Here is a 57671-nt window from a genome sequence, read left to right as displayed (position 1 = left end):
ATTATACTATTTGTAAATTTAGGAGAATTTAAATGTTATGTTGTAATTGTGATGAGTATAATTTTATTCTTTCTATTGAAGAATATGTTGTAAGAGAGCATCCCAAAGAAAATATTATTAATTTTTTATTTGATGAGTATTCACAAAAATGTTTTCAGGATATTACTTGTGAAAGTTGTGGAACAAATTTAGTTAGTGGAGAAAGTTATTTTCCCAACAAAATGGATGTTATAAATGAGTTAAAGAACTATGTAATTTCTAAAATGAATCAAATGATAATTCGATGTGAAGAATGTTCAGAGATTAAAGATTTTTGTTATAGTTTTGAGCAGAACTTCGAAGATGATGAATCTATCGACACTGAAATCGATCCTGCAAAAACATTGGCAGAGTTATTAAATGAGCAATTCAATATTGATTATGAGTCAGAGTACTTTGATTCAATTGTTGAAAATATTCATTGCGGAAATTGTGGTAACGGAACTGGTGTAGATTATGAAAATAAAAAAGATAATGGTGTATTTAATTGGGATACTGAAGTTTACACAAATTATGAATTAGATGAGTTTGAAGAAAAGTTTTATGGAGAGAAAGAGGAGTTACGAACAGATATTAGTTTGATGGCACTTAACTTCTCTAAAGAGGAATTAAATGATTTAAAAAATGATTATATAAAAAATAAAATTTATATTTCGAGAAATCCTCATTTTCGTAAACTAGAAAATAGGATAAAGAAGTGGTTTAAAGATGGTGAATTTATCTATAAGATGAATAAAAATCGGATTCTATATAGAACAAGAGTAGTAGATATAGACAAAATAGTAGACAAAAAAGATTTATGGGCACCACCTGCGACATTTGCAAACCAAGGGAGATTTAATGACATCGGAACAAGTGTTCTATATTGTTCGAATGATAAGAGTATACTAGAAAAGGAGGTTCCGATAAAGGAAGATGATACAGATAAAAAGAAGCGAATATTAGTTAAAATCATTAGCAATAGAATACTGAATCTATTTCCAATAAACTATATATTTGGAAAAGACGAGGGATTTAATGGATTAATCAGTGAAAAAGACAACGATTTTTCTGAAACTGTGATAAAAAAACATTACATTATTTGTAATATAGTGTCAGCAATCTGTTCCAAAATTGGATATGATGGCATAGTTTATAAATCAGTTAAAAGTGGAGAGTATATAAATTATGCCATTTTTAATGTTAAGGAAGATGAAGATTTAGGGATAATAGATAAACTAGAAATTACATATAATGGTTTTTGATAAAAAATAAAATTGGATAATAATGGTAATTGTTACTATTCAATACTTAAATAATAATTTATTAAAAAACTACCTCGGAAAAAGTAATGTGTATAGAGAAAAAATTGACAGGTGTATTTTAATAGTGTATGTTTTATTGTAAATTATACTACAATCAATTTCTATGAATATCTAAATATGAGACGTTAAGTAATTTATATGATAATAGTAATTGTTTCTATAGTTGGAAAAAATATAACGAAAATCTGTTAGAAGAATTAGTGGAAGAGATTAAGAAACTGTCAGTGATATATTTGCAAGGAGAATATGATGAATGTCAAACAGAAAATATTAGGCAGATTGGGATTAGAAAATGATGAAGAATTACTTAATCTTCTAGATCTTAGCAATAGACTAGATAAGATTAAGCATTTTTATCCCGAATTTCAATTCAGTACAAATAATTTGATTGAAATGTCATGGGAAAATAATGGATATTTTAAGCTAATCGGCTCCGATAATAAAAAAACTAAGGAAACTACTTCTTTTAGAAGAGGATGGGAAACGATTTTAAAGTTTCCCGCCAGAAGTGATGATTTTGGGCCATTAAATGAAACTCCGGATGCTTTTCCGAAAGGAAATATTCCAAAAGGGAATAGTGAAGATTGGTACTTTCACAGAGGACATATTTTTGCGAGAAGATTCCATAAATATGTAGTTGGATATAAAATTTTAAATGCTCAACATCAGGATACCCAAGAAAAGTGGTCTAAAATTTCTATCGATTCTCGGGCTAAAAATCTTTTTACACAATTTTCTAGAGCAAATAAAGCGCAAGCAGAAATCGAAGAAAAAGTGCACCAGTTATTGCAAAGTGAAGAATCAGTCTATTATGAAGTAAAAGCTGTCTTTAAAGATCCAGCTGACAAATATCCTATTGGAACTGAAATATTTTATGTATCACTATCATCACACGATGAGTTCGCACACTATTTTATTCCAAACGTTGATTTTGGTTTTAATTTAGAAAACTCACAAACGGACTATGCTGATTTTTATAAGAATGGATATAGTGAAGAAAATCATAGAAAGTTTTTTGCTGATAGTGATAGAGAACATAGAAATTGGCAGATTAGCGAGAACGAATCTTGTACTGTGGAGTCGAATAGTGGTAATTTTTCTATTAGAGAATTATCTAAGATAGCGGTAGATAGTCTCATTGAAAATCTGAAAACTGATCGGGAAATTAAATTGTATAAGGATGTTCAAGATGGGAAGCAATTAAAATTTTCAGGTGTAACATTAACTCATTATACTTCTACAGGTACGCTGTTATTACAGGGAAATAAATTGCAAGAGTTTGAAAAGGTCAAACAATACCTTTTAGACTATCTGTCTAAGGAAGACTGACAGTACAATCTTGATATTAACTGATTCTAATAGACCAAATTAGAAAAGAAAGAAGAGTAATATGTAAAACAATTCGATAAAAAATCTGATTGATCATTTCTGTTATTTTATAGTCATATTCTTTTCAAAACTAATATAAATAAAAATTAGCAGGTATTTCCATGAGAACTGAAACCGAAATGATAGATTTAATTTTTCAAACCGCAAAAGCGCTAAAAGTAAACGCTGTCGCTATGTCTGGTTCACGGACTGATACAAAAGCACCAAAAGATGAGTTTCAAGACTATGATGTGGTCTATGTTGTGGAGGATTTGGATGGTCTGTTAGCTGACCTGACTTGGTTGGAAAGGTTTGGCAAGCGCATGATTGAGCAGCATAACGTACTTGACCATCGCCACCTCTATCTCATGCTCTTTGAAGATGGCAATCGGATAGATTTGACCCTTTGCCCTAAGGAGCACATTCAAGAGTGGGTGGATAGTGAAGCAGGATTCACCGTTTTAGAATATCCTAAGGGTTTGTTTGAACCTTATTCACCGAGTCCTCAACGTTACTGGACAAGTCCAGCTAGTCAGACAGATTTTGAAAAAGCTTGTAACGAATTTTGGTGGGTTTCCGCCTATGTGGTTAAGGGTATTCGTCGCAAGCAACTTCTCTATGCCACTGACCATCTCTACGGCATTTGTCAACAAGAATTGCTCAAGCTTTTAGCTTGGCAAGTGGCAGCAGATAAGGAAACGGTCGATGTTGGCAAGAACTACAAGTACCTCTTTCAGTATTTGCCTGCTGAGAAAGAGAAAGAATTTTCTGTTCTGCTTGATTTTTCAAGTAAAGAGAAAATCACTCAGTCTTTGTTTGCTACGATGGACCTTTTCCACAGAGAAGCGCAGGCCTTCTCTCTTAAAACCGACTTCCACTATGACAAAGTAACTGCAGAGAAGATGATCGAGTATGCTAAGGAGAGACTCGAAACAAATGAAACATTTACAAAATAATAAGATAACAAAATTTTTACTGATTAGTTTTCTCATTTCTTGGGGATTTGGTTGGGGATTGCTCGCTTTTCTGACGCAAATGAGACTCTTAAGTCTAACAAGTCCACTAGGAGTTTTTCTCCATTTACTAGGAGGTTTCGGTCCAACCATTGCAGCCATTTCTTGTTTGCCTCAAAAATCCATTAAAAGCATAGTCTCTTTTATCTTAGAGGACTCAAAGAAATATATTTTGTTATTTCTTTTACTAATTTTCGTGCAGACAGGTGTCATTGCTTTCTCATCTAAGGAGCTTAATCCGGCTTTTCCACTAGGAAATTTGTTTGTTGTTTTTTTGAGTGCAGTCTGTGTTTATGGTGGCGAAGAAGAATTGGGATGGCGAGGCATCTTGCAACCAACTTTGGAAACTAGATTCTCCTTTTGGATTTCCGGTTTGATAACAGGTTGTATTTGGGCAATATGGCATGTACCTTTATGGTTTGTGATTGGAAGTTCCCAAAGTAGGATGCCTTTTATATTATTCAGTCTATTTGCAATTTATCTCAGTATTGTTCTAGCAGCTGTTTTCAAAAAGACTAAGTCGATCCTTTATTGCGCCATTTTTCACGGCCTAATTAATACCCTACTTAGCTTATTTGTTATTAAAATTAATCTTTTATTCATTCTAGGATTAGTAGGATTGCTCTTCTTTTCTCACTACCTACAAAGAAACAGTTAAATTTATACAATATAGATTTACTTTACAATAAAACACTAAAAAGAGAATTATTATGTCTAACATTCAAAACATGTCCCTGGAGGACATCATGGGAGAGCGCTTTGGTCGCTACTCCAAGTACATTATTCAAGACCGGGCTTTGCCAGACATTCGTGATGGCTTGAAGCCGGTTCAGCGTCGTATTCTTTATTCGATGAATAAAGATGGCAATACCTTTGATAAGAGCTACCGTAAGTCAGCTAAGTCTGTCGGTAACATCATGGGGAATTTCCACCCCCACGGCGACAGTTCTATCTATGATGCCATGGTTCGTATGTCTCAGGACTGGAAAAATCGTGAGATTCTAGTTGAAATGCATGGTAATAACGGTTCCATGGATGGTGATCCGCCTGCGGCGATGCGTTATACTGAGGCGCGCTTGTCTGAGATTGCTGGTTATCTTCTTCAGGATATCGAGAAAAAGACAGTTCCTTTTGCTTGGAACTTTGACGATACCGAGAAAGAGCCGACGGTTTTGCCAGCAGCCTTTCCCAACCTCTTAGTCAATGGTTCGACTGGGATTTCGGCTGGATATGCTACGGATATTCCACCGCATAATTTGGCTGAGGTTATCGATGCGACAGTTTACATGATTGACCATCCGACTGCCAAGGTTGATAAACTCATGGAATTCTTGCCTGGACCAGACTTCCCTACAGGAGCTATCATCCAAGGGCGTGATGAAATCAAGAAGGCTTATGAAACTGGGAAAGGGCGCGTGGTTGTTCGTTCTAAGACGGAGATTGAAAAGCTAAAAGGCGGTAAGGAGCAAATCGTTATCACTGAGATTCCTTATGAAATCAATAAGGCCAATCTGGTCAAGAAAATCGATGATGTTCGTGTCAATAACAAGGTGGCTGGTATTGCTGAGGTTCGTGATGAGTCTGACCGTGAAGGTCTTCGTATCGCTATCGAACTCAAGAAAGATGCTAATACCGATCTCGTTCTTAACTATCTCTTCAAATATACTGACCTACAAATCAATTACAACTTTAACATGGTGGCGATTGACAATTTTACGCCTCGTCAGGTTGGGATCGTCCCAATCTTATCTAGCTATATAGCCCACCGTCGTGAAGTGATTTTGGCTCGTTCCCGCTTTGACAAGGAAAAGGCTGAAAAACGCCTCCATATCGTTGAAGGTTTGATTCGCGTGATTTCGATTTTGGACGAAGTCATTGCTCTTATTCGTGCTTCTGAGAACAAGGCTGACGCTAAAGAAAATCTCAAGGTCAGCTATGAGTTTACTGAGGAACAGGCTGAGGCCATCGTTACCTTGCAACTTTACCGTTTGACCAATACAGACGTGGTTGTCTTGCAGGAAGAAGAAGCAGAACTTCGTGAAAAGATTGCCATGCTTGCTGCTATCATTGGTGATGAACGGACTATGTACAATCTCATGAAGAAAGAGCTTCGTGAGGTTAAGAAGAAATTTGCGACTCCACGTTTGAGTGCTTTAGAAGATACAGCAAACGTAATTGAGATTGATACAGCGAGCCTCATCGCAGAGGAAGATACCTATGTCAGCGTGACCAAGGCAGGTTACATCAAGCGTACTAGCCCACGTTCCTTTGCGGCATCCACTCTGGAAGAAATTGGCAAGCGTGATGATGATCGTTTGATCTTTGTTCAATCTGCCAAGACAACACAGCACCTCTTGATGTTCACAACTCTTGGAAATGTCATCTATCGACCAATCCATGAATTGGCAGACATTCGCTGGAAGGACATCGGAGAGCATCTGAGCCAGACCATTACAAACTTTGAAACTAACGAAGAAATTCTCTATGCAGAAGTAGTGGAGCAGTTTGATGATGCGACAACCTACTTTGCAGCGACTCGCCTTGGTCAAATCAAGCGTGTAGAACGAAAAGAATTCTCTCCATGGAGAACCTATAAGTCGAAGTCTGTTAAGTACGCTAAGCTCAAAGACGAGACAGACCAGATTGTAGCAGTGGCTCCGATTAAACTAGATGATGTTCTTTTGATTAGTCAAAACGGTTATGCCCTTCGTTTCAATATCGAAGAGGTTCCGGTTGTTGGTGCCAAGGCTGCGGGTGTCAAGGCTATGAACCTGAAAGAAGATGATGCACTTCAGGCTGCCTTTACCTGTAACACTTCATCCTTCTACCTCTTGACCCAACGTGGAAGCTTGAAACGCGTTTCCATTGAGGAAATTCCAGCGACCAGCCGTGCCAAACGAGGACTACAAGTCTTGCGTGAGCTAAAAAATAAACCGCATCGTGTATTCTTGGCTGGAGCAGTTTCAGAGCAAGGATTCGTTGGTGATCTTTTTAGTACAGAAGTAGAAGAAAACGACCAAACGTTACTTGTCCAATCTAACAAGGGAACAATCTATGAAAGCCGATTGCAAGACCTCAACTTGTCAGAACGTACTAGCAATGGAAGCTTTATTTCAGATACTATTTCAGATGAAGAAGTTTTCGATGCTTACCTCAAAGAAGTCTTTAAAGAAGATAAAGCAAATTCTTAAAAAGAATCAGTCCAGAGGGCTGATTTCTTTATGTTGAAAAAATTTTCTGAAAATTACAAATAATACTTGAAATTTTACTAGAAAAGTGTAGAATAGAACACATAGTTTGAATAGTACAAAGGAGAAATACATGACAGTTGCAATTGATTGGGAAAACCTTGGATTTGCTTATATGAAATTACCTTACCGTTATATCGCTTACTACAAAAATGGTCAATGGAATCAAGGAGAATTGACAGAGGATGCAACCTTGCATATTTCAGAGTCTTCTCCAAGTCTCCACTATGGACAGCAAGCATTTGAGGGATTGAAAGCCTATCGTACTAAGGACGGCAGTGTTCAATTGTTCCGTCCTGACGAAAATGCTAAGCGTTTGCAACGTACTTGTGACCGTCTTTTGATGCCACAAGTTCCGACAGAAATGTTTGTAGAAGCTTGTAAAGCAGTTGTGCGTGCAAATGAAGAATACGTCCCACCATATGGAACAGGTGGAACCCTTTATCTTCGTCCTCTCTTGATTGGTGTCGGAGATATCATCGGGGTAAAACCAGCAGAAGAGTACATTTTCACTATCTTTGCTATGCCAGTTGGAAATTACTTTAAGGGTGGATTGGTTCCAACCAATTTCTTGATTCAGGATGAATACGACCGTGCAGCTCCAAATGGTACGGGTGCGGCCAAGGTAGGTGGGAACTATGCTGCTAGTCTCCTTCCAGGTAAAATAGCCAAGTCTCGCAACTTTTCTGACGTTATCTACCTAGACCCATCTACACATACAAAGATTGAAGAAGTCGGATCAGCCAACTTCTTTGGAATCACGGCAGACAATGAATTTGTTACGCCATTGAGTCCATCTATCTTGCCATCCATTACCAAGTACTCTTTGCTTTACTTGGCAGAACACCGCTTGGGCTTGACACCGGTTGAAGGTGATGTTCCGATTGACAATCTGGATCGTTTTGTAGAGGCAGGTGCCTGTGGAACAGCAGCGGTTATTTCGCCAATTGGGGGAATCCAGCACGGTGACGATTTCCATGTTTTCTATAGTGAAACAGAAGTAGGTCCTGTAACACGAAAACTCTATGATGAATTGACTGGTATCCAATTCGGTGATGTAGAAGCGCCAGAAGGTTGGATTGTCAAAGTGGACTAAACGACATGAAGGAAAGAGGAACTCCATAGCAGTTATAATGGCTGAAATGGAGTTTTTTCTTGCTAGTTTGAGCATTTTCTTGTACAATAGAAAAAGTGAAAAGAGGTACAGTATGAGTAAAAAAGATAAGAAAATTGAAATTCAATTAACAGATGCAAAAGTGACTGTTGGAAAAGACAGTTATGAAGGTTACGTTTTGACGATCGGTAAAAAGGTTATTGGTGAAATTGCCGAATTAGATAGCCAATTTGCCATCATAAAGAATGGAAATGTCGATAGTTTTTATAAAAAACTTGAAAAAGCTGTGGAAATTTTGATTGAAAACTATAATTTAACAAAATAATGCTTGTTTTTTTGAAAATTTCATGATATAATAGTTTTTGTTGAATATTGGAGAGATAGCGAAGAGGCTAAACGCGGCGGACTGTAAATCCGCTCCTTCGGGTTCGGGGGTTCGAATCCCTCTCTCTCCATCTCATCATTGGGGTATAGCCAAGCGGTAAGGCAAGGGACTTTGACTCCCTCATGCGTTGGTTCGAATCCAGCTACCCCAGTTCTTAGGTAATAAATTCAAGATAAAAAGAAAAATATCTTAGGGTATTTTATTTTTATATTGAAAGACATGAACAAAACGAACATGTTCTTGCGGGTGCTTAGGAAAAAAATTATAAGTATGTCAAGTTTTGGAAAAGACTTGATTGTTGGAGGATTTTTTAGATGAACGAATTTGAAGATTTGCTAAATAGCGTTAGCCAAGTTGAGCCTGGTGATGTTGTTAGTGCTGAAGTATTGACAGTTGATGCGACTCAAGCTAACGTTGCAATCTCTGGGACTGGTGTTGAAGGTGTCTTGACTCTTCGCGAATTGACAAACGATCGCGATGCAGATATCAATGACTTTGTTAAAGTAGGAGAAGTATTGGATGTTCTTGTACTTCGTCAAGTAGTTGGTAAAGATACTGATACAGTTACATACCTTGTATCTAAAAAACGCCTTGAAGCTCGCAAAGCATGGGACAAACTTGTAGGACGCGAAGAAGAAGTTGTTACTGTTAAAGGAACTCGTGCTGTTAAAGGTGGACTTTCAGTAGAATTTGAAGGTGTTCGTGGATTTATCCCAGCTTCAATGTTGGATACTCGTTTCGTACGTAATACTGAGCGTTTCGTAGGTCAAGAATTTGATGCTAAAATCAAAGAAGTTGATCCTAAAGAAAACCGTTTCATCCTTTCACGTCGTGAAGTTGTTGAAGCAGCTACTGCAGCAGCTCGTGCTGAAGTATTCGGTAAATTGGCTGTTGGTGATGTAGTAACTGGTAAAGTTGCTCGTATCACAAGCTTTGGTGCTTTCATCGACCTTGGTGGTGTTGACGGATTGGTTCACTTAACTGAATTGTCACACGAACGTAACGTATCACCTAAATCAGTTGTAACTGTTGGTGAAGAAATTGAAGTGAAGATCCTTGATCTTAACGAAGAAGAAGGACGCGTATCACTTTCACTTAAAGCAACAACACCTGGACCATGGGATGGCGTTGAGCAAAAATTGGCTAAAGGTGATGTAGTAGAAGGAACAGTTAAACGTTTGACTGACTTCGGTGCATTTGTTGAAGTATTGCCAGGTATCGATGGACTTGTTCACGTATCACAAATTTCACACAAACGTATCGAAAATCCAAAAGAAGCTCTTACTGTTGGTCAAGAAGTTACTGTTAAAGTCCTTGATGTTAACGCTGATGCAGAACGTGTATCACTTTCTATCAAAGCCCTTGAAGAACGTCCAGCTCAAGAAGAAGGACAAAAAGAAGAGAAACGTGCTGCTCGTCCACGTCGTCCAAAACGTCAAGAAAAACGTGATTTCGAACTTCCAGAAACACAAACAGGATTTTCAATGGCTGACTTGTTCGGAGATATCGAACTTTAATCAAATTGATAATCGCAAAATCCTTTGTTTAAAACAAGGGATTTTTCTTTTGTCTCTTTCTCATTTTTGATATAATAGTTCTATGTTAGATTCAGAAAAACAATCACAATATCAACTGTTAAATGAGGAACTCTCTTACTTACTAGAAGGTGAGACTAATGTTCTTGCCAATCTTTCAAATGCTAGTGCCCTCCTAAAATCTCGCTTCCCCAATACTGTATTTTCAGGTTTTTATCTGTTTGATGGAAGTGAGTTGGTTTTAGGTCCTTTTCAGGGTGGCGTTTCGTGCATTCGCATCCCGCTTGGAAAGGGTGTGTGTGGAGAAGCTGCTGAGTTTCAGGAGACTGTTTTAGTTGGCGATGTGAGTACCTATCCAAACTACATTTCTTGCGATAGTATGGCAAAGAGTGAAATCGTAGTTCCCATGCTCAAGAATGGTCGATTGCTAGGTGTTTTAGATCTGGATTCTTCACTTATTGATGATTACAATGCCATTGACCGTGATTACTTGGAACGATTTGTCGCTATTTTGCTTGAGAAGACAGAATGGGACTTTACAATGTTTGAGGAGAAAGCCTAATGTATCAAGCACTTTATCGAAAATATAGAAGCCAGACTTTTTCACAACTGGTAGGACAAGAGGTTGTGGCAAAAACTCTAAGACAAGCTGTTGAGCAGGAAAAAATTAGTCACGCTTATCTTTTCTCAGGTCCTCGTGGAACTGGAAAAACCAGTGTAGCCAAGATTTTTGCCAAGGCAATGAACTGTCCGAACCAAGTGGACGGGGAACCATGCAATAACTGTTATATCTGTCAAGCAGTGACTGAAGGTAGCCTAGAAGATGTTATCGAAATGGATGCAGCTTCGAACAATGGAGTTGATGAAATCCGAGAAATTCGTGATAAATCTACCTATGCTCCTAGCTTGGCTCGTTATAAGGTCTACATTATCGACGAGGTTCATATGCTGTCTACCGGAGCCTTTAATGCGCTTTTGAAGACTTTGGAAGAACCAACTCAAAATGTTGTCTTTATCTTGGCGACCACCGAATTGCACAAGATTCCAGCAACCATTTTATCACGTGTTCAACGTTTTGAGTTTAAATCGATTAGAACGCAAGATATCACGGCACATATTCATCATATTTTAGAAAAAGAAAATATCAGTTCTGAACCAGATGCCGTGGAAATCATTGCTAGACGAGCTGAAGGTGGGATGCGGGATGCCTTGTCCATTCTGGATCAAGCCTTGAGTTTGACACAAGGGAATGCTTTGACCACAGCCATCTCTGAGGAGATTACAGGTACCATTAGTCTATCAGCACTTGATGACTATGTAGCTGCCTTGTCTCAACAGGATGTTCCAAAAGCTCTTGATTCTTTGAATCTTTTGTTTGAAAATGGCAAGAGCATGACTCGTTTTGTGACGGATCTCTTGCAGTATTTGCGTGATCTACTAGTTGTTCAGACAGGTGGCGAAAATACTCATCATAGTCCAGTTTTTATGGACAATCTAGCTCTTTCTCAGGAAAGTCTCTTTGAAATGATTCGAATAGCGACAGTGAGTTTAGCAGATATGAAGGCCAGCTTGCAACCCAAGATTTACGCTGAGATGATGACCATTCGTTTAGCTGAGATTAAGCCTGAATCTGCGGTTTCAGGAGCTGTTGAAAGTGAAATTTCTGCGCTGAGACAGGAAGTCGCTCGTCTCAAACAAGAACTTGCCAATGTTGGAACAGCGCCTAAACAAGTGGCACCAGTTCCTAGTCGTCCAGCCACTTCCAAGACAGTCTATCGAGTAGATCGTAATAAAGTTCAGTCTATTCTGCAAGAAGCTGTCGAAAATCCTGATTTGGCGCGACAAAACTTGATTCGCCTACAGAACGCATGGGGAGAAGTGATCGAAAGCTTAGCTGGTCCAGATAAGGCTCTTCTCGTTGGTTCTCAGCCAGTTGCAGCCAACGAACACCATGCTATTTTAGCCTTTGAGTCTAATTTCAATGCTGGTCAAACCATGAAAAGGGACAACCTCAATACCATGTTTGGCAATATTCTCAGCCAAGCAGCTGGATTTTCCCCTGAGATTCTGGCTATTTCCCTAGAGGAATGGAAAGAGGTTCGAGCAGCATTTTCAGCTAAAAACAAGTCTTCTCAAGCCGAGCAAGAGGTTGAAGAAGAGAGCCTGATTCCAGAAGGATTCGAATTTCTGGCTGATAAAGTCATGGTCGAAGAAGACTAAAAGTGGATTTCATGGTACAATAATCCTATGAATAGACAACAATTTATCATAATAGCATTATTCACGGCTGCTGAGACTTATTTTTTCAATGAATCTTTGATGACTGGTCGCTATGTTATGGCAGCTTTTTGGGCCATTCTACTCTTTCGAAATTTTAGGTTAAGTTACGTGATGGGGAAAATTGTAGACGCTATTGATCAACACTTAAACCGCAAGGATTAGCCCCCAGCTTCTAGACAAAATCAAAGCCTTTTGGGCTTTTTTTTGTTATACTAGTAGAGTATATTTATTGACCTTTTGTCCTATTTTTTAGGGATTGTAAGCAATTTCCTAAAGTATTGAGCAAAATGTTTGAAAAAGAAAGGAACTATCATGTCAGTATTAGAGATCAAAGATCTTCACGTTGAGATTGAAGGAAAAGAAATTTTAAAAGGAGTCAATCTGACTCTGAAAACAGGAGAAATCGCAGCTATCATGGGACCAAATGGTACTGGTAAATCGACTCTTTCTGCAGCTATTATGGGGAACCCTAACTATGAGGTTACCAAAGGTGAGGTCTTGTTTGATGGCGTAAACATCCTTGAGTTGGAAGTGGATGAGCGCGCTCGTATGGGACTTTTCCTTGCTATGCAATACCCATCAGAAATTCCTGGAATTACCAACGCTGAGTTTCTTCGTGCAGCCATGAATGCTGGCAAAGAAGATGATGAAAAGATTTCAGTTCGTGAATTTATCACTAAACTAGACGAGAAAATGGAATTGCTCAACATGAAAGAAGAAATGGCAGAGCGTTACCTCAACGAAGGTTTCTCAGGTGGTGAGAAAAAACGCAATGAAATTCTTCAACTCTTGATGTTGGAACCAACTTTTGCCCTTTTGGATGAGATTGACTCAGGTCTTGATATTGACGCCCTTAAAGTTGTATCGAAGGGTGTCAATGCCATGCGTGGTGAAGGCTTTGGGGCTATGATCATCACTCACTACCAACGTCTCTTGAACTACATCACACCAGACGTGGTACACGTAATGATGGAAGGTCGTGTGGTCCTTTCTGGTGGTCCAGAATTGGCTGCCCGTTTGGAGCGTGAAGGATACGCAAAACTAGCTGAAGAACTTGGCTACGACTACAAGGAAGAATTGTAATTCCCTCGTATCTTTTAGGAGAAGTAAATGTCTAAAGAAACTATTAAACTTTTTTCAGAAATGCACGCTGAACCAAGCTGGTTGGCTGACCTCCGTCAAAAAGCTTTTGATAAGATTGAGAGTTTGGAATTACCAGTCATTGAGCGTGTCAAATTTCACCGTTGGAATCTGGGAGATGGAACCATCACAGAAAGTGAACCTTCAGCAAATGTTCCTGACTTCACGGCTCTAGATAATCACTTGAAGTTGGTGCAAGTAGGAACGCAGACTGTTTTTGAACAAACTCCAGTTGAATTGGCTGAACAAGGAGTAATCTTTACAGACTTCCACTCAGCTTTAGAAGAAATTCCCGAACTTATCGAGGAATTCTTCATGTCATCTGTTAAGTATGACGATGACAAGTTGGCAGCCTACCATACAGCTTACTTTAACAGTGGTGCTGTTCTTTATATTCCAGATAATGTTGAGATTACAGAGCCAATCGAAGGAATTTTCTACCAAGACAGTGATAGCGATGTGCCATTTAACAAGCATATTATGATTATCGCTGGTAAAAATTCTAAAATAAGCTATCTTGAACGTCTAGAGTCACGAGGTGGAGGTAGTGCAAAAGCAACTGCCAATATCACGGTCGAAGTGATTGCTCGTTCTGGTGCGCAAGTGAAGTTTGCTGCTATTGACCGTTTAGGTGAAAATGTCACTGCCTACATTAGCCGTCGTGGTAAACTAGGCAACGATGCCAGCATTGACTGGGCAATTGGTGTCATGAATGAAGGAAACGTTGTTGCGGATTTTGATAGCGACTTGATTGGAAATGGTAGCCATGCTGACCTTAAAGTCGTAGCTCTTTCAAGTGGACGTCAGGTGCAAGGGATTGATACGCGTGTTACCAACTACGGTTGCAACTCAATCGGAAATATCCTCCAGCATGGGGTTATCCTTGAAAAAGCAACTTTAACTTTCAACGGTATTGGTCACATTATCAAGGGTGCCAAGGGAGCAGATGCGCAACAAGAAAGTCGTGTTCTCATGCTTTCAGACCAAGCACGTTCAGATGCCAACCCAATTCTTTTGATTGATGAAAATGACGTAACTGCTGGTCACGCGGCCTCTATCGGTCAAGTGGATCCAGAAGATATGTACTACCTCATGAGCCGTGGTTTGGATAAGGCGACTGCTGAGCGTTTGGTTGTTCGTGGTTTTCTTGGTTCCGTTATTGTTGAGATTCCAGTCAAAGAAGTTCGTGATGAAATGATTGCAACGATCGAAGAAAAATTGTCAAAACGCTAAGGGGAAGCCTATGTTAGATGTAGAAGCGATTCGCAAGGATTTTCCAATTTTAGACCAGATTGTTAATGATGAACCTCTGGTCTACCTGGACAATGCTGCGACGACACAAAAACCATTAGCAGTTCTGGAAACAATCAACCGCTACTATGAGCAGGACAATGCCAATGTTCACCGTGGTGTTCATACCTTGGCTGAGCGTACGACAGCTTCTTATGAAGCTGCTCGTGAAACCATTGGTAAATTTATCAATGCAGGTTCAACAAAGGAAGTTCTCTTTACCAGAGGAACGACAACCAGTCTTAACTGGGTGGCACGCTTCGCTGAGGAAATCCTGACTGAGGGAGATCAAGTTTTGATTTCTGTCATGGAACACCATTCCAATATCATTCCTTGGCAGGAGGCTTGCCGTAAGACTGGAGCTGAGCTTGTCTATGTCTATCTCAAGGATGGAGCTCTGGATATGGATGACTTGCGAGCTAAATTGACGGACAAGGTTAAATTTGTTTCGCTTGCCCATGCCTCAAATGTTCTTGGTGTGGTCAATCCTATCAAGGAAATTACGCAATTAGCCCACCAAGTTGGAGCTATCATGGTGGTGGATGGTGCTCAGTCTACGCCCCATATGAAGATTGATGTCCAGGACTTGGATGTGGACTTCTTTGCCTTTTCAGGTCACAAGATGGCTGGTCCGACTGGTATCGGTGTCCTTTACGGCAAAGAGAAGTATTTAGAACAAATGTCACCAGTAGAATTTGGCGGAGAGATGATTGATTTCGTCTATGAGCAATCTGCTAGTTGGAAGGAATTGCCTTGGAAATTTGAGGCTGGAACGCCAAATATGGCTGGTGCTATTGGACTTGCTGCTGCAGTTGATTATCTTAAAAATCTTGGTATGGATGCGATTGAAGCCCATGAACAGGAATTAATCTCATATGTCTTTCCAAAATTGCAGGCCATTGAAGGATTGACTATTTATGGTTCGCAGGATTTGGCTCAACGTTCAGGTGTTATTGCCTTTAACCTAGGCGATCTTCATCCCCATGACCTAGCTACAGCACTTGATTATGAAGGAGTAGCAGTTCGTGCGGGTCACCACTGTGCGCAACCCTTGCTTCAGTATTTGGAAGTCCCTGCAACAGCTCGTGCAAGTTTTTATATCTACAATACCAAGGCAGATTGTGACAAGTTAGTCGATGCCCTACAAAAGACAAAGGAGTTTTTCAATGGCACTTTCTAAACTAGATAGCCTTTATATGGCAGTGGTAGCGGACCATTCGAAAAATCCGCATCACCAAGGGAAGCTGGAAGATGCTGAGCAAATCAGTCTCAACAATCCAACCTGTGGGGATGTTATCAACCTCTCTGTCAAGTTTGACGCAGAGGGCCGTTTGGAAGATATTGCTTTTCTAAATTCAGGATGCACGATTTCAACTGCTTCTGCTAGTATGATGACAGATGCAGTTTTGGGCAAGACCAAACAAGAAATTCTAGAACTTGCAACCATCTTTTCTGAAATGGTTCAAGGGCAAAAGGATGACCGCCAAGATCAACTAGGCGATGCAGCCTTCTTGTCAGGTGTTGCCAAATTCCCTCAACGAATCAAGTGTGCAACCCTAGCTTGGAACGCTCTTAAGAAGACAATTGAAAATCAAGAAAGTAAGTAAGGCAAGTTTCTTTTGTCTTATAAATCATTAAAAATGAAGAATGAAAGAAAGGATATTATGGCTGAAGAAAGAGTAGAACCAAAACCAATTGACCTTGGTGAATATAAATTTGGTTTCCATGATGATGTAGAGCCTGTCCTATCGACAGGAAAAGGACTCAACGAAGGTGTTATTCGTGAATTATCTGCTGCCAAGGGTGAGCCAGAGTGGATGTTAGAATTCCGTTTGAAGTCTTATGAAACCTTCAAAAAAATGCCCATGCAAACCTGGGGAGCAGACTTGTCAGAGATTGACTTTGATGACTTGATCTACTACCAAAAACCATCTGACAAACCAGCCCGCTCTTGGGACGAAGTTCCTGAAAAAATCAAAGAAACCTTTGAACGTATCGGAATTCCAGAGGCTGAGCGTGCCTATCTAGCGGGTGCCTCTGCCCAGTACGAGTCAGAAGTGGTATACCACAACATGAAGGAAGAGTTTGAAAAGTTAGGAATTATCTTTACAGATACGGATTCTGCCCTCAAGGAATACCCAGACTTGTTTAAACAATACTTCGCTAAGTTGGTACCGCCGACAGACAACAAGTTGGCAGCCCTCAACTCGGCAGTATGGTCTGGAGGGACTTTTATCTATGTACCAAAAGGAGTCAAGGTAGATATTCCGCTTCAAACCTACTTCCGTATCAACAACGAAAATACAGGTCAGTTTGAACGTACCTTGATTATCGTTGATGAGGGAGCAAGCGTCCACTACGTAGAAGGATGTACAGCGCCAACTTATTCAAGCAACAGCTTGCATGCTGCCATTGTAGAAATCTTTGCCTTGGACGGAGCTTACATGCGCTATACGACTATTCAAAACTGGTCTGATAACGTCTATAACTTGGTAACGAAACGTGCCAAAGCTTTGAAAGATGCGACTGTTGAGTGGATCGATGGAAACTTGGGTGCCAAAACGACTATGAAATACCCATCTGTTTATCTAGATGGAGAAGGAGCGCGTGGTACCATGCTCTCTATCGCCTTTGCCAATGCTGGGCAACACCAAGATACGGGTGCCAAGATGATCCACAACGCTCCACATACAAGCTCCTCTATCGTGTCTAAATCCATCGCTAAAGGCGGAGGAAAGGTTGACTACCGTGGACAAGTGACCTTTAACAAGAACTCTAAGAAATCTGTTTCTCACATCGAGTGTGATACCATTATCATGGATGACTTATCAGCGTCAGATACTATTCCATTTAATGAAATTCACAACTCGCAAGTTGCTTTGGAACACGAAGCCAAGGTATCTAAGATTTCAGAGGAACAACTCTACTACCTCATGAGTCGTGGTTTGTCAGAATCTGAAGCAACCGAGATGATTGTCATGGGATTTGTCGAACCCTTCACAAAAGAACTTCCAATGGAATACGCAGTTGAGCTGAACCGCTTGATTAGCTATGAAATGGAAGGGTCTGTTGGGTAAGAATATGCAAAATCTGAACAGGAATCCTTCCTGTTCAGATTTTTTTCAAAAAAGAACCTAATAAATATTCACAAAAATGCTTTTATATGGTAAAATAAAACAATTACATTTAGTGGAGATGAAGTATGAATATTTTTAGAACCAAGGATGTTAGTCTGAGACAGACAGAGATGCATCGCCATTTGAAATTGTGGGATTTGATTCTATTAGGAATCGGTGCTATGGTAGGGACGGGGATTTTCACCATTACAGGAACAGCGGCAGCTACACTAGCTGGTCCATCACTAGTGGTTTCCATCGTGATTTCTGCCCTATGTGTTTCTCTATCAGCCCTCTTTTTTGCAGAATTTGCTTCTCGTGTGCCTGCTACTGGTGGCGCTTATAGTTATCTCTATGCGATTTTAGGAGAATTGCCAGCCTGGATTGCTGGCTGGTTGACCATCATGGAATTTATGACAGCTGTTTCAGGTGTGGCGTCTGGCTGGGCAGCTTACTTTAAGGGCTTACTCAGTAATTATGGTATTTCCATGCCCCAAGCCTTAAATGGTACTTTTAACCCTGAACAAGGCACCTATATCGACCTTTTACCTATTTTGGTGCTTGCTTTGGTAACAGGATTGGTTTTATTAAATTCCAAGGCAGCCTTACGCTTTAATTCGCTTTTAGTGGTCTTGAAATTCTCAGCTCTCGCCTTATTTATCCTAGTTGGTATTTGGTATATCAAACCTGAAAATTGGTCGAATTTTGCTCCTTTTGGTTTTGGTCAGTTTTATGGAGGAAGTACTGGGATTATGGCAGGAGCCTCTTTGATGTTCTTCGGTTTTCTCGGTTTTGAGTCAATTTCCATGGCAGTTGATGAAATTCAAAGTCCGCAAAAAAATATTCCTCGCGGAATTGTGCTTTCTCTGACAATTGTCACTATTCTCTATGCCTTGGTAACAATAGTATTGACTGGGATTGTTCACTATAGCCAACTCAATGTGGATGATGCAGTGGCCTTTTCATTGCGTAGTATCGGAATTGGCTGGGCAGCCAACTACGTTTCATTGGTGGCCATTCTAACCCTGATAACCGTATGTATTTCCATGACCTACGCTCTGTCTCGAATGATTTACAGCTTAGCACGTGATGGTCTTTTACCTCGAAGTTTTAAACAGCTAAGTAAAACTAGCCGAGTTCCAAAGAATGCGACCATCTTAACAGGAGTTGCTTCAGCCATTGCAGCAGGAGTCTTTCCGCTAGCCAGTATCGCTGCCTTTTTAAATATCTGTACGCTAGCTTATCTCATTTTGCTTGCCTACGGTATTATCAAGCTCAGAAAGGATAAGGGCATGCCAAAAGAAGGAGAATTCAAAACTCCTTTAGTGCCGCTTTTGCCAGTCCTTTCCATTCTTATCTGTCTTTCCTTTATGCTTCAGTATACCAAGGAAACATGGATTGCCTTTGGACTTGCTTTGTTGGTTGGACTAGTGATTTACTTTACTTATGGCTATCGTCACTCTACACTTTCTGAAGAAGAATAAAAGCTGGGAATTCCCAGCTTTTTTAATCTTTTACATAAGTAAATCCTTCCCCCAGAATTTCATGAGCCTCTGTGATGGTGATAAAGGCTTGAGGATCGACTTGGTGAATCAAATCCTTCATTTTAACGATTTCATTTCGACCGACGATACAGTAGATAATTTTTAAATCCTTTTTGCTGTAGTAACCTTGACCAGATATAAAGGTTACGCCGCGTCCGAGTTCATCGTTAATTTTTTCGGCTAACCGATCTGGAAATTGAGTTATAATCATAAATCCTTTACCAGCATAACCTCCTTCACCGATCAGGTCGATAACACGAGCGATGATAAAGTCAAATAAGAGGGTATAAGTCACTAGGCGCAAATCTTGGAAGATAATCAAAATCAACATTAGAATAATGAAATCAAGCGAGAAAAGCAATTTTCCAATTGAAATATTGGTGTATTTGTTGAGGATGCGAGCAACAATATCTGATCCACCTGTTGTACCACCAGCATTAAAGATAATTCCTAAACCAACTCCCAGTAAAACACCAGAAACTAAAGAGACAATAATGAGATCACCTTGCAAGTCAAATTGTAAAGGAATTCGTTCAAAGACAGCAAGCCAGATCGAGAGGGAAATGGTTCCCAAAAGGCTGGAGTAGAGCGTTTTAGGACCAAAAATCTTCCAGGCCAAGATAAAGAGAGGGATGTTAATCAAGAGATTCATCACTGAGACCGGAATTTTAAAGAGATAGAAGGTAATCAATGTGATACCAGTTGCTCCGCCTTCAAACAAATGATGAGGAACTACAAAATAGGTAAGACCAAAGGCATAAATAGCTGCCCCAAGTATGATAGTGACAATAGGCTGAACTTTTCGGATCATGATTCTCCCTCGCTTTTCTATAGATAGATTATACCAAAATTCCAAGCTTTTTCATTGGATTCATCATGATTTTTTAACAATTTTTTGATATAATAAAAGTGATAAATCCCTATCTTATTGAGAAGAATAGAAAGATTGAAGATATGACACAAGTAAAAATTGTAACGGATTCCTCTGTTACTATTGAACCAGAAGTAGTTAAAGAATTAAATATCACCGTTGTTCCTTTGTCTGTGATGATTGATGGTATCCTTTATTCTGATGCAGATTTGAAAGAGGGAGAATTCCTTCATCTCATGCAGCAAAGTAAAAACCTACCCAAAACCAGTCAGCCTCCAGTGGGAGTATTTGCTGAAGTTTTTGAAGAACTAGGTAAAGATGGTAGCCAGATTCTCGCTATTCACATGTCCCATGCACTATCTGGTACTGTTGAAGCTGCTCGCCAAGGAGCAAGCCTCTCTAGCGCTGATGTGACCGTTATTGATAGTTCTTTTACAGACCAGGCGATGAAGTTTCAAGTTGTTGAAGCTGCAAAACTTGCCCAAGAAGGAAAAGATTTGGAAACTATCCTAGCTCATGTAGAAGACGTCAAGAATCATACGGAACTCTATATCGGTGTTTCGACATTAGAAAACCTAGTTAAGGGTGGACGTATCGGACGTGTGACAGGTTTGCTAAGCTCTCTTTTGAATATCCGAGTTGTTATGCAGATGAAGGATCATGAACTGCAACCTATTGTAAAGGGGCGCGGTGCTAAGACATTTAAAAAATGGCTTGACGAGTTGGCCGAGACCCTTTCTCATAAATCCGTTGCGGAAATTGGAATTTCCTACGCTGGTACCAATGAATGGGCCAATGAGATGAAGAATGTTTTACAAACTTATGTCGAAAAACCAATCTCAGTACTGGAAACAGGCTCCATCATTCAAACCCATACAGGTGAAAATGCGTGGGCTGTCTTGGTTCGATATCATTCCTAAAAAAATAGAGAAAAATCGTTAGAAATAGCGTTTTTGACTTGACCTGTGGGCAATTTTAGGATATGATTATATTTGTTAATTAGAAATTATTTGGAGGAATTATTAACATGGCAAACAAACAAGATTTGATCGCTAAAGTAGCAGAAGCTACAGAATTGACTAAGAAAGATTCAGCAGCAGCAGTTGACGCTGTATTTGCAGCAGTAACTGAATACCTTGCAGCTGGTGAAAAAGTTCAATTGATCGGTTTTGGTAACTTTGAAGTTCGTGAGCGTGCTGCACGTAAAGGTCGCAACCCACAAACTGGTAAAGAAATCAAAATCGCAGCTTCTAAGGTTCCAGCATTTAAAGCTGGTAAAGCTCTTAAAGACGCTGTTAAATAATGAATGTAGAAAAAGCCTATTGTATCAAGCTTTCTAGCTTGGTCAGTAGGCTTTTTGTTTTGGAAAATATGATTTTATCGTTCTGTGCAAAAAGAAAAAGGCTCCCATGAAATGAGAACCTTCTTTTAATTAGTTTTTAGAAGCTGCTTGGAATTCAGGATTTTTCCATGCTTCATCAATGATTGCTTGCAATTCTTTAGCAGATGCTTGCATTTTTTGAGTTTCAGCATCGTTCAATGGGATGTTTACTGGACGAACGATACCGTGTGCACCAACAACAGCTGGTTGACCGATAAAGACGTTTTCAACTCCGTATTGACCTTCTTGGAAGACTGAAAGTGGAAGTACTGCATTTTCGTCATCAAGGATTGCTTTTGTGATACGAGCAAGTGCTACGGCGATACCATAGTATGTAGCTCCTTTTTTGTTGATGATTGTGTAAGCAGCATCACGAACACCTTCGAACAATTCAATCAATTCAGCTTCTTGAACGTTTTGAGTGTCTTTAAGGAATTCTTCAAGGTTTACACCAGCGATGTTGGCGTGTGACCAAACGGCAAATTCAGAATCTCCGTGTTCACCCATGATGTAGGCGTGAACTGAACGAGCATCAACATCCAATTTTTCAGCAAGTGCTTGACGGAAACGAGCTGAGTCAAGTGAAGTACCTGAACCGATAACGCGTTCTTTAGGGAATCCAGAGAATTTCCAAGTTGAGTAAGTCAAAACGTCAACTGGGTTAGCAGCAACAAGGAAGATACCATCAAAACCTGATTCAACAACTTGTGTTACGATTGATTTGTTGATAGCCAAGTTTTTACCTACAAGGTCAAGGCGAGTTTCACCTGGTTTTTGAGGAGCACCTGCAGTGATAACAACAAGGTCAGCGTCTGCACAGTCAGAGTATTGAGCAGCGTAGATTTTTTTAGGTGAAGTGAAGGCAAGGGCGTGGCTAAGGTCAAGCGCATCACCAACAGCTTTTTCGTGTAATTGTGGAATTTCGATAATTCCAAGCTCTTGTGCAATTCCTTGGTTAACAAGTGCGAAAGCGTAAGATGAACCCACGGCACCGTCACCAACAAGGATCACTTTTTTGTGTTGTTTAGTTGAAGTCATTATCTAAACATCTCCTTCATTTTTTTTAGGGGAATCCCCAGACACTTTCATTCTATCACTTTTAAAAAGCTTTGTCACGAATATTCTATTCGGTTATCGATGTAAACGTTTTAGTAGTTTCAGAAGCCTGAAATAAAGGACATTTTATGGTATAATATATCTAATTACTAATAGTGAAATGAGGCATTTATTAATGCAGGATAAAAATTTAGTGAATGTCAATCTGACAAAGGAGATGAAGACCAGCTTTATCGATTACGCCATGAGTGTTATCGTAGCGCGTGCTCTTCCTGATGTTCGAGATGGCTTGAAGCCTGTTCACCGCCGTATTCTTTACGGAATGAATGAACTAGGTGTTACTCCAGACAAACCTCATAAAAAATCAGCCCGTATTACAGGGGATGTTATGGGTAAATACCACCCGCACGGAGATTCCTCTATTTATGAAGCCATGGTTCGTATGGCTCAGTGGTGGAGCTACCGTTACATGCTTGTGGATGGGCACGGAAACTTTGGTTCTATGGACGGGGACGGTGCTGCCGCGCAGCGGTACACTGAGGCACGTATGAGCAAGATTGCTCTGGAAATGCTTCGTGATATCAATAAAAACACAGTTGATTTTGTAGACAACTACGATGCTAACGAACGTGAACCCTTGGTTTTGCCTGCTCGTTTTCCAAACCTTTTGGTCAATGGGGCAACTGGTATCGCTGTTGGGATGGCAACCAATATTCCACCTCACAACTTGGGTGAAACCATTGATGCAGTGAAGTTGGTTATGGATAATCCTGAAGTGACGACTAAGGACTTGATGGAAGTCTTGCCTGGTCCAGATTTTCCAACTGGTGCTCTTGTTATGGGGAAATCAGGGATTCATAAGGCCTATGAGACTGGTAAAGGTTCCATTGTCCTTCGTTCTCGTACAGAGATTGAAACCACTAAGACGGGTCGCGAACGGATTGTTGTAACGGAATTTCCTTACATGGTCAATAAAACTAAGGTGCATGAACATATTGTTCGTTTGGTTCAGGAAAAACGTCTTGAGGGCATTACAGCCGTACGTGATGAGTCCAACCGTGAAGGGATTCGCTTTGTGATAGAGGTCAAACGCGACGCGTCTGCCAATGTTATCCTTAACAACCTCTTCAAGATGACCCAGATGCAAACCAACTTTGGTTTCAACATGCTAGCGATTCAAAATGGTGTGCCAAAAATCTTGTCCCTTCGTCAAATCTTGGATGCTTATATCGAGCACCAAAAAGAAGTGGTGGTTCGCCGTACCCGTTTTGACAAGGAAAAAGCAGAAGCGCGTGCGCACATTTTAGAAGGTCTTTTAATTGCACTAGACCATATCGACGAAGTGATTCGTATCATTCGTGCCAGTGAAACAGATGCGGAAGCGCAAGCTGAGTTGATGAGCAAGTTCAAGCTTTCTGAACGTCAAAGTCAAGCTATCCTTGATATGCGTCTTCGTCGTTTGACAGGATTGGAACGTGATAAGATTCAGTCAGAGTATGACGAATTAATTGCCTTGATTGCAGATTTGGCTGATATTCTTGCTAAACCTGAGCGTGTAGCTCAAATCATCAAAGAGGAATTGGACGAGGTCAAACGCAAGTTTGGTGACAAACGTCGTACCGAGTTGATGGTCGGAGAAGTCTTAACTCTTGAAGATGAAGATTTGATTGAAGAGTCGGATGTCTTGATTACTCTCTCTAACAAGGGTTACATCAAACGTTTGGACCAAGGTGAGTTCACTGCTCAAAAACGTGGTGGTCGTGGTGTCCAAGGTACGGGAGTTAAGGATGATGACTTTGTGCGTGAGTTGGTTTCAACCAGCACCCATGATCATTTGCTCTTCTTTACCAATAAAGGACGAGTATACCGACTAAAAGGTTATGAAATTCCTGAATATGGTCGTACAGCCAAAGGATTGCCAGTTGTCAATCTTTTGAAGTTGGACGAGGGTGAGAGCATTCAGACCATTATCAACGTTGAGTCTGAACGTAGTGATGATGCTTATCTCTTCTTCACAACTCGTCACGGTATCGTGAAGAGAACCAGTGTTAAAGAATTTGCTAATATTCGTCAAAATGGGCTGAAGGCCTTGAATCTCAAGGATGAAGACGAATTGATTAATGTTCTATTGACAGAAGAAGATACGGATATTATCATTGGTACCAAGTTTGGTTATGCTGTTCGTTTTAATCAGTCAGCCGTTCGTGGCATGAGCCGTATCGCGACAGGTGTCCGAGGAGTCAATCTTCGTGAGGGTGACACAGTAGTTGGTGCTAGCGTGATTACAAACCAGGACGAAGTCCTTATCATCACTGAAAAAGGTTATGGTAAGCGTACCCTTGCTACTGAATATCCAACTAAAGGACGTGGTGGTAAAGGGATGAAAACAGCCAATGTTGCTGAGAAAAATGGTCCTCTTGCAGGTCTCCTCACTGTTAAGGGGGATGAAGACCTGATGATTATCACAGATACAGGTGTCATGATCCGTACAAATGTTGCCAATATTTCACAAACAGGACGCTCAACTATGGGAGTGAAGGTGATGCGTCTAGACCAGGATGCTAAGATTGTGACCTTTACAACGGTTGCTGCGGCAGAAAAAGAAGAGGTAGCAACAGAAGAGAAAACAGAGGGTGAAGCATAATGTCTCACAGAAAAATAAAGAAGAATAACCGTAAAAATATACTAATCAATATTTTAGCTGGATTTTTAATTCTTCTATCCCTTGCCTTGATTTTTAATGCTCAAATTCGTGACCTCTTTATGGTTTGGAATACCAATAAATACCAAGTCAGTCAGGTGACTAAGGAAAAGATTGAGGAAAATAAAGAGACAGAAGGAAATTTCGATTTTGATTCTGTCAAATCCATTTCATCGGAAGCGGTATTAGCCGCCCAGTGGGATGCTCAGCAACTTCCAGTTATCGGAGGAATTGCCATTCCTGAAGTAGAGATTAACCTGCCTATTTTTAAAGGTTTGGATAATGTAAACTTGTTCTACGGAGCAGGAACCATGAAAGCAAATCAGAAAATGGGGGAGGGCAACTATTCTCTAGCTAGTCACCATATCTTTACTGCTGAAAATGCTAGCCAGATGCTCTTTTCACCTTTGGTCAATGCCAAGGAGGGAATGAAAATCTATCTGACTGATAAGGATAAGGTATACACCTATGAGATTCGTGAGGTGAAGCACGTAACGCCTGATCGCGTTGATGAAATTGAAGACCGTGATGGTATCAAAGAAATCACATTGGTGACCTGTGTCGACTATGATGCGACAGAGCGAATCATTGTTAAAGGAGATTTTAAAGAAGTTAAAGCATATTCGGAAACATCTGATGATATCTTAAGTGCCTTTAATAAACCATATAAACAGCGTTATTAACCTCAAAAACCGGTGAATTGTATTTTTCACTGGTTTTTGTCAAATAGAAGCGTCAGTCAAAGGAGAATAATGCATGTTCGAATATTTTTGGATTGGAATGAAAACGTTGTGGAAAAATCCTGTCTTTATTTTTTCCATTTATTTATTAGCATCTATTCTTTTACTAATTCTTTGGCGTCGTTTTATAATTGTCCGTCGTAGTGGTGGAAACTTTTTCTCCCCATTTCATATCGCCAAAGGCAGGTTTTATATCCATAATGCCTATGTATTTTCAAAGCGAATCATCCCTCTGAATGACATCAGAAGGATTGATGTCAAATGTGTTCAAAGTGTCAAATTGAATGGGGCAAGGTATCATGTGTGTATTGAACAGAAAGACAGAAAGCCCCTATCATTTTTCTGTGGCAAATCAAAACAGAATGATCTCCTTGTGAAGAATCTAAAGAATGAAACTAAAAACTACCATATTAGAATTGTAATAGATGGATAAGTGTTTAGCTTAAGAAAGGAATGATCATGGATAAGCTACAAGAAGTCAGAGAAAATGAACAGTTAAGGACCTTACTGATGACTGAATGTGATATTTATTTTTATGACAAGATAAGTGAAGTTCAGTTTTCAGGGAACAATGAGGAATACTCTCTTGCCTGTAAGGCATTTGCTCAAGAAGGTAGTGGGGGAGAATATGTTTTTCTCGAAGATAACAGCATAGGCTTTATCGGAAGTGAGGGGCAAGTGGGGAGAGTAGCAGAAAGTCTGGATGACTTACTAACATTCCTACTTCACGCAGGTTGTATTTCAGATTTTAGCTGTCAGTATCTTTATCAGAATACAGACTTATTGAAAGCATTTTGTAGGGGCTATGTGTCTAAAATACGAGAAAGCTATCAGGCTAAGCAGGAAAATTGGGATCTGGTACGAGGAAATATGGCTCAAAAACTATCACTTGATTTCAATCCTAAAAAACTAGAAGAAGTAGCCATGACATTTTATCAAGCAGTGGCACGGGAGCCTGTCTTTTCCTGTAAGTATATAGACGGTGAAGAAGAGTATACCTGCGATTCAGTCTTGTCGGACATTGTAGGCTTGTGGACGACAGAACTTGTAGGTATGAGTAGAGAAGAAATTGAAAACTATAAAATTTGATAATGTATGATGCTTGCAAGATGATCATTCAACTTTAATGGTATCTTTTCAATGTGAGAGGAAGCTGATCAGTAGATTGAAAGATTTATCGTAAGTAACCGAAGGATGCCTGACATAAGAGAGGATAGATAATGAGTCAGTTAAGAGAAAAGTCTTTCGTTACGCTCAAAGAAGACATAACAAGTAGTTTTCCATTTGACAAGGATCTTCCTATGATATTCTTGGGAGAAATTGCCAATATGGCTGGACACGGAATCTTCATAGGAAAATCGGGGAAGTCTTATTTTGGATATCATATTTCACATTTTAGAGAACTAAGTGAAGATGAGATATAGGACTTTCGCAGTAGGAAAAATAGATGAGGAGTTGAGAATGAATAATCAGATTGACTTGGTACTTCCGAACGTATACGCAGAATTCTTGAGTAAAATGGACAAGGCAGGAGAGTTTGTAATAGAGAATACAGGTATCACCTTATATTCGAGGTTAGATTTGCTAGAAAGAAACTCCACCTACCAAATAGAAGGGTGGGAACCTGATTTTTTCCTGATTGGGCAAGATGGGGATGTCGCTTTTTTATAAAGAAAGATTCTGACGACACTATTTATATGAATGATTGGGGGGCATTAGGTTCACTGGAAATGAAACCCATATCTTTGAATATTTTCGAGTTTGTAAAACAAGCGAGTGAACATTATGATGATATCTTCTAATCATTGCAAGTGTTGTTATTTTATCGTACGCGTGTGTGGAAGACATTTTTATGAAATCATTTGAACATTTTGATTAATGTTAATAAATTTTTAGTAAATGATAATGATTTGGAGAGTGAACAATGAATTTTGATGAGAGTTTACAGCAATACACTTATGAGCATGAGGGAGTGACCTTTGTTTGGGACGAAGAGCCTGATTGTGACTTTATAGATAAAGTTGAACTGTTATCAAAAAATTATCAGGAAAATCTCAATAGAATTATCAACTTTATGCTAGCTGATCTTAAGGAAATGTATGGAGAAGTCAGCGAGGAAGATGTGAAGAACAAGCTGGGGAAACCTATCATTGACTACAATCAAGGAACAGTTAGTTATTGTGAGCAAACCTTCGATGACTGGCACCTATTTGAGTTTGAATTTTTGGATGATCAATTTGAAATATTGAAATGTTTTTCTGTTAATGGGTAAAGGAGAGATTTATGGAATTCCCCCAATGCCTTGATTTTCTTTGTAGAAAACGTATACAAGAAAGGCTTTTCAAAATGCGTGCTTTATGTTATAATATTCACAAATAAAAGTTTTAGGAGTTTTTTATGGTCTCTTCAGAATTTATCTCAAAGATTGAATTTGCTTGCAAGAAGAAAGAAAGTCTTTATAGCCAAAGTAAGTTTAAGTATGCGATTCGTTCCATGTTTGCAGGTGCCTTTTTAACATTTAGTACAGCTGCAGGTGCAGTTGGGGCTGACTTGATAAATAAAATCGCACCTGGTAGTGGACGCTTCCTCTTCCCATTTGTTTTTGCTTGGGGATTGGCTTACATTGTTTTCTTAAATGCTGAGTTGGTAACTTCAAATATGATGTTTTTGACAGCTGGTAGTTTTTTGAAGAAAATTTCATGGAGAAAAACGGCTGAGATTTTACTTTACTGTACCTTCTTCAACCTCATCGGAGCTTTGATAGCAGGTTGGGGCTTTGCCCACTCAGCAGCCTATGCAAATCTAACACATGATAGCTTCATTTCAGGAGTTGTAGAGATGAAGTTAGGTCGTTCCAATGAGTTAGTCTTGCTTGAAGGTATTTTAGCCAATATCTTTGTAAACATTGCCATTCTCTCCTTTGTTTTGGTGAAAGATGGTGGGGCCAAACTTTGGCTTGTTTTGTCAGCAATTTACATGTTTGTATTCTTAACAAACGAACACATTGCTGCGAACTTTGCTTCTTTTGCGATTGTTAAGTTTAGTGTTGCAGCGGATTCAATTGCAAACTTTGACATTCCTAATATTCTTCGTCACTGGGGTGTGACCTTTATTGGGAACTTCATTGGGGGCGGTCTCTTGATGGGATTACCATACGCTTTCCTCAATAAAAACGAAGATACTTATGTCGATTAAAGAAATGAGCACGAGTTAATCGTGCTTTTTTGTTTGATGTGTAAGACTAGTCATAGTTGTTCCTTATATCAAAATATAGAAAAACAGTATTGGAAAAGACTAGCCCAAGATGATACAATATCCGTAATGAAGCTATTTGGAGGTCGTCTTATGACTCGTGATTTTAAATTTGAAACCCTACAATTACATGCTGGGCAAGTAGTTGATCCAGCGACCAAATCTCGTGCAGTACCGATTTATCAAACAACATCCTTCGTTTTTGATGACACGCAGGAAGGTGCTGATTTGTTTGCCTTGAGAAAATCAGGGAACATTTATACTCGTATCACAAATCCTACAACAGCAGCCTTTGAGGAAAGAATCGCTGCTCTTGAAGGTGGTGTTGGAGCTCTTGCAACAGCATCAGGTATGGCTGCTGTAACATACACTATTTTGGCGCTTGCTCATGCAGGTGACCATGTAGTGGCAGCATCAACTATTTATGGTGGGACCTTCAACCTCTTGAAAGAAACCCTTCCTCGTTATGGGATCACAACAACCTTTGTGGATGTGGATAATTTGGAGGAAGTAGAAGCAGCTATCAATGACAATACAAAGCTTGTCTTGATTGAAACCTTGGGGAATCCCTTGATTAACATTCCTGACTTGGAAAAATTGGCTGAGATTGCGCATAAGCACCAGATTCCACTTGTTTCGGATAATACTTTTGCCACACCATATTTGATTAACGTCTTCTCTCACGGTGTAGATATTGCCATTCATTCAGCAACTAAGTTTATTGGTGGGCACGGTACGACTATTGGCGGTGTCATCGTGGACAGTGGTCGATTTGACTGGGCAGCTTCAGGAAAATTCCCTCAATTTGTTGAGGAAGACCCAAGTTACCATAATTTGAGTTATACTCGTGATGTGGGTGCAGCAGCCTTTATTATCGCCGTTCGTGTTCAATTGCTTCGTGATACAGGTGCTGCCTTGTCACCATTTAATGCCTTTCTCTTGCTCCAAGGACTTGAAACTCTCTCTCTTCGTGTTGAACGTCACGTGCAAAATGCAGAGAAAATTGTTGATTTCCTTGTCAACCATCCTAAGGTAGAGAAGGTAAATTATCCAAAACTAGCTGACAGTCCATATCATGCCTTGGCTGAGAAATATTTGCCAAAAGGTGTTGGTTCAATCTTTACCTTCCATGTCAAAGGTGGAGAGGCAGAAGCCCGCAAGGTGATTGATAATCTGGAAATCTTCTCTGACCTGGCAAACGTAGCAGATGCCAAATCTCTTGTTGTCCATCCAGCCACAACTACTCACGGTCAATTGTCAGAAAAAGACCTAGAAGCAGCAGGTGTCACACCCAACCAAATTCGCTTGTCGATCGGACTTGAAAATGTAGAGGATTTGATTGAAGATTTGCGCTTGGCCTTGGAAAAAATTTAAAGTAAAAGAAGATAAACAGTGGGTTTCGACTCACTGTTTTTGATTTTCCATCAGGCATGATATAATGGTTACAGAAGTCTAGAAAGAGGAAAGTTATGAACGAAATCAAATGTCCCAGCTGTGGGGAAGTCTTTACAGTAAATGAAAGTCAGTATGCCGAACTTTTATCCCAAGTGAGAACGGCAGAGTTTGATAAGGAATTACACGATCGCATGGAGCAGGAGCTGGCCTTGGCTGAGCAAAAGGCCATGAATGAGCAACAGTCCAAACTGGCTCAAAAAGATCAAGAAATTGCTCAATTACAGAGTCAAATCCAAAAGTTTGATACAGAGAAGGAATTGGCCAAGAAAGAAGTTGAACAGACAAGCCATGAGGCCTTATTGGCCAAGGACAAGGAAGTACTTGCCTTGGAAAACCAACTGGCTACCTTGCGTTTAGAGCATGAAAATCAACTGCAAAAGACCCTTTCTGACTTAGAAAAAGAACGCGATCAGGTTAAAAATCAGCTCCTCTTGCAAGAAAAGGAAAATGAGTTATCTTTGGCTTCCGTTAAGCAGAATTACGAAGCTCAACTTAAGGCAGCTAATGAACAAGTCGAATTTTACAAGAACTTTAAAGCTCAACAATCCACAAAAGCTATCGGGGAAAGTTTGGAACAGTATGCAGAGAGTGAGTTCAATAAGGTTCGTAGTTTTGCCTTTCCAAATGCCTACTTTGAGAAGGATAACAAGGTTTCTGCGCGTGGTTCTAAAGGTGACTTTATCTTCCGTGAGTGCGATGAAAATGGAGTCGAAATCATTTCCATCATGTTTGAAATGAAAAATGAAGCGGACGGAACAGAGAAAAAACATAAGAATGCGGATTTTTACAAGGAATTGGACAAGGACCGTCGGGAGAAGAACTGTGAATATGCCGTTTTGGTGACCATGTTAGAAGCAGATAACGACTACTTTAACACAGGGATTGTTGACGTCAGCCACGAGTATGAAAAGATGTATGTGGTTCGTCCTCAGTTCTTTATCCAGTTAATTGGTCTCCTGCGAAATGCGGCGCTTAATTCCCTAAAATACAAACAAGAGTTGGCCTTGGTTCGCGAGCAAAATATCGATATTACACATTTTGAGGAAGATTTGGATGCCTTTAAACTAGCTTTTGCTAAAAACTACAACTCTGCTTCAACCAACTTTGGTAAAGCAATCGATGAAATCGATAAGGCTATTAAGCGTATGGAAGAGGTCAAGAAGTTCCTGACCACATCCGAAAACCAACTCCGCCTCGCAAACAATAAATTGGAAGATGTTTCAGTTAAAAAATTGACCAGAAAAAATCCAACCATGAAAGCGAAGTTTGAAGCGCTGAGGGGGGAGTGAGGTTACTTTAAAAACAGGAGTTCCTATGAAAAAATCTTTGAAATTCTCGGAAATTTATATTGCTTATTTACCATTAATTGTATTTTTTCTTAATCTCCTATATGGTCTTTTAAATATTGAAGGCGTAGGCGATACTGACTCAAGATATAATTTAATCTTTGCTATTTTTGGATTTATTCCAACTATATTCGGTTATGGAATTAGTTTTTTGGCTAATCTTCTGGTGGGGATATCTTATGTGCGAAAAGCAAAAAATGAATCGAAACGCATCATTGCTTTTCTATTGATTGGAAATATTTTTTTAGCAATTTTTCTGATTTTTTTGCTAAGATTTAAAATGATCGTTTCCTTTGACTTTATAAAAGATATTGACCTTTGGAGTTTCATTTTTTCATTATTTTTATTTCCGTATTTAGATTGGATTTATCAAAAGGAAGACTATAATCCAAAATTAAGTCGCAAGTTACTTATTCTATTTTTGATTGGTATTTTTTCTCCATTTGTAGGAAGTAGAATTCAAATCCACTTTAGAAATAATGCTAAAGTTCAACAATTAAAAGAGTTTTATTCTTCTAGGGGAATGAATTATGATGTTGCTCTTAAAAGCGTAGAAATAGATAGTAACGTTTCAGATATTAGTATTTTTGATGTATCGGATAATGGGATAACGATTCAAGTAGGTGCTAAGTACATTCGTCAAAAATTAAAATATGTTACTTTCATTGATGAACAATATGGCCTAAAGGAATTTATAAAAAATGCTGTTTCAAGTGATGAAGCTCAAATAGTTCTAAAAGATTTTAGATCAGTAGTGGAAGATGCTATTAAAAAGAAAGGTTATGATTTATCTGTATTTGATGCTGAAGATCAGCCATTAGCTAGTCCAGGTTTTCAAATATCACGTTCATTTAGAATCACTTCTTTTATTAAAGAAAAAGCAGTTCAAAATCAAAACTCATCTAGTCCAGAAAAACAAGCATTTGGAGGATATGCAGCAATTTCTCCTAAAGACTATATGAAAGAGGGAGCCCTTCGTTTACGTTTAACACTTAGTGAACGTGACAAATTGAAGTTAGATGACATTGATTTTTCAAGACTCTCCGATGGACACTACATGATCAATAATGACTATTTTATAGTGAACAACGGAATGTATACAATAGTTGAAGATGAAGATGATTTTGAAAATTTTTTACTGAGAGAATTTAGTAAACAATTTTATTTGGAGGATTTTTATAAAATTGAAAAGCTTGATTAAATTATTAGCAAATAAAGATGTAAAATTTCTTTATAATATTTGTATTCGATTATCTTCATATTTAGTAGTTGTTGCAGTTTATATAGCAATTTTGGGTTTGTTTTTATTGTTTAAACAAAATATTATTGCAGTACGTTATCTGTTATTTTTGTCGGTATTATTTATAGTTATTGGCATCTTTTTAAGTTTATTGACATGGAAAGTTCTTCTATATTGGAAGGAGACTTTGATTGATTTTAAGAAATATCAATCTTTCTTTGAACACAGTGTTAGTCATTCCAATAAGTTTAATAAGAAATTTAATGAAGTAAGTTTTGAATTAATCACAGGAGAATTATCTTACCTCAGAGGAGATTTTTTATTAGCACTTAGTCAATATTCAAATATCAATCTTTCTAATATTTCTAAAAAAAATAGAAAAATATTTGAATTTAAGAAATTATATTATGAATTTCTATCTTCTATCCATCTTCAAGATGCGCAAGGTATTGCTTTCATTGAGGAACAATTGTCCAAGGCTGCAGATTGTAAAGGTGGTAAGGCTAAATTCGTTGCACAAGCCCAAACCATAAAAGATATTGTGTTTAATAAAGAACCAAACGACTACTTCGATACAACTGAACCAGAAAATAAGCTAGCTCGAATCAAGTTCTCATATTACGGAGCTCTCAATGCTCAGCTAAAAGGAGATGAAGCTCGTGTTCGTAGTTTGTTTGAAAGTATCGCCCATGAAAATCCAGAACTCTTTTATGTACAGGAAGCTAGGAAGTATTTAGAAAAATGAGCTGATATAGTTTTAAAATCTGTCTAAGATAGAATATGTTGATGTAAAGTAAAAAGGGAAATATAAAGCAAAAATGAACGGTATTATCAACTTAAAAAAAGAAGCGGGGATGACCTCGCATGACGCTGTTTTTAAACTGCGTAAGATTTTGGGAACCAAGAAGATTGGTCATGGTGGGACCTTGGATCCGGATGTGGTCGGGGTTTTGCCGATTGCGATTGGCAAGGCGACCCGCATGGTCGAGTTTATGCAGGATGAGGGCAAGGTCTATGAGGGGGAAATCACTCTTGGTTATTCCACAACGACCGAGGATGCTAGTGGGGAAGTGGTCGCAGAGACACCCGTTTTGTCACCCTTGAATGAAACTATTGTCGATGAAGCGATTGCCAGTCTGACTGGCCCTATTACCCAGACTCCGCCTATGTATTCAGCTGTCAAGGTCAATGGTCGTAAGCTCTATGAGTATGCGCGTGCTGGTCAGGAAGTGGAGCGTCCAGAACGTCGGGTGACTATTTATCAATTTGAGCGGACTAGTCCGATTTCTTATGAGGATCACCTCGCACGTTTTACCTTTCGTGTGAAATGCAGTAAGGGGACTTATATCCGTACCTTGTCAGTTGACTTGGGAGAGAAGCTGGGTTATGCGGCCCATATGTCCCATCTGACACGGACTAGTGCTGCAGGGTTACAACTGGAGGATGCTCTTACCTTGGACGAAATTGCTGAAAAAGTGGAGGCTGGTCAGCTGGACTTTCTCCATCCTCTTGAGATTGGGGCAGGGGACCTTGTCAAAGTTTTCCTAACTCCAGAAGAGGCTACAGAAGTGCGCTATGGTCGTTTTATCGAGCTAGACCAAACAGACAAAGAATTGGCTGCCTTTGAAGGTGGTAAATTGCTTGCCATTTTAGAAAAACGAGGCTATCTCTACAAGCCAAGGAAGGTTTTTGGCTAGTCTTACTGGGTGTAAGTATTAGAATTGTTATCCATAATCTATCCAAATCAGACTATAAATTTTGCAAAAAATATGATAGAATAGACGACGGATAAAAAAACGGAGGATAGCATGCAAAATAGACCAATCATTATCGGAGTGACAGGTGGTTCTGGTGGTGGTAAAACTAGTGTTTCAAGAGCCATTTTATCGCACTTCCCTGATGAAAAGATTTCCATGATTGAGCATGATTCATACTACAAGGATCAGTCTCACTTGACCTTTGAAGAGCGTGTCAAAACCAACTATGACCATCCATTTGCCTTTGATACAGACTTGATGATCGAGCAGATTAAGGAATTGTTGGCGGGACGGCCAGTGGACATTCCGACTTATGACTATACAGAGCATACACGGAGTAGCAAGACCTATCGTCAGGAGCCTCAAGATGTCTTTATCGTTGAGGGGATTCTGGTCTTGGAGGACAAGCGTCTGCGCGATTTGATGGATATCAAGATTTTTGTGGATACGGATGATGATGTGCGCATTATTCGTCGTATCAAGCGTGATATGGAAGAGCGTGGCCGTAGTCTTGACAGCGTTATTGACCAGTATTTAGGTGTGGTTAAACCCATGTACCACCAGTTTATCGAGCCAACTAAGCGTTATGCTGATATCGTCATTCCTGAGGGAGTCAGCAATACAGTTGCTATCGACCTTTTGACGACCAAGATTGCAAAGATTTTGGAAGAAGCTCGAAACAGCAAATAATCAGATGTGGAGGCCTTGCCTCCTTTTTCTATTTTTCACTCATAATGGTACATAAATGGAGATTTTTAGGCATATTTTTGGTATAATAATACCCATGAAAGAGCAAGGAAATGAGTAGTAGGTGGAGATGGAAAAGTATTTATCGGTAACAACTTTGACCAAGTATCTGAAAATGAAATTCGATAAAGACCCTTACTTGGAACGGGTCTATTTAACTGGTCAAGTTTCCAACTTTCGTAAACGACCTACTCACCAATATTTCTCCCTGAAGGATGACCATGCAGTTATTCAAGCGACCATCTGGTCTGGGATCTATCAGAAACTAGGTTTTGACCTCGAAGAAGGGATGAAAATCAATGTGATTGGGCGAGTTCAGGTTTATGAACCGAGCGGTAGCTACTCTATCATCATTGAAAAGGCTGAGCCTGATGGGGTTGGGGCGCTTGCGATTCAGTTTGAACAACTCAAGAAAAAATTGACAGAAGAAGGTCTGTTTCAAGAACGCTTCAAGCAACCTCTGCCCCAATTTTCTAAGCGTATCGGCGTAGTAACAAGTCGTAGTGGAGCTGTTATTCGAGATATTATCACGACTGTCAGCAGGCGCTTTCCTGGTGTTGATATCCTTCTCTATCCGACTAAGGTGCAAGGTGATGGATCGGCGGAGGAAATTGCTCGAAATATCGCGCGTGCCAATCAACGTGACGATTTGGATTTACTGATTATTGGTCGTGGTGGTGGTTCCATCGAGGATCTCTGGGCCTTTAACGAAGAAATTGTGGTACGAGCTATTTTTGAATCTCGTTTGCCAATCATTTCTAGTGTGGGGCATGAGACAGATGTGACCTTGGCGGATTTTGTGGCAGATAGACGGGCTGCGACACCGACTGCTGCTGCTGAACTAGCAACACCTGTGACCAAGTTGGATCTATTAGCTCATTTGCAAAATCAGGAAAAACGGATGGCGACAGCAGTCCGAAATGTCCTATCAAGGAAAAAAGAGGCTTTGAAAAAATGCAGTCAGTCTGTTATCTTTAGACAGCCAGAGCGCTTGTATGATGGTTATTTGCAACGGTTGGATCAACTGCAACTGCGTTTAAAACAAAGTTTGCGAACACGGATTTCCGATAACAAACAGCTAGTCCAAGCAAGGACGCATCAACTGGTACAATTATCACCTGTTACCAAAATCCAACGCTATCAAGATCGTCTAGGTCAGTTGGACAAGCTCCTACGTAGCCAAATGGCGCTTGTTTATGATGCCAAGGTTGCTGAGGTGAAGAGACTTTCAGAAGCTTTGTTGATGTTGGATACCAGTCGAATCGTGGCGCGTGGCTATGCGATTGTCAAAAAAGAAGATTCTGTTGTGGATTCAGTTGAGATGTTGAAGAAAAAAGACCAAGTGACGCTTTTGATGCGAGATGGTCAAGTAGAATTAGAGGTTAAAGATGTCAAAACAAAAGAAATTTGAGGAAAATCTAGCAGAACTGGAAACCATTGTCCAAAGTTTGGAAAATGGTGAAATTGCTTTGGAAGATGCGATTGCGGCCTTTCAAAAGGGCATGGTCTTGTCAAAAGAGCTCCAAGCGACACTGGACAAGGCTGAAAAGACCTTGGTTAAGGTCATGCAAGAAGACGGAACAGAAAGTGATTTTGAATGAAGAAGCAAGAAAAATTAGCTCTTGTCGAGTCGACCTTGGAAGATTTTTATGGAGACCAGCAGTTTGCTTCTAGTCTACGAGAGTCCGTTCTCTATTCCATTCATGCTGGGGGCAAGCGTATTCGGCCTTTTCTCTTGTTAGAGGTTCTGGAAGCCTTGCAAGTCGCTATTAAACCAGCACACGCGCAGGTGGCTGCGGCCTTGGAAATGATTCATACAGGGAGCTTGATTCACGATGACCTTCCTGCCATGGATGATGACGATTACCGTCGAGGGCGTTTAACCAATCATAAGAAATTTGGTGAAGCAATGGCTATTTTGGCTGGAGATGCTTTATTCCTAGATCCATATGCCTTGATAGCGCAGACAGATTTGCCAAGTCAAATCAAGGTGGATTTGATTGCCAACTTATCCCTTTCTTCAGGAAGTCTAGGCATGGTAGCAGGTCAGGTTTTAGATATGGAAGGCGAACACCAGCATTTGTCCTTGGAAGAACTTCAGACCATTCATGCCAATAAGACTGGAAAATTACTAGCCTATCCCTTCCAAGCAGCTGCTATCATAGCTGAATTAGCGCCTGAAATCCAAACAAAATTGAAAACTGTAGGTGAATTGATTGGGCTGGCTTTTCAAGTAAGAGATGATGTACTGGATGTGACAGCTAGTTTTGAGGAAATCGGCAAGACACCACAAAAGGATTTACAGGCAGAAAAGTCAACCTATCCTGCCTTGTTGGGCTTGGAAGAGGCCATTGCCTTTTGTAACCAAACTTTGGATCAAGCCGAGGCTAAATTAGAAGAAATCGCCCAGCAAGTCAGCTTTGAAACAGCGCCGATTGTGAAAATAGTAGAAAGTTTGAGAATCAATGGCTAAGGAAAGAGTGGACGTACTAGCTTATAAACAGGGTTTGTTTGAAACGCGTGAACAAGCCAAGCGTGGTGTCATGGCTGGTCTAGTCGTAGCAGTCCTGAATGGAGAACGCTTTGACAAACCAGGAGAGAAAATTCCAGATGACACCGAGTTAAAACTCAAAGGTGAAAAACTCAAGTATGTCAGTCGAGGTGGTCTAAAACTGGAAAAGGCTTTGCATGTCTTTGATTTATCAGTGGATGGCGCAACCACGATTGATATTGGGGCTTCCACTGGAGGATTTACTGACGTCATGTTGCAAAATGGTGCTGAGTTAGTCTTTGCAGTTGATGTCGGCACCAATCAGTTGGCTTGGAAATTGCGCCAAGACCCACGGGTTGTCAGCATGGAGCAGTTCAATTTCCGCTATGCTGAAAAGACTGATTTTGAGCAGGAACCGAGCTTTGCCAGTATTGATGTGAGTTTTATTTCCCTCAGTTTGATTCTGCCAGCCTTACACCGAGTCTTGGCTGATCAAGGGCAGGTTGTGGCTCTGGTTAAGCCCCAGTTTGAAGCAGGTCGTGAGCAGATTGGAAAGAATGGAATCATTCGCGATGCCAAGGTTCATCAACATGTCCTTGAATCTGTCACTGCTATGGCAGTTGAACAAGGTTTTTCAGTGTTTGGATTAGACTATTCACCAATCCAAGGTGGACATGGAAATATTGAATTTCTGGCATATTTGAAAAAGGAAGAGGGAGCAAGTAACCAAGTTGCCCCTGAAATAGAAAAAGTTGTAGAGAGAGCACATAGAGAATTTAAAGATGAATAAAAAAGAGAGACTTGAAAAAATTAGAAGATTTGTAACAGATTATCAAATCGGAACACAGGAAGAAATCGTTGAGCATTTAAAAGAAGCAGGTATCTCTGCCACTCAAGCGACGGTGTCACGAGATATTAAGGAACTGGGTATTGTAAAAATTCCCTTGAAGAACAATAAATACATCTATGAATTGCCAAAAACAATTGTAAGAAGTTTGCAGTTGGCTGAGAATAACATAGTAGGTTCTGAGCGCATGGGAAATATGATCAATCTGGATGTCATTCCTGGGAATACTGCCTTTGTCAAAGGACAGCTGGTGGACGCTTTTTCAGAGCAGATTTTCAACTGTTTGGCAGACGACAACTCAATTTTGATTATCTTGAGAAATGAAGAAGACGCCAAGGAAATGTTTGAACAAGTAAAAAATTGGTAGGTTTATATGTTACTTGAAATTTCGATAAAAAACTTTGCCATTATAGAGGCGATTTCGCTCAATTTTGAAAAAGGCATGACAGTCTTAACTGGTGAAACAGGTGCTGGGAAATCGATCATCATCGATGCTATGAACATGATGTTAGGAGCTAGAGCGACTACAGATGTTATTCGTCATGGTGCTCCCAAGGCCGAGATTGAAGGACTTTTTTCTGTTGAGAATAGCCGTTCTTTACAAGAACTCTTTGAAGAGCAAGGGTTGGAGTTGGGGGATGAAATTATCATCCGTCGTGAAATTCTTCAAAATGGGCGAAGTGTAAGTCGCGTGAATGGGCAGATGGTCAATCTTTCTGTTTTGCGTGCAATTGGCCAGCATCTTGTCGATATTCATGGTCAACATGACCAAGAAGAGTTAATGCGTCCGCAACTGCATATCCAGATGTTGGATGAGTTTGGTGATGCAGCTTTCTTGGACTTGAAGGAGACCTATCAGACAAGCTTTGACGCCTATCGCAAAATGCGCAAGCAGGTTCTTGAAGTCAAGAAAAACCAGCAGGAACACAAGTCTCGCATTGAGATGTTGGAATTTCAAATGGCAGAGATTGAAGCAGCAAACTTGCGGGCTGGTGAAGACTTAGCTCTCAACCAAGAACGAGATAAGCTTCTCAATCATAAAAATATTGCGGATACGCTAACTAATGCCTACACTATGTTGGACAATGAGGAATTCTCCAGTCTTGCTAATGTCCGTTCCGCCATGAATGACATGGAAAGTGTTGAAGAATACGACCCTGAATACCGTGAAATTTCAACTTCTCTATCAGAGACCTACTATGTTTTAGAAGATATTACCAAGCGTTTGGAAGATATCATTGAAAATCTAGATTTTGATGCCAATCGCCTCATGCAGGTTGAGAATCGCTTAGACCTTCTGAATACTATTACCCGTAAATACGGTGGGACTGTGGACGATGTTTTGCTTTATTTTGCCAAGATTACGGATGAGTACAATCTCTTGACGGGTAATAACCTTTCTTCCGAAGACATGGAAGCAGAGCTCAAGAAATTGGAAGTTAATCTTGTTGATTTGGCAGGTCAGCTTGCATCTGCTCGTCATGATTTGGCCCAGCAACTCGAAGCTGAGATTAAGCAGGAATTGCAAGACCTCTATATGGAGAAGGCACAGTTCCAGGTTCGCTTTAGTAAGGGCAAATTTAGTCGGGAGGGGAATGAAACGGTCGAGTTTTACATTTCCACCAACCCAGGTGAGGACTTTAAACCCTTGGTTAAGGTTGCATCTGGTGGGGAATTGTCTCGTCTCATGCTTGCTATCAAATCTGCCTTTTCTCGTAAAGAGGGCAAGACCAGTATTGTCTTTGATGAGGTGGATACGGGAGTTTCAGGTCGTGTGGCCCAAGCCATAGCTCAGAAGATTCATAAGATTGGCCAGCATGGTCAGGTTTTAGCAATCTCTCACCTACCACAAGTAATTGCCATCGCGGATTATCAATTCTTTATTGAAAAGATTAGCGATGAGCACTCAACGGTGTCGACGGTTCGCCTCTTGACTTTAGAAGAACGAGTAGAGGAAGTAGCTAAAATGTTGGCTGGGGAAAATGTAACCGAAGCTGCCCTTACCCAAGCCAAAGAATTATTGCAAACGAGGGAGAAATAAATGACAGATTATTATGTAATTGGAGATGTCCATGGAAAAGCTAGTATGCTGGAAGACCTTCTCAAAACTTGGGATGGTCAGACCCAGTTGCTTTTTCTAGGGGATTTGATTGACCGCGGTGAGGATAGTCGCTGTGTTCTTGAAATGGTTAAGGACTTAGTGGACAATCAAGGGGCTATCTGTTTGTCAGGAAATCACGAGTATATGTTTTTGACTTGGCTCGATGACCCAGAAGAAAGTTATGACCACTATCGCCGCAATGGTGGTGATACAACCATTAACTCTATTTTAGGTCGTCCCTTGGATGCACCAGTTGATGGCGTAGAAGATGCCAAACGTGTTGCGACAGAAGCAGCGGACTTGGTCGAATTTATTCGTCAAATGCCATTTGTAGTAGAGACAGACAAGTATATCTTTGTTCACGCAGGTATTGATTTGACTTTGGATGATTGGCATGAAACCACAGATTACAAGAAAGTCTGGCTCAGAAAACCATTCCACGAAGCTGAAAATCATACCGGGAAAACCATTGTCTTTGGGCATACACCGGTTTATGGTTTGCTGAAGCAAGACCGAGGTACTGCTGAGCTTTGGATGACAGAAGATGGCAAGATTGGCATGGATGGAGGAGCTGTCTATGGCGGTGTCCTTCATGGAATCGTCTTTACAGACCAAGGAATGACAGAACACCACTTTATCGAGAATGATGGTTTTGTTGCCGAAGATTAGTACTCCTAGCAGGGTATGGTCTTGTCAAAATGTTAAAAACAATTTATAATTAATAGATACCCTGAAAGGAAGAGCATCATGAACTTAGAAGAATTAAAAAAACGACAGGAGAAAATCCGGAACTTCTCTATTATCGCCCATATTGACCATGGGAAATCAACCCTAGCAGACCGCATTTTGGAAAAGACGGAGACGGTTTCTAGTCGTGAAATGCAAGCCCAGCTTTTGGATAGTATGGATCTTGAGCGTGAACGTGGGATTACCATTAAACTCAATGCCATCGAGTTGAATTACACTGCGAAAGATGGGGAGACCTATATTTTCCACTTGATTGACACGCCAGGGCACGTGGACTTTACCTATGAAGTGTCGCGTTCGCTAGCTGCCTGTGAAGGAGCGATTTTGGTGGTTGATGCGGCCCAAGGGATTGAGGCGCAAACTCTTGCTAACGTTTATCTAGCTTTGGACAATGATTTGGAAATTCTGCCAGTCATTAACAAGATTGACCTACCAGCAGCCGATCCAGAACGTGTTCGTACAGAGATTGAGGATGTCATTGGACTGGATGCCAGCGAAGCGGTCTTAGCTTCAGCCAAAGCTGGTATTGGTATTGAAGAAATTCTTGAGCAGATCGTAGAGAAAGTGCCAGCCCCAACTGGTGATGTAACGGCGCCACTCAAAGCCTTGATTTTCGACTCGGTCTATGATGCTTACCGTGGGGTTATCCTCCAAGTGCGTGTTATGGACGGAGTGGTTAAACCTGGCGATAAAATTCAACTCATGAGCAATGGCAAGGCCTTTGATGTGACGGAGGTGGGAATTTTCACGCCGAAAGCAGTAGGGCGTGATTTCCTAGCCACAGGTGACGTTGGTTATATTGCGGCTTCCATCAAGACGGTTCAAGATACGCGTGTTGGTGATACAGTGACCCTAGCAAGCAATCCAGCAGCAGAACCGCTAGATGGGTACAAGCAGATGAATCCTATGGTCTTTGCAGGTCTTTACCCAATCGATTCAAACAAGTACAATGACCTTCGTGAAGCCCTTGAAAAATTGCAACTTAACGATGCTAGCTTGCAGTTTGAACCAGAAACATCTCAGGCGCTTGGATTTGGTTTCCGTTGTGGATTCCTTGGACTTCTCCATATGGATGTTATCCAAGAGCGTTTAGAGCGTGAGTTCAACATTGACCTCATCATGACAGCTCCGTCTGTTATTTATAAGGTTAACCAAACTGATGGTGAGTCTATGGATGTGTCTAACCCCTCTGAATTTCCAGACCCAACTAAGATCGCGACCATTGAAGAACCTTATGTTAAAGCGCAAATCATGGTACCGCAGGAGTTTGTCGGAGCAGTTATGGAACTAGCTCAGCGCAAACGTGGTGACTTTGTAACCATGGATTATATTGATGACAATCGTGTCAATGTTATCTATCAAATTCCGCTTGCTGAAATCGTCTTTGACTTCTTTGATAAGCTCAAGTCTTCAACGCGCGGTTATGCAAGCTTTGACTACGAATTGTCAGAGTACCGCCCATCTAAGCTAGTGAAAATGGATATCCTTCTCAATGGTGATAAGGTCGATGCACTCAGCTTTATCGTTCACAAGGATTTCGCCTACGAACGTGGGAAACTCATCGTGGATAAGCTCAAGAAAATCATCCCTCGTCAACAATTTGAGGTGCCGATTCAAGCAGCTATTGGGCACAAGATCGTGGCCCGTACTGATATCAAGGCCCTTCGTAAGAATGTACTTGCTAAGTGTTACGGAGGTGACGTTTCTCGTAAACGCAAACTCCTTGAAAAACAAAAAGCTGGTAAGAAACGCATGAAAGCTATCGGATCAGTAGAAGTCCCACAAGAAGCCTTCCTCAGCGTTTTGAGTATGGATGAAGAATAGAAATATAAAATAAAACTCTTGAAGATTTCTCAAGAGTTTTTTGTGTTTTTGATGAACCAAGTTATCACATACGAAAGTTGGATAAATACAAAAATCAGTTTATCATGTCTTCTTTTTATTTTTTTTACGAATAGATAGATGAGTAGAAAAAGAAATGGAGTTGTATATGAAGATCACAAACTATGAGATTTACAAATTGAGAAAAGCTGGACTGACCAATCAACAAATTTTAACAGTTCTTGAATATGACGAGACTGTAGATCAGGAGCTCTTGCTAGGTGATATTGCTGAAATATCTGGGTGCCGTAATCCTGCTGTCTTTATGGAACGCTATTTCCAGATAGATGATGCACAGTTGGAGAAGGAGTTCCAAAAATTTCCATCCTTCTCGATTCTTGATGACTGTTATCCTTGGGATCTGAGTGAGATTTATGATGCTCCAGCGCTCTTGTTTTATAAAGGAAATCTGGACTTGTTGAAGTTTCCAAAGGTTGCTGTTGTAGGGAGTCGTTCATGTTCTAGTCAGGGAGCAAAGTCGGTTCAGAAAGTCATTCAAGGTTTGGAAAACGAGTTAATCGTGGTCAGTGGTTTAGCCAAAGGGATTGATACGGCTGCCCATATGGCTGAACTCCAAAATGGAGGAAGAACGATTGCTGTCATTGGAACAGGGTTGGATGTTTTTTATCCCCGAGCCAATAAACGTTTGCAGGAACACATTGGCAATCACCATTTGGTACTTAGCGAGTACGGACCTGGTGAAGAACCCTTGAAATTTCACTTTCCAGCTCGTAATCGAATCATAGCAGGACTGTGTCGCGGCGTTATTGTAGCAGAGGCAAGGATGCGTTCTGGTAGTCTCATCACTTGTGAGCGAGCTATGGAGGAAGGGCGTGATGTTTTTGCCATTCCAGGAAACATTTTAGATGGCCATTCAGATGGCTGTCACCACCTGATCCAAGAGGGAGCAAAGCTGATTTCCAGTGGTCAAGATGTGCTGGCTGAGTTTGAATTTTAAGGAGAAATTTGTTCACTCAGATAAACTTTTCTTCTATACTATAGGAGTTAAGTCTTGACAGGTCTTTAAAAATGGTTTACACTTTATAAAGTTTATTACTTTGAAAAGGTGTGATAGTGTGGCTACGGCAACAAAGAAGAAAAAATCAACAGTTATGAAAAATCTAGTCATCGTGGAGTCGCCTGCTAAGGCGAAAACGATTGAGAAATATCTAGGCAGAAATTATAAGGTTTTAGCCAGTGTCGGGCATATCCGTGATTTGAAGAAATCTAGTATGTCTGTTGACATTGAAAATAACTATGAACCACAATATATCAATATACGGGGAAAAGGTCCTCTCATCAATGACTTGAAAAAAGAAGCCAAAAAAGCTAATAAAGTCTTTCTGGCGAGTGACCCGGACCGTGAAGGAGAAGCAATTTCCTGGCATTTGGCTCACATTCTCAACTTGGACGAGAATGATGCCAACCGTGTAGTCTTTAATGAAATCACCAAAGACGCAGTAAAAAATGCCTTTAAAGAACCTCGCAAGATTGACATGGACTTGGTCGACGCCCAACAAGCTCGTCGAGTCTTAGACCGCTTGGTAGGGTATTCGATTTCGCCTATTTTATGGAAAAAGGTCAAGAAGGGCTTATCAGCAGGACGTGTGCAGTCAGTTGCCCTTAAGCTCATCATTGACCGTGAAAATGAAATCAATGCCTTCCAACCAGAAGAATACTGGACAATTGATGGTGTCTTTAAGAAGGAAACCAAACAATTTCAGGCTTCTTTCTATGGTATGAATGGCAAAAAGATGAAATTGACCACCAATGAAGAAGTCAAAGAAGTCTTGTCTCATTTGACTAGTAAAGATTTCACAGTAGACCAGGTAGATAAGAAAGAACGCAAACGCAATGCCCCCCTACCTTATACGACTTCAACCATGCAGATGGATGCGGCTAACAAAATTAATTTCCGTACTCGAAAGACTATGATGGTGGCTCAACAGCTCTATGAAGGAATCAATATCGGATCGGGCGTGCAAGGTTTGATTACCTATATGCGTACAGACTCGACTCGTATCAGTCCTGTGGCTCAGAACGAAGCTGCAAGCTACATTAACGACCGTTTTGGTAGCAAGTATTCCAAGCATGGTAGCAAGGTCAAGAATGCCTCAGGTGCTCAAGATGCCCACGAAGCCATTCGCCCATCTAGTGTCTTTAACACACCAGAAAGCATCGCTAAGTACTTGGACAAAGACCAGCTCAAGCTCTATACTCTTATCTGGAACCGTTTTGTGGCTAGCCAGATGACAGGCGCTATCTTTGATACCATGGCTGTTAAGCTATCTCAAAATGGGGTTCAGTTTGCGGCAAATGGAAGCCAAGTTAAGTTTGATGGTTATCTTGCTATCTACAACGACTCTGACAAGAACAAAATGTTGCCAGATATGGCTGTTGGAGATGTGGTCAAGCAGGTCAATAGCAAGCCAGAGCAACATTTCACCCAACCGCCAGCTCGCTATTCAGAAGCGACACTTATCAAGACCTTGGAAGAAAATGGAGTTGGACGTCCGTCAACCTACGCTCCGACCATTGAAACCATCCAAAAACGTTACTACGTTCGTCTGGCAGCTAAACGTTTTGAACCAACAGAGTTGGGAGAAATTGTCAATAAACTCATCGTTGAATACTTCCCAGACATCGTCAACGTGACCTTCACAGCTGAGATGGAAGGGAAACTGGATGATGTCGAAGTTGGTAAAGAGCAGTGGCAACGTGTTATTGATGAATTTTACAAACCATTCTCCAAAGAAGTAGCCAAGGCTGAATCCGAAATGGAAAAAATCCAGATTAAGGATGAGCCAGCTGGATTTGACTGTGAAGTTTGTGGCAGTCCAATGGTGATTAAGCTCGGTCGTTTTGGTAAATTCTATGCTTGTAGTAATTTCCCAGACTGCCGTCACACACAAGCGATTGTTAAAGAGATTGGTGTCGAGTGTCCAAGCTGCCATCAAGGACAAATCATCGAACGCAAAACCAAGCGCAATCGTATCTTCTATGGTTGCAACCGTTACCCAGAATGTGAATTTACTTCCTGGGACAAACCGATTGGCCGTGACTGTCCAAAATGCGGACACTTCCTTGTGGAGAAAAAAGTCCGTGGTGGTGGCAAGCAAGTTGTATGTAGTAATGGCGACTACGAAGAGGAAAAGATCAAATAAAATGCAGAGTCCTGAAAATGAATTTCAGGCTCTTTTTACTTGAAGCTTGACAAATTTCCTCACTTTGTGGGAAACTAGTAGAAGATTATTTTATTAGGAGAAGTTATGCGCATTATTTATTTCTGTATTGGTTTTATTTCTTTGGCTCTAGCTCTTGTAGGTGTTGTCTTGCCGCTCTTGCCAACAACTCCCTTTCTTTTGCTGTCTATCGCTTGTTTTTCCAAATCTTCTAAGCGTTTTGAAGACTGGCTTTATCATACCAAGCTTTATCAGACTTATGTAGCCGACTTTCGGGAAACCAAGTCAATCGCGCGAGAACGCAAGAAAAAAATCATCGTATCTATCTATATCTTGATGGGAATTTCTATTTATTTTGCCCCTCTTTTGCCAGTCAAAATCGGTTTGGGAGCCTTGACTATCTTTATCACCTACTATCTTTTTAAAGTCATTCCTGACAAAGAATAGTTAAAATAGTAGTAATTTGCCTTGATAAAAATAAAAGCATATTTAAAATAATATGATATAATAAATTTAAAGAAAACATCAAGGAGAATCAAATGATTTACGAATTTTGTGCTGAAAATGTGACCTTGCTTGAAAAAGCGATGCAGGCTGGAGCTCGTCGAATCGAACTTTGTGACAATCTAGCAGTTGGTGGAACAACACCTAGCTATGGAGTGACCAAGGCAGCGGTTGAACTGGCAGCTAACTACGACACCACCATTATGACCATGATTCGTCCCCGTGGTGGCGACTTTGTCTATAATGATCTTGAAATAGCGATTATGTTAGAAGACATTCATTTGACTGCGCAGGCTGGAAGTCAAGGGGTTGTATTTGGGGTTTTAACTGCTGAGAAGAAGTTGGATAAGACTAATCTTGAGAAGCTGATTGCCGCATCTAAAGGAATGGAAATTGTCTTCCACATGGCCTTTGATGAATTAAGTGATGAAGACCAGTTGGAAGCCATTGACTGGTTAAGCCAAGCTGGTGTCACTCGTATCTTAACTCGTGCTGGAGTATCTGGGGACTCGCTAGACAAGCGTTTTGCCCATTATCACAGAATTTTAGAACATGCTAAAGGTAAAATTGAAATTCTACCAGGTGGGGGGATTGACTTGGATAACCGTCAAACCTTTATCGATCAGCTGGGTGTGACACAGTTGCATGGAACTAAGGTTGTCTTTTAAAAAATAGAAAGGAACTGCTAGCTTTTGGTAGCAGTTTTCACTTATGTTTGAAATTTTTAAATCCTATCAGTTTAATAAAGAAAAAGCCCATGCCTATGGTTTTGTAGAAAATGGGGAAGTCTGGACCTATAGTTACCAGATTTTGCAGGGTGACTTTTTTATAACTGTGTCCATCACTGTTGATGATGTGAGTTTTCAGGTCTTTGATCAAGAGACGGGTGATCTCTATCCTCAAGTACACATGGAAAGTATGAGGGGAAGTTTTGTCGGAAGTGTCCGTGAGGCTTGTTTGGAGATTCTTTACCAGATTCGGAAGGCTTGCTTTGATGTGCAGGATTTTATCTGTCCTCAGACTAAGCGTATCATGGATCAGGTTCAAGAAAAGTATGGTAATCAGTTGGAGTATCTGTGGGAAAAGTCGCCTGATACAGCTGTATTGCGCCATGAAGGCAATCAAAAGTGGTATGCTGTTTTGATGAGAATTCCATGGGATAAGTTAGATAAGGGGAGAGAAGGGCTAGTTGAAGCAGTCAACCTCAAACACGACCAAGTAGCTGACTTGCTTTCACAAAAGGGCATTTATCCAGCTTTTCATATGAACAAACGCTACTGGCTTAGTCTGGCGCTTGATGATACTTTGTCAGATGAAATGGTACTGAAATTGATAGAAAGAAGTTGGAACTTGACAGTGAAAAAATAAGTAAAGTTACTTGAGTTTTCAAATACTTTCAATTAGCAAAATATTCTTTACTGAAGAAATTTTCAGAAAATAATGGATTTTTTCTTGACAAGTGTTTTTAGCTATGCTAGAATACTAGACAAGATATCAAACGAAGGAGAAAGTCAAACATGAAAACAGCTAAGTTTAATCAATTTGCTTTGTTGTTGAGGTACTCGGGCTAGTGCAAAAGCATTAGTCCTGTTTGGCTTACCAAGCGGGAGTAAATCAACATCTCGCTTGGGTTTCTGAGCGAGATGTTTTTTTAAAACCATATTTGGAAAAGGGGAAATCTTATGCGTAAAGTTGAATTTTTTGATACAAGCCTTCGTGATGGGGAACAAACACCTGGTGTTAACTTCTCAATAAAGGAAAAAGTTTCCATTGCAAGGCAGCTGGAGAAATGGGGAATTTCTGTAATTGAAGCTGGTTTTCCGGCTGCTAGTCCAGATTCATTTATAGCTGTTCAAGAAATTGCTAAAGCCATGAAAAAAACAGCAGTGACAGGATTAGCTCGTTCTGTAAAATCTGATATTGATGCTTGTTATGAGGCACTTAAGGATGCCAAGTATCCACAAATTCATGTCTTTATCGCTACCAGTCCGATTCACCGCAAGTATAAGCTCAATAAGAGCAAGGAAGAGATTTTAGAAGCTATCAAGGAACATGTTTCTTACGCACGTTCTAAGTTTGAAATCGTCGAATTCTCTCCTGAAGATGCGACTAGAACAGAGTTGGATTTCCTATTACAAGTCGTTCAAACAGCGGTCGATGCAGGTGCATCTTATATCAATATCCCTGACACAGTTGGCTTTACGACTCCAGAAGAGTTTGCACGTATCTTTGATCACTTGACTGAAAATATCAAATCAGATCATAAAGTTGTCTTTGGTGTCCACTGTCACGATGATCTCGGTATGGCAACTGCAAATACTTTGACAGCAATTAAACACGGTGCTGGACGTGTCCAGGGAACTATTAATGGTATTGGTGAACGCGCAGGTAATGTTGCTCTTGAAGAAGTAGCTGTTGCTTTAAAGATTCGTGAGGATTTCTTCCAAGCAACTAGTGATATTATTTTGGATGAAACAATGAATACGTCTGAAATGGTTTCTCGCTTCTCTGGTATTCCAGTTCCTAAAAACAAGGCTGTCGTTGGTGGCAATGCCTTCTCTCATGAATCGGGCATTCACCAAGATGGAGTCCTTAAAAATCCTCTCACTTATGAGATCATCACACCTGAATTGGTCGGTGTTAAGAGTAATAGCCTTCCACTTGGTAAATTGTCTGGTCGCCATGCCTTTGTTGAGAAACTAAGAGAATTGGCTCTAGATTTTACAGAAGAGGATATCAAACCACTCTTCGCTAAGTTCAAGGCACTGGCGGACAAGAAACAAGAAATCACAGATGCAGATATTCGAGCTCTGGTAGCTGGAACCATGGTTGAAAATCCAGAAGGCTTCCATTTTGATGATTTGCAACTTCAAACCCATGCAGATAATGAGATTGAAGCGCTCGTTAGCCTAGCCAATATGGATGGTGAGAAAGTCGAATTCAATGCGACAGGGCAAGGTTCCGTTGAAGCGATCTTTAACGCTATCGATAAGTTCTTTAACCAATCTGTCCGCTTGGTGTCCTACACTATTGACGCGGTAACAGATGGAATCGATGCCCAAGCTCGTGTCTTGGTCACTGTTGAAAACAGAGATACAGAAACCATCTTTAACGCAGCAGGTCTTGATTTCGATGTATTGAAGGCTTCGGCTATTGCTTATATCAATGCCAATACTTTTGTTCAAAAAGAGAATGCAGGTGAGATGGGGCATAGCGTTTCCTACCGAGACATGCCTAGTGTGTAAAGGAGAAGGCTATGACAAAGAAAATAGTAGCTCTAGCAGGGGATGGAATCGGTCCAGAAATCATGGAAGCTGGTTTAGCGGTTCTGGAAGCTCTAGCTTCAAAAACAGGATTTAACTATGAGATAGACAGACGCCCCTTTGGAGGTGCGGGTATTGATGCTGCGGGGCATCCCTTACCTGATGAAACCCTCAAGGCATGTAGAGAAGCAGATGCTATTCTCCTTGCGGCTATCGGTAGTCCTCAGTATGATGGAGCATCGGTTCGGCCTGAACAAGGCTTGCTGGCTCTTCGTAAGGAACTCAATCTTTATGCCAATATTCGCCCTGTTAAGATTTTTGATAGTCTCAAGCATTTGTCACCTCTCAAACCGGAACGAATTGCTGGTGTAGACTTTGTCGTGGTGCGTGAGTTGACAGGTGGAATTTACTTTGGGGATCATATCCTTGAAGAGCGAAAAGCGCGTGATATCAACGACTACAGCTATGAGGAAGTAGAGCGGATCATTCGCAAGGCCTTTGAAATCGCAAGAAGTCGCAGAAAAATCGTTACTAGTATCGATAAGCAAAATGTTCTAGCGACTTCAAAACTCTGGCGCAGAGTAGCTGAGGAGGTTGCGCAAGATTTTCCAGATGTAACCTTGGAGCACCAGTTGGTGGACTCAGCTGCCATGATCATGATTACCAATCCTGCCAAGTTTGATGTCATCGTGACGGAAAATCTTTTTGGAGATATCTTATCTGATGAATCAAGCGTTCTATCAGGCACTCTTGGTGTTATGCCATCAGCCAGTCATTCTGAAAAGGGGCCAAGTCTTTATGAGCCTATTCACGGTTCAGCGCCTGATATTGCAGGTCAAGGAATTGCCAATCCTATCTCTATGATTTTGTCAGTTGCTATGATGTTGAGAGACAGTTTTGGACGTTATGAGGATGCAGAGCGTATCGAGCGTGCTGTTGAAGCTAGTTTAGCGGCTGGCATTTTAACAAGAGATATTGGAGGACAGGCTTCGACTAAGGAAATGACAGAAGCCATCATTGAAAGATTATGAAGATAAATGAAGGAATCACGCTTGCCCTCTTGATTTGGAATTTGCTGATTTTCTTGATTTATGGCATTGACAAATCCAAGGCAAGAAGAGGTGCTTGGCGCGTCCCAGAGAAAATCTTACTCATTTTAGCCCTTACTTGTGGTGGTTTTGGTGCCTGGTTGGCAGGAATCACCTTTCATCACAAGACTAGAAAATGGTATTTTAAAACAGTTTGGTTTCTCGGGATGGTGACCACGCTAGTAGCCTTATATTTTATTTGGAGGTAATGGATGGCAGGAAAATCAATTTTTGATAAATTATGGGACCGCCATGTCATCACAGGAGAAGAAGGGCAGCCCCAACTCATGTATGTGGACCAGCACTATATTCATGAAGTGACTAGTCCCCAAGCTTTTCAAGGATTACGAGATGCAGGCCGCAGATTGAGACGACCAGACTTGACATTTGGAACCTTTGACCACAATGTACCAACGGTCAACATCTATGATATTCGAGATGTTATTTCTAAGGCCCAAATTGATAAGCTTGCTGAAAATGTTGAGGAGTTTGGGATTGAACATGCGGCCCACGGTTCTGAAAAGCAGGGAATCGTTCACATGGTAGGTCCAGAAACAGGACGGACCCAACCAGGAAAATTCATCGTCTGTGGAGACAGTCACACAGCTACTCACGGAGCTTTCGGAGCTATCGCCTTTGGGATTGGGACCAGTGAGGTTGAGCATGTCTTTGCTACTCAGACACTCTGGCAAGTTAAACCCAAGAAAATGCTGGTAGAATTCACTGGTGTTCCTCAAAAAGGAGTTTATTCTAAGGATTACATTCTCGCCTTAATTGCCAAGTACGGCGTTGCCTGTGGTGTTGGCTATGTGGTGGAATATCGTGGGCAAGCAATTGATGCACTGACCATGGAAGAGAGAATGACCATCTGCAATATGTCCATCGAGTTTGGTTCTAAGATGGGAATTATGAATCCAGATCAGACTACCTATGACTATCTCAAGGGACGGGAATGTGTTCCCGAAGCTTTCGAGGAGGCGGTTGCCGATTGGAAGACGCTTGTCAGCGATGATGATGCTGTTTATGATAAGGTTATCCATATGGATGTCTCTGACTTGGCACCTATGGTGACCTGGGGAACCAATCCTGCTATGGGCGTTGACTTTGACAGTAGTTTTCCAGAAATTAAGGATATGAATGATGAACGAGCTTATCATTACATGGACTTGGAACCTGGTCAAAAGCCGGCGGACATTGAACTAGGCTATATCTTTATTGGATCTTGTACCAATGCTCGTCTCAGTGACTTGCAACTGGCTGCGCGATTTGTCAAAGGAAAGAAAATAGCTCCCAATCTAACAGCAATTGTAGTACCAGGATCGCGTCCTGTGAAACGAGCTGCTGAGAAGTTGGGCTTGGATAAGGTCTTCTTAGATGCTGGCTTTGAGTGGAGAGACCCAGGTTGCTCTATGTGCCTAGGGATGAATCCCGACAAGGTCCCTGATGGTGTCCACTGCGCTTCAACTAGTAACCGCAACTTTGAAGATAGACAAGGCTTTGGTGCTAAGACCCATCTCTGCAGTCCAGCAATGGCAGCAGCAGCAGCTATCGCAGGGCGTTTCGTAGATGTTCGGCAGATGCCAGAAGCCCAGTAAGGAGAGGATATGGAGAAATTTACAGTCTATACGGGAACGACCGTTCCTCTCATGAATGATAATATTGATACTGACCAAATCCTTCCCAAGCAGTTTCTCAAGTTAATTGATAAGAAAGGCTTTGGTAAGTACCTCATGTATGCTTGGCGTTATCTGGACGACAACTATACTGAAGATCCAGACTTTGTCTTTAACCTACCTGAATATCGCAAAGCCACTATCCTCATCTCAGGAGATAACTTTGGAGCAGGTTCGTCTAGGGAACACGCAGCTTGGGCATTAGCTGACTATGGTTTTAAAGTCGTGATTGCCGGGTCTTTCGGTGATATTCATTACAATAATGAACTCAATAATGGTATGTTGCCTATTGTCCAGTCCAGAGAGGTTAGAGAGAAACTAGCCCAGCTACAACCGACTGACCAGGTAACTGTGGACTTGGAACAACAGAAAATTATCTCACCAGTTGGAGTCTTCACTTTCGAAATTGATAGCGAGTGGAAACACAAGCTCTTAAATGGTTTGGATGATATCGGTATTACTTTGCAGTATGAAGACTTGATTGCTGCCTATGAAAAACAACGACCAGCCTACTGGCAGGACTAGAAGAAAAATAGAAAAGGAAATATAGAACTATGACAAAACACATTCAATGGAACGGAACACTTTCACAAGAAGGCTATGACATTTTAAAAGGTGAGGGCGGTTGTATCGTTTGCCCTACCAAAGTCGGCTATATCATCATGACCAGCGACAAGGCAGGACTTGAACGCAAATTTGAAGCTAAAGAACGTAACCGTAACAAGCCAGGAGTTGTCCTCTGTGGTAGCATGGATGAGCTTCGCGCTTTAGCACAACTTAATCCAGAAATCGAAGCCTTCTACCAAAAACATTGGGACGAAGACATTCTCCTTGGTTGTATCCTTCCTTGGAAACCAGAAGCTTTTGAGAAATTGAAAGCATACGGGGATGGCCGTGAAGAACTCATGACAGACGTTCGTGGTACAAGCTGTTTTGTTATCAAATTTGGGAAAGCTGGTGAACAATTGGCTGCTAAACTTTGGGAAGAAGGCAAGATGGTCTATGCTTCATCAGCTAACCCATCTGGAAAAGGAAACCGTGGTAAGGTGGAAGGTATCGGGGAACGTATCGAAGGAGCAGTGGACCTTGTCATCGAAGCAGACGACTACGTTGCATCCATCCAACCTGACAAAACGATTGAAACTCGCTACGAGCAAGGTGTGATGGTGTCTATGGTCGATAAGGACGGCAAACTCATCCCAGAACAAGGTGGAGCACGATCAATCTCACCAGCTCCAATTGTGATCCGTAAAGGACTTGACATTGATAAAATCATGATGCACTTGTCAGATACCTTTAACTCATGGGACTACCGTCAGGGAGAGTATTATTAAGATAAAAAAGAGTCTAGTGTTGAGAGGGAAGAAAGTCTCTACACTGGGCTTTTTCTTTAGAAATTCTTTCCTTTTTCTATAGGATATGATATTCTATATATGAAATACATAGTTTTTATTCGAACATTATTATAAAAGGAGTACGATTGATGCTGAAAAGGAAAGTTAGTTTAGATGATTTTTATGCTTGGTATCAAGAAAATAAAATAAGATTAAGAGAAGATGCATTTAAATATAGTATTCACAATGAAAAATTACGTGAAGAATTTCTTAAAGAATGGCCACTTGATAGAATTTTAACCATGTCTATTGATGAATATATAATTGGGAAAGGTGCCAAAAGTAATTCTTTTTGCTATGCTATTGAGGCAGGAAAGTACCAATCATTATTTATGGGAATTGGAGGCGGAGGTTCTTCAAAATTTGGTATTTATTGGAATGAGAATACCAAAAGCTACAAAAATCAAGCAAATAAAATCATTCCAGAATCAGAACTAGAAGACCGATTTAACAAATTAAAATCGGATTTGTATGAGATCATCCAAGCTGGAAGAATGTTAGATTTCAATAATCCTATTTTTGACATAAAAAAGTCAAAGAATGAGTTTATTGGGCGTTCTGCAGTAGTAACAAAACTACTTTGTATTTATTCTGAGAACCATTCTTTTTTAGGAGTAAATATGAATAGTCAGAATGAATTTTGGAATAGGTTGATTCCTCAAAGTAATCAAGGAGGGCCCTATCGTCAGAATCATGAGATTTGTAAACTATTTTCTAAAACCTATCCAGAACTAGAATCTTCAATGTTGGGTAGTATTTTATTTGAGTATTCAACACAATTTCTAGACGATAAAGAAAAGAAAGAAGAAAAAATGTCTGCAGAATATAAGGTTTATCATCCATTGAGTCAAACTCTACTACAATCCAAAAACCTCATTCTCCGTGGTGCACCTGGTACAGGAAAAACTTATCTTGCTAAAGAAATAGCTAAAGAATTAACGGATGGCAACGAAGACCAAATCGGCTTTGTACAGTTTCACCCTTCCTATGATTATACGGATTTTGTAGAGGGGTTGAGACCAGTATCAAATGGGGATGGAGCTATTGAGTTTAAGCTACAGGATGGTATTTTTAAAGATTTTTGTCAGAAAGCAAAAGAAGCCCAATTGATTGGAGGACAAGATAATTTTGATGAGGCTTGGGATTCTTACTTAGAATATATAAATGTTGCTGAAGAAAAAGAATATATAACAAAAACATCTTACTTATCTGTTAATAGTAGACAAAATTTGTCAGTAAATTATGATAGTGGTGTTCCAGGATGGTCACTACCTCGCAAATATGTTTACGAGTTGTATAAAGATAAAAATTATAATAAGCAAGAATACTACAAAAGTGGTGGAAAAACTGTCCTAGAAACTTTAAAGAAAAGATTTGGTCTGAAAGATTATATTTCTCCAACAGAAATTGACACAGACAAGAAATTCGTTTTCATCATCGATGAAATCAACCGTGGGGAGATTTCTAAGATTTTTGGGGAAATCTTTTTCTCTATTGATCCTGGTTATCGTGGTGAAAAGGGGAGTGTTTCCACCCAGTATGCTAACTTACATGAGACGGATGACAAGTTTTATATCCCTGAGAATGTCTACATCATCGGAACAATGAATGATATTGACCGTTCAGTAGATACCTTTGATTTTGCTATGCGTCGTCGTTTCCGCTTTGTTGAAGTTACTGCTGAAAGCCAAGTTGCTATGTTGGATAAAGAACTAGATATCCATGCAGAAGAAGCAAAACTTCGTCTAAGAAATTTGAATGTTGCTATCGAAAACGTTCAGGGATTAAACAGCCATTATCATATCGGACCAAGTTATTTCCTTAAGTTGAAGGATGTAGATTTTGACTATGAATTACTCTGGTCTGATTACCTTAAACCGCTTTTGGAAGATTACTTACGAGGTTCTTACGAAGAGGCTGAAACTCTGGATACATTGAAAAAAGCATTTGATCTGACAAATAATGACCAAACAGATCAGCAAGATACTGGTGATGATAATGCGGATAACTGATAATCAGTATAGAATTGCTAAAGAAGACTTTGTCGCAGAATATCCCAACCTAAGTCAAGCACTTCTTGATAGAACACTAGATAACCTTTCTAGGGAGGACAGTATTTTTATTTTCCCGAATGATTTGATAAATTCTCCTGATTTAGACAGGGACCAAAAGATTTTTGAAACAGTTAATCAGGAAATCAAGACAGGGAACGTGATTGGTTTTCTTGGATATGGTCAGGAAAGATTAACGATTTCCTCTCGTTTTTCTGATGAAAGTAACGACCATTTTTTGCATTATCTTTTACAAAAGATTCTCAATATGAATTTGACTAGTTTAGACATCGGTCTATCTCAAGAGGATAAACTCTATCAGCTTTTGATTTACCTCTTTCCCAAATATCTGCAAGCTGCTCTTCGAAAAGGTCTTTATAAGGAATACCAGAGATTTTTCCATAACGATAGTCATGTAAAGGGAGTGCTAGATGTAGGAATGCATCTTAAGAAAAATGTTCCTTTTATGGGAAGCATTGCCTATACCACTAGGGAGTTTACCTATGATAATCCACTCATGCAGTTGA

At 40.3% G+C, this 57671-nt stretch carries 55 protein-coding genes, 2 tRNA genes and 1 pseudogene (1 of these 58 only partly in view); 56 read left to right on the top strand and 2 right to left on the bottom strand.

Translation table 11 applies throughout. From position 1 onward, the window contains the following. The first annotated feature begins 32 nt into the window (after positions 1 to 32). The 19 genes from I6G42_RS07890 to I6G42_RS07800 all read left to right on the top strand — a co-directional run bounded on the left by I6G42_RS07890 (position 33) and on the right by I6G42_RS07800 (position 19316). Positions 33 to 1283, top strand: coding sequence for an RES domain-containing protein (locus tag I6G42_RS07890; RefSeq protein ID WP_038805403.1), 1251 nt, complete (start codon positions 33 to 35; stop codon positions 1281 to 1283). 309 nt (positions 1284 to 1592) lie between these two features. Next, positions 1593 to 2672: a DNA/RNA non-specific endonuclease gene (locus I6G42_RS07885; RefSeq protein ID WP_038805402.1), complete on the top strand. Its 1080-nt coding sequence runs from the start codon at positions 1593 to 1595 to the stop codon at positions 2670 to 2672. A gap of 161 nt (positions 2673 to 2833) precedes the next feature. Continuing rightward, positions 2834 to 3667 (top strand): aminoglycoside 6-adenylyltransferase, encoded by an 834-nt coding sequence (locus I6G42_RS07880; RefSeq protein WP_038805401.1) that lies wholly within the window; start codon positions 2834 to 2836, stop codon positions 3665 to 3667. After that, positions 3648 to 4382, top strand: a complete 735-nt coding sequence (locus tag I6G42_RS07875) for a CPBP family intramembrane glutamic endopeptidase (RefSeq protein ID WP_038805400.1) — start codon at positions 3648 to 3650, stop codon at positions 4380 to 4382. The genes I6G42_RS07880 and I6G42_RS07875 overlap by 20 nt, the downstream gene beginning before the upstream one ends. Positions 4383 to 4434: 52 nt before the next feature. Continuing rightward, positions 4435 to 6915 (top strand): DNA topoisomerase IV subunit A, encoded by a 2481-nt coding sequence (parC, locus tag I6G42_RS07870; RefSeq protein ID WP_068981919.1) that lies wholly within the window; start codon positions 4435 to 4437, stop codon positions 6913 to 6915. A 130-nt stretch (positions 6916 to 7045) separates the two neighbouring features. Next, on the top strand, positions 7046 to 8068 hold the full coding sequence (locus I6G42_RS07865) for a branched-chain amino acid aminotransferase (protein WP_038805399.1): 1023 nt from the start codon (positions 7046 to 7048) through the stop codon (positions 8066 to 8068). Positions 8069 to 8180: 112 nt separating this feature from the next. Continuing rightward, on the top strand, positions 8181 to 8411 hold the full coding sequence (locus tag I6G42_RS07860; protein WP_000037107.1) for a DUF2969 domain-containing protein: 231 nt from the start codon (positions 8181 to 8183) through the stop codon (positions 8409 to 8411). A 49-nt stretch (positions 8412 to 8460) separates the two neighbouring features. Then, a tRNA-Tyr gene (locus tag I6G42_RS07855) sits at positions 8461 to 8541 on the top strand. A gap of 9 nt (positions 8542 to 8550) precedes the next feature. Further along, positions 8551 to 8622: transfer RNA gene (locus I6G42_RS07850), tRNA-Gln, on the top strand. 163 nt (positions 8623 to 8785) lie between these two features. Then, positions 8786 to 9988, top strand: a complete 1203-nt coding sequence (rpsA, locus tag I6G42_RS07845; protein WP_001001617.1) for a 30S ribosomal protein S1 — start codon at positions 8786 to 8788, stop codon at positions 9986 to 9988. Between the two features lie 82 nt (positions 9989 to 10070). Further along, positions 10071 to 10568, top strand: coding sequence for a GAF domain-containing protein (locus I6G42_RS07840; RefSeq protein ID WP_038805398.1), 498 nt, complete (start codon positions 10071 to 10073; stop codon positions 10566 to 10568). Beyond that, positions 10568 to 12226, top strand: a complete 1659-nt coding sequence (gene dnaX, locus I6G42_RS07835; protein ID WP_038805397.1) for a DNA polymerase III subunit gamma/tau — start codon at positions 10568 to 10570, stop codon at positions 12224 to 12226. Before I6G42_RS07840 ends, dnaX begins: the two co-directional genes overlap by 1 nt. Before the next feature lie 27 nt (positions 12227 to 12253). Next, the gene (locus tag I6G42_RS07830) at positions 12254 to 12448 is read left to right on the top strand and encodes a DUF3272 family protein (protein ID WP_001081605.1); all 195 of its coding nucleotides are present in this window, start codon (positions 12254 to 12256) and stop codon (positions 12446 to 12448) included. A 150-nt stretch (positions 12449 to 12598) separates the two neighbouring features. Further along, positions 12599 to 13369 (top strand): Fe-S cluster assembly ATPase SufC, encoded by a 771-nt coding sequence (sufC, locus tag I6G42_RS07825; RefSeq protein WP_000114489.1) that lies wholly within the window; start codon positions 12599 to 12601, stop codon positions 13367 to 13369. Between the two features lie 27 nt (positions 13370 to 13396). Then, a complete protein-coding gene (sufD, locus tag I6G42_RS07820; protein WP_038805396.1) occupies positions 13397 to 14659 on the top strand; it encodes a Fe-S cluster assembly protein SufD in 1263 nt (420 codons plus the stop codon). A gap of 10 nt (positions 14660 to 14669) precedes the next feature. After that, positions 14670 to 15896, top strand: coding sequence for a cysteine desulfurase (locus tag I6G42_RS07815; protein WP_038805395.1), 1227 nt, complete (start codon positions 14670 to 14672; stop codon positions 15894 to 15896). Next, the gene (gene sufU / locus I6G42_RS07810) at positions 15883 to 16323 is read left to right on the top strand and encodes a Fe-S cluster assembly sulfur transfer protein SufU (RefSeq protein WP_038805394.1); all 441 of its coding nucleotides are present in this window, start codon (positions 15883 to 15885) and stop codon (positions 16321 to 16323) included. The genes I6G42_RS07815 and sufU overlap by 14 nt, the downstream gene beginning before the upstream one ends. 57 nt (positions 16324 to 16380) lie before the next feature. Continuing rightward, positions 16381 to 17793 (top strand): Fe-S cluster assembly protein SufB, encoded by a 1413-nt coding sequence (gene sufB, locus I6G42_RS07805; protein ID WP_000797070.1) that lies wholly within the window; start codon positions 16381 to 16383, stop codon positions 17791 to 17793. A 125-nt stretch (positions 17794 to 17918) separates the two neighbouring features. Next, a complete protein-coding gene (locus I6G42_RS07800) occupies positions 17919 to 19316 on the top strand; it encodes an APC family permease (RefSeq protein WP_038805392.1) in 1398 nt (465 codons plus the stop codon). 22 nt (positions 19317 to 19338) lie between these two features. Here I6G42_RS07800 and I6G42_RS07795 read toward each other — a convergent pair whose 3' ends face one another. Further along, a complete protein-coding gene (locus I6G42_RS07795; protein WP_038805389.1) occupies positions 19339 to 20187 on the bottom strand; it encodes a YitT family protein in 849 nt (282 codons plus the stop codon). 143 nt (positions 20188 to 20330) lie between these two features. Between I6G42_RS07795 and I6G42_RS07790 the strand changes: the two genes are divergently transcribed. Together I6G42_RS07790 and I6G42_RS07785 are read left to right on the top strand one after the other, a co-directional pair. Next, positions 20331 to 21167 carry a DegV family protein gene (locus I6G42_RS07790; RefSeq protein WP_038805387.1) on the top strand — a complete coding sequence of 279 codons (837 nt, stop codon included), beginning with the start codon at positions 20331 to 20333 and terminating at the stop codon, positions 21165 to 21167. 107 nt (positions 21168 to 21274) lie between these two features. Next, complete coding sequence (locus I6G42_RS07785) at positions 21275 to 21550, top strand: HU family DNA-binding protein (RefSeq protein WP_001284636.1); 276 nt, start codon at positions 21275 to 21277, stop codon at positions 21548 to 21550. Positions 21551 to 21679: 129 nt separating this feature from the next. Here I6G42_RS07785 and I6G42_RS07780 read toward each other — a convergent pair whose 3' ends face one another. Continuing rightward, positions 21680 to 22666, bottom strand: coding sequence for an L-lactate dehydrogenase (locus I6G42_RS07780; protein WP_000204720.1), 987 nt, complete (start codon positions 22664 to 22666; stop codon positions 21680 to 21682). A gap of 193 nt (positions 22667 to 22859) precedes the next feature. Between I6G42_RS07780 and gyrA the strand changes: the two genes are divergently transcribed. The 35 genes and pseudogenes from gyrA to I6G42_RS07605 all read left to right on the top strand — a co-directional run. Continuing rightward, a complete protein-coding gene (gene gyrA, locus I6G42_RS07775; protein ID WP_038805386.1) occupies positions 22860 to 25328 on the top strand; it encodes a DNA gyrase subunit A in 2469 nt (822 codons plus the stop codon). Continuing rightward, entirely contained in the window at positions 25328 to 26068 is a 741-nt protein-coding gene (locus I6G42_RS07770; RefSeq protein WP_038805385.1) for a class A sortase, read from the top strand. The genes gyrA and I6G42_RS07770 overlap by 1 nt, the downstream gene beginning before the upstream one ends. A gap of 73 nt (positions 26069 to 26141) precedes the next feature. Continuing rightward, positions 26142 to 26558: a hypothetical protein gene (locus I6G42_RS07765; RefSeq protein ID WP_038805384.1), complete on the top strand. Its 417-nt coding sequence runs from the start codon at positions 26142 to 26144 to the stop codon at positions 26556 to 26558. A gap of 26 nt (positions 26559 to 26584) precedes the next feature. Then, entirely contained in the window at positions 26585 to 27214 is a 630-nt protein-coding gene (locus I6G42_RS07760; RefSeq protein ID WP_038805383.1) for a hypothetical protein, read from the top strand. A 131-nt stretch (positions 27215 to 27345) separates the two neighbouring features. Next, positions 27346 to 27549: a hypothetical protein gene (locus I6G42_RS07755; RefSeq protein ID WP_038805382.1), complete on the top strand. Its 204-nt coding sequence runs from the start codon at positions 27346 to 27348 to the stop codon at positions 27547 to 27549. Between the two features lie 37 nt (positions 27550 to 27586). After that, positions 27587 to 27927, top strand: a pseudogene (locus tag I6G42_RS07750) (hypothetical protein). A 122-nt stretch (positions 27928 to 28049) separates the two neighbouring features. Next, entirely contained in the window at positions 28050 to 28397 is a 348-nt protein-coding gene (locus I6G42_RS07745; RefSeq protein ID WP_038805381.1) for a hypothetical protein, read from the top strand. A 125-nt stretch (positions 28398 to 28522) separates the two neighbouring features. Next, positions 28523 to 29320 (top strand): formate/nitrite transporter family protein, encoded by a 798-nt coding sequence (locus I6G42_RS07740; RefSeq protein ID WP_038805380.1) that lies wholly within the window; start codon positions 28523 to 28525, stop codon positions 29318 to 29320. A gap of 150 nt (positions 29321 to 29470) precedes the next feature. Beyond that, a complete protein-coding gene (locus I6G42_RS07735; RefSeq protein ID WP_038805379.1) occupies positions 29471 to 30751 on the top strand; it encodes an O-acetylhomoserine aminocarboxypropyltransferase/cysteine synthase family protein in 1281 nt (426 codons plus the stop codon). 95 nt (positions 30752 to 30846) lie between these two features. Beyond that, the gene (locus I6G42_RS07730) at positions 30847 to 32121 is read left to right on the top strand and encodes a DUF2130 domain-containing protein (protein WP_038805378.1); all 1275 of its coding nucleotides are present in this window, start codon (positions 30847 to 30849) and stop codon (positions 32119 to 32121) included. Between the two features lie 25 nt (positions 32122 to 32146). Next, positions 32147 to 33379, top strand: coding sequence for a hypothetical protein (locus I6G42_RS07725; protein ID WP_038805377.1), 1233 nt, complete (start codon positions 32147 to 32149; stop codon positions 33377 to 33379). Further along, on the top strand, positions 33372 to 34163 hold the full coding sequence (locus I6G42_RS07720) for a hypothetical protein (RefSeq protein ID WP_038805659.1): 792 nt from the start codon (positions 33372 to 33374) through the stop codon (positions 34161 to 34163). Before I6G42_RS07725 ends, I6G42_RS07720 begins: the two co-directional genes overlap by 8 nt. Before the next feature lie 73 nt (positions 34164 to 34236). After that, entirely contained in the window at positions 34237 to 35115 is an 879-nt protein-coding gene (gene truB / locus I6G42_RS07715; protein ID WP_038805376.1) for a tRNA pseudouridine(55) synthase TruB, read from the top strand. Between the two features lie 111 nt (positions 35116 to 35226). After that, complete coding sequence (udk, locus tag I6G42_RS07710; RefSeq protein ID WP_001181376.1) at positions 35227 to 35865, top strand: uridine kinase; 639 nt, start codon at positions 35227 to 35229, stop codon at positions 35863 to 35865. 127 nt (positions 35866 to 35992) lie between these two features. Then, positions 35993 to 37333: an exodeoxyribonuclease VII large subunit gene (gene xseA / locus I6G42_RS07705; protein WP_038805375.1), complete on the top strand. Its 1341-nt coding sequence runs from the start codon at positions 35993 to 35995 to the stop codon at positions 37331 to 37333. Next, positions 37311 to 37523 carry an exodeoxyribonuclease VII small subunit gene (locus I6G42_RS07700; protein WP_000043226.1) on the top strand — a complete coding sequence of 71 codons (213 nt, stop codon included), beginning with the start codon at positions 37311 to 37313 and terminating at the stop codon, positions 37521 to 37523. The genes xseA and I6G42_RS07700 overlap by 23 nt, the downstream gene beginning before the upstream one ends. Continuing rightward, complete coding sequence (locus tag I6G42_RS07695; RefSeq protein ID WP_038805374.1) at positions 37520 to 38395, top strand: polyprenyl synthetase family protein; 876 nt, start codon at positions 37520 to 37522, stop codon at positions 38393 to 38395. Before I6G42_RS07700 ends, I6G42_RS07695 begins: the two co-directional genes overlap by 4 nt. Beyond that, complete coding sequence (locus I6G42_RS07690) at positions 38388 to 39203, top strand: TlyA family RNA methyltransferase (RefSeq protein WP_038805373.1); 816 nt, start codon at positions 38388 to 38390, stop codon at positions 39201 to 39203. The genes I6G42_RS07695 and I6G42_RS07690 overlap by 8 nt, the downstream gene beginning before the upstream one ends. Continuing rightward, positions 39196 to 39627, top strand: coding sequence for an arginine repressor (locus I6G42_RS07685; RefSeq protein WP_038805372.1), 432 nt, complete (start codon positions 39196 to 39198; stop codon positions 39625 to 39627). The genes I6G42_RS07690 and I6G42_RS07685 overlap by 8 nt, the downstream gene beginning before the upstream one ends. A gap of 6 nt (positions 39628 to 39633) precedes the next feature. Then, a complete protein-coding gene (recN, locus tag I6G42_RS07680; RefSeq protein WP_038805371.1) occupies positions 39634 to 41301 on the top strand; it encodes a DNA repair protein RecN in 1668 nt (555 codons plus the stop codon). Further along, positions 41302 to 42030: a metallophosphoesterase family protein gene (locus I6G42_RS07675; protein WP_038805370.1), complete on the top strand. Its 729-nt coding sequence runs from the start codon at positions 41302 to 41304 to the stop codon at positions 42028 to 42030. Between the two features lie 78 nt (positions 42031 to 42108). After that, positions 42109 to 43932: a translation elongation factor 4 gene (gene lepA, locus I6G42_RS07670; protein ID WP_038805369.1), complete on the top strand. Its 1824-nt coding sequence runs from the start codon at positions 42109 to 42111 to the stop codon at positions 43930 to 43932. A 166-nt stretch (positions 43933 to 44098) separates the two neighbouring features. Beyond that, entirely contained in the window at positions 44099 to 44947 is an 849-nt protein-coding gene (dprA, locus tag I6G42_RS07665; protein WP_038805368.1) for a DNA-processing protein DprA, read from the top strand. 118 nt (positions 44948 to 45065) lie between these two features. Beyond that, positions 45066 to 47153: a type I DNA topoisomerase gene (gene topA, locus I6G42_RS07660; protein ID WP_038805367.1), complete on the top strand. Its 2088-nt coding sequence runs from the start codon at positions 45066 to 45068 to the stop codon at positions 47151 to 47153. Between the two features lie 105 nt (positions 47154 to 47258). Beyond that, complete coding sequence (locus tag I6G42_RS07655; RefSeq protein WP_001220344.1) at positions 47259 to 47618, top strand: YbaN family protein; 360 nt, start codon at positions 47259 to 47261, stop codon at positions 47616 to 47618. A gap of 92 nt (positions 47619 to 47710) precedes the next feature. Beyond that, positions 47711 to 48343: a copper homeostasis protein CutC gene (locus I6G42_RS07650; RefSeq protein WP_038805365.1), complete on the top strand. Its 633-nt coding sequence runs from the start codon at positions 47711 to 47713 to the stop codon at positions 48341 to 48343. A gap of 43 nt (positions 48344 to 48386) precedes the next feature. Continuing rightward, on the top strand, positions 48387 to 49043 hold the full coding sequence (locus tag I6G42_RS07645) for an MmcQ/YjbR family DNA-binding protein (RefSeq protein WP_038805364.1): 657 nt from the start codon (positions 48387 to 48389) through the stop codon (positions 49041 to 49043). 314 nt (positions 49044 to 49357) lie between these two features. Further along, positions 49358 to 50920, top strand: a complete 1563-nt coding sequence (locus I6G42_RS07640; RefSeq protein ID WP_038805363.1) for a 2-isopropylmalate synthase — start codon at positions 49358 to 49360, stop codon at positions 50918 to 50920. Between the two features lie 11 nt (positions 50921 to 50931). Next, positions 50932 to 51969 (top strand): 3-isopropylmalate dehydrogenase, encoded by a 1038-nt coding sequence (gene leuB / locus I6G42_RS07635; RefSeq protein ID WP_038805362.1) that lies wholly within the window; start codon positions 50932 to 50934, stop codon positions 51967 to 51969. Then, the gene (locus I6G42_RS07630; RefSeq protein ID WP_000700091.1) at positions 51966 to 52235 is read left to right on the top strand and encodes a DUF1294 domain-containing protein; all 270 of its coding nucleotides are present in this window, start codon (positions 51966 to 51968) and stop codon (positions 52233 to 52235) included. Before leuB ends, I6G42_RS07630 begins: the two co-directional genes overlap by 4 nt. A gap of 3 nt (positions 52236 to 52238) precedes the next feature. Next, positions 52239 to 53621, top strand: a complete 1383-nt coding sequence (gene leuC, locus I6G42_RS07625) for a 3-isopropylmalate dehydratase large subunit (RefSeq protein ID WP_038805361.1) — start codon at positions 52239 to 52241, stop codon at positions 53619 to 53621. A 9-nt stretch (positions 53622 to 53630) separates the two neighbouring features. Next, the gene (gene leuD, locus I6G42_RS07620) at positions 53631 to 54224 is read left to right on the top strand and encodes a 3-isopropylmalate dehydratase small subunit (RefSeq protein ID WP_038805360.1); all 594 of its coding nucleotides are present in this window, start codon (positions 53631 to 53633) and stop codon (positions 54222 to 54224) included. A 29-nt stretch (positions 54225 to 54253) separates the two neighbouring features. After that, positions 54254 to 55033: an L-threonylcarbamoyladenylate synthase gene (locus tag I6G42_RS07615; RefSeq protein ID WP_038805359.1), complete on the top strand. Its 780-nt coding sequence runs from the start codon at positions 54254 to 54256 to the stop codon at positions 55031 to 55033. 149 nt (positions 55034 to 55182) lie between these two features. Then, on the top strand, positions 55183 to 57105 hold the full coding sequence (locus tag I6G42_RS07610; protein ID WP_038805358.1) for an McrB family protein: 1923 nt from the start codon (positions 55183 to 55185) through the stop codon (positions 57103 to 57105). Then, positions 57092 to 57671: the start of an McrC family protein gene (locus I6G42_RS07605; protein ID WP_038805357.1), read on the top strand. 719 nt of this gene lie beyond the right edge of the window; 580 of the gene's 1299 nt are visible here — the first part of the coding sequence; it begins with the start codon at positions 57092 to 57094; its stop codon lies off the right edge, out of view. Before I6G42_RS07610 ends, I6G42_RS07605 begins: the two co-directional genes overlap by 14 nt.

The organism is Streptococcus oralis, assembly GCF_016028255.1.
GTDB lineage: Bacteria > Bacillota > Bacilli > Lactobacillales > Streptococcaceae > Streptococcus > Streptococcus oralis_AC.
The sequence above is the reverse complement of the archived record's forward strand: the minus strand, read 5'-3'. Positions and strand labels throughout refer to the sequence as shown.

What these genes read in the sequence shown, in the direction of transcription:
- I6G42_RS07890 (WP_038805403.1), top strand. Translation starts at nt 33, where the DNA reads ATGTTATGTTGTAATTGTGATGAGTATAATTTTATTCTTTCTATTGAA.
- I6G42_RS07885 (WP_038805402.1), top strand. Translation starts at nt 1,593, where the DNA reads ATGAATGTCAAACAGAAAATATTAGGCAGATTGGGATTAGAAAATGAT.
- I6G42_RS07880 (WP_038805401.1), top strand. Translation starts at nt 2,834, where the DNA reads ATGAGAACTGAAACCGAAATGATAGATTTAATTTTTCAAACCGCAAAA.
- I6G42_RS07875 (WP_038805400.1), top strand. Translation starts at nt 3,648, where the DNA reads ATGAAACATTTACAAAATAATAAGATAACAAAATTTTTACTGATTAGT.
- parC (WP_068981919.1), top strand. Translation starts at nt 4,435, where the DNA reads ATGTCTAACATTCAAAACATGTCCCTGGAGGACATCATGGGAGAGCGC.
- I6G42_RS07865 (WP_038805399.1), top strand. Translation starts at nt 7,046, where the DNA reads ATGACAGTTGCAATTGATTGGGAAAACCTTGGATTTGCTTATATGAAA.
- I6G42_RS07860 (WP_000037107.1), top strand. Translation starts at nt 8,181, where the DNA reads ATGAGTAAAAAAGATAAGAAAATTGAAATTCAATTAACAGATGCAAAA.
- rpsA (WP_001001617.1), top strand. Translation starts at nt 8,786, where the DNA reads ATGAACGAATTTGAAGATTTGCTAAATAGCGTTAGCCAAGTTGAGCCT.
- I6G42_RS07840 (WP_038805398.1), top strand. Translation starts at nt 10,071, where the DNA reads ATGTTAGATTCAGAAAAACAATCACAATATCAACTGTTAAATGAGGAA.
- dnaX (WP_038805397.1), top strand. Translation starts at nt 10,568, where the DNA reads ATGTATCAAGCACTTTATCGAAAATATAGAAGCCAGACTTTTTCACAA.
- I6G42_RS07830 (WP_001081605.1), top strand. Translation starts at nt 12,254, where the DNA reads ATGAATAGACAACAATTTATCATAATAGCATTATTCACGGCTGCTGAG.
- sufC (WP_000114489.1), top strand. Translation starts at nt 12,599, where the DNA reads ATGTCAGTATTAGAGATCAAAGATCTTCACGTTGAGATTGAAGGAAAA.
- sufD (WP_038805396.1), top strand. Translation starts at nt 13,397, where the DNA reads ATGTCTAAAGAAACTATTAAACTTTTTTCAGAAATGCACGCTGAACCA.
- I6G42_RS07815 (WP_038805395.1), top strand. Translation starts at nt 14,670, where the DNA reads ATGTTAGATGTAGAAGCGATTCGCAAGGATTTTCCAATTTTAGACCAG.
- sufU (WP_038805394.1), top strand. Translation starts at nt 15,883, where the DNA reads ATGGCACTTTCTAAACTAGATAGCCTTTATATGGCAGTGGTAGCGGAC.
- sufB (WP_000797070.1), top strand. Translation starts at nt 16,381, where the DNA reads ATGGCTGAAGAAAGAGTAGAACCAAAACCAATTGACCTTGGTGAATAT.
- I6G42_RS07800 (WP_038805392.1), top strand. Translation starts at nt 17,919, where the DNA reads ATGAATATTTTTAGAACCAAGGATGTTAGTCTGAGACAGACAGAGATG.
- I6G42_RS07795 (WP_038805389.1), bottom strand. Translation starts at nt 20,187, where the DNA reads ATGATCCGAAAAGTTCAGCCTATTGTCACTATCATACTTGGGGCAGCT.
- I6G42_RS07790 (WP_038805387.1), top strand. Translation starts at nt 20,331, where the DNA reads ATGACACAAGTAAAAATTGTAACGGATTCCTCTGTTACTATTGAACCA.
- I6G42_RS07785 (WP_001284636.1), top strand. Translation starts at nt 21,275, where the DNA reads ATGGCAAACAAACAAGATTTGATCGCTAAAGTAGCAGAAGCTACAGAA.
- I6G42_RS07780 (WP_000204720.1), bottom strand. Translation starts at nt 22,666, where the DNA reads ATGACTTCAACTAAACAACACAAAAAAGTGATCCTTGTTGGTGACGGT.
- gyrA (WP_038805386.1), top strand. Translation starts at nt 22,860, where the DNA reads ATGCAGGATAAAAATTTAGTGAATGTCAATCTGACAAAGGAGATGAAG.
- I6G42_RS07770 (WP_038805385.1), top strand. Translation starts at nt 25,328, where the DNA reads ATGTCTCACAGAAAAATAAAGAAGAATAACCGTAAAAATATACTAATC.
- I6G42_RS07765 (WP_038805384.1), top strand. Translation starts at nt 26,142, where the DNA reads ATGTTCGAATATTTTTGGATTGGAATGAAAACGTTGTGGAAAAATCCT.
- I6G42_RS07760 (WP_038805383.1), top strand. Translation starts at nt 26,585, where the DNA reads ATGGATAAGCTACAAGAAGTCAGAGAAAATGAACAGTTAAGGACCTTA.
- I6G42_RS07755 (WP_038805382.1), top strand. Translation starts at nt 27,346, where the DNA reads ATGAGTCAGTTAAGAGAAAAGTCTTTCGTTACGCTCAAAGAAGACATA.
- I6G42_RS07745 (WP_038805381.1), top strand. Translation starts at nt 28,050, where the DNA reads ATGAATTTTGATGAGAGTTTACAGCAATACACTTATGAGCATGAGGGA.
- I6G42_RS07740 (WP_038805380.1), top strand. Translation starts at nt 28,523, where the DNA reads ATGGTCTCTTCAGAATTTATCTCAAAGATTGAATTTGCTTGCAAGAAG.
- I6G42_RS07735 (WP_038805379.1), top strand. Translation starts at nt 29,471, where the DNA reads ATGACTCGTGATTTTAAATTTGAAACCCTACAATTACATGCTGGGCAA.
- I6G42_RS07730 (WP_038805378.1), top strand. Translation starts at nt 30,847, where the DNA reads ATGAACGAAATCAAATGTCCCAGCTGTGGGGAAGTCTTTACAGTAAAT.
- I6G42_RS07725 (WP_038805377.1), top strand. Translation starts at nt 32,147, where the DNA reads ATGAAAAAATCTTTGAAATTCTCGGAAATTTATATTGCTTATTTACCA.
- truB (WP_038805376.1), top strand. Translation starts at nt 34,237, where the DNA reads ATGAACGGTATTATCAACTTAAAAAAAGAAGCGGGGATGACCTCGCAT.
- udk (WP_001181376.1), top strand. Translation starts at nt 35,227, where the DNA reads ATGCAAAATAGACCAATCATTATCGGAGTGACAGGTGGTTCTGGTGGT.
- xseA (WP_038805375.1), top strand. Translation starts at nt 35,993, where the DNA reads ATGGAAAAGTATTTATCGGTAACAACTTTGACCAAGTATCTGAAAATG.
- I6G42_RS07700 (WP_000043226.1), top strand. Translation starts at nt 37,311, where the DNA reads ATGTCAAAACAAAAGAAATTTGAGGAAAATCTAGCAGAACTGGAAACC.
- I6G42_RS07695 (WP_038805374.1), top strand. Translation starts at nt 37,520, where the DNA reads ATGAAGAAGCAAGAAAAATTAGCTCTTGTCGAGTCGACCTTGGAAGAT.
- I6G42_RS07690 (WP_038805373.1), top strand. Translation starts at nt 38,388, where the DNA reads ATGGCTAAGGAAAGAGTGGACGTACTAGCTTATAAACAGGGTTTGTTT.
- I6G42_RS07685 (WP_038805372.1), top strand. Translation starts at nt 39,196, where the DNA reads ATGAATAAAAAAGAGAGACTTGAAAAAATTAGAAGATTTGTAACAGAT.
- recN (WP_038805371.1), top strand. Translation starts at nt 39,634, where the DNA reads ATGTTACTTGAAATTTCGATAAAAAACTTTGCCATTATAGAGGCGATT.
- I6G42_RS07675 (WP_038805370.1), top strand. Translation starts at nt 41,302, where the DNA reads ATGACAGATTATTATGTAATTGGAGATGTCCATGGAAAAGCTAGTATG.
- lepA (WP_038805369.1), top strand. Translation starts at nt 42,109, where the DNA reads ATGAACTTAGAAGAATTAAAAAAACGACAGGAGAAAATCCGGAACTTC.
- dprA (WP_038805368.1), top strand. Translation starts at nt 44,099, where the DNA reads ATGAAGATCACAAACTATGAGATTTACAAATTGAGAAAAGCTGGACTG.
- I6G42_RS07655 (WP_001220344.1), top strand. Translation starts at nt 47,259, where the DNA reads ATGCGCATTATTTATTTCTGTATTGGTTTTATTTCTTTGGCTCTAGCT.
- I6G42_RS07650 (WP_038805365.1), top strand. Translation starts at nt 47,711, where the DNA reads ATGATTTACGAATTTTGTGCTGAAAATGTGACCTTGCTTGAAAAAGCG.
- I6G42_RS07645 (WP_038805364.1), top strand. Translation starts at nt 48,387, where the DNA reads ATGTTTGAAATTTTTAAATCCTATCAGTTTAATAAAGAAAAAGCCCAT.
- I6G42_RS07640 (WP_038805363.1), top strand. Translation starts at nt 49,358, where the DNA reads ATGCGTAAAGTTGAATTTTTTGATACAAGCCTTCGTGATGGGGAACAA.
- leuB (WP_038805362.1), top strand. Translation starts at nt 50,932, where the DNA reads ATGACAAAGAAAATAGTAGCTCTAGCAGGGGATGGAATCGGTCCAGAA.
- I6G42_RS07630 (WP_000700091.1), top strand. Translation starts at nt 51,966, where the DNA reads ATGAAGATAAATGAAGGAATCACGCTTGCCCTCTTGATTTGGAATTTG.
- leuC (WP_038805361.1), top strand. Translation starts at nt 52,239, where the DNA reads ATGGCAGGAAAATCAATTTTTGATAAATTATGGGACCGCCATGTCATC.
- leuD (WP_038805360.1), top strand. Translation starts at nt 53,631, where the DNA reads ATGGAGAAATTTACAGTCTATACGGGAACGACCGTTCCTCTCATGAAT.
- I6G42_RS07615 (WP_038805359.1), top strand. Translation starts at nt 54,254, where the DNA reads ATGACAAAACACATTCAATGGAACGGAACACTTTCACAAGAAGGCTAT.
- I6G42_RS07610 (WP_038805358.1), top strand. Translation starts at nt 55,183, where the DNA reads ATGCTGAAAAGGAAAGTTAGTTTAGATGATTTTTATGCTTGGTATCAA.